We start from the raw sequence: 57,279 nt of genomic DNA, 5'->3' as shown, positions 1-57,279 counted from the left end.
CCGCAGCGCTGGGCGGCGCGGCCAAAGTGCAGTTCTTCCGCCAGGGCAATGAAGGCCGTCAGGGTTTTCAGGTTCATCGATGCCAAAAGATATATAGCTCAAGTAAAAATTGATATTTGTTTTGTAATTAATACCATGTTAGATATTGATTAAGTGGGCAGGCACAATTATTTCGTAGACGGGTTTCGACTCCGCTCAACCCTCAACTTCTGACCTGACAAGCAATATTGCTGGTTGAGCGGAGTCGAAATCAGCCACCAGACTACCGTTTAAATAGGCCCAACTACTTACAGTGGCAGTCTGTTAGTTTCACGGAATTTCGTCGTTTGAGAACTGTGCCAGTTGACGCACGCAGGGCAAATCTAGGCCCATTGAGTTTTACTCTTCTGAGACTCGGCAGAAGACAGTCGCATGGTGAAGGGCGCAAACTGGATATCCCTCATCGCACTGGAATTGTGACAATAAAGGTGGAATTTGGCGAAATCAGCGGTCATGCACGGAATTCTCAAGTACCCTCGTAGGCAACTGGGTGCGATCGCGCCTTGCTCTGGCTCAATCAGAGATGTGTCAAGACACTCAACCGGCTAAACTATGTAGTACGTAAGTCCTGGTTTGGTGCGCTAGCATGTGTGATGAGCTCATGATCCCGTCTCAATAATGCAGGGTGAGAGCTCTGTGTGGGCAACTGTGGACCTTATTCAACACCCAGCTTTCGACTCCTGATATTCGCCGCTAATTTTTTTGTGCGCTATGACTACTCGGATTTCGTCAACCCAGCGATCAACAGTGTCGTCTACTCGATCATCGGCAAAATCTGTCAAAGTGTTGCGCTACGTAGTCGCTACAGTGCTACTGATTGGTGGCATGGTGGTCGCCAAGGGGGCGATCGCCTGGGCTGCCGAAACCTTTGTCTATAATTTGCCCCTGCTGGGGGGACTGCTGAAGAGTCTCGAACTGATGGAAGTCACGAATGTGATCGTGTTTGCGATTTTAGGCGTGAGTCTCGGCGCGTTCACCGTGTGGTTGCCGCGTCGCTGTGGTTTGTGGATTAAGCTCATTCCGTTTGTGATTGCGGTGCCGCTGCTCTTTATGACCGGGTATGCCGTGCGGTACCACCTGTGGATCAATCAGGTGGCGGTGGAGTCCGAGCTCCTGCCGACGCAAGCTCAGCAGGTGACCGATACCCTGCTGCGGCAAGCGACTGGGACCGAAGGGGTGATGGGGTTCTTTCGCTACACGGTACAGGTGCCCATCTTGCCGACCGATTTGCGGGCGCTGCAAAACATTGACGAAGATGACAAATGGTTCCGCTCTGAGCTGACTCGTTTCAGTGGTTTAGAGCCGGGGCTATTTACGATGGTGTTTAGAATTACCGGCTGGAGTATTCGAGGCTTTTATGTGTTGCTGGCGGTCATCACCGCGAGCCTATATTTTGCCAAAGGTTTGCTGTGGGTCGATCGCAGCCGTCAGACCCAGCGTTAGCAGTCAGGTGAACGGGGCCAGGAAGTGGCCAGCTGGGAGTTGCCCAGCTCTGATGGGCAGCCCGGCAGGATACCTAAAGCCAGATTCACTGGATGGTAGAGGACTCTAGGGCATGAAACTGGCAGCTGTGATTTTAGCCGGAGGGCAGAGTCAGCGCATGGGGCAAGATAAGGCCCTGCTGGAGCTGGAGGGTATCTCGCTGCTGCGCCGCACCTGGGAGGTGGCTCACAGCCTGACGCCGGATGTGCAGATTGTGACGTCGCGCCGCGATCTCTATCAATCACACTTGCCAGCCACGGCGCAATGGTTAGACGAAGCCGCTCCGGCGGGGCCACTGGTGGCCTTTCACCAAGCATTACTGGCCGTCCCTGCCGCCTCTGGGGACTGGCTGTTGCTGCTGGCGTGTGACCTGCCTAACTTGCAGGCGGCACCATTGCAGCAGTGGTCGCAAGCGTTGGCGACCCTGCCCGCTGCGGCGATCTCCTACGTGCCCCAAACGCCGCTGGGTTGGGAACCGCTGTGTGGCTTTTATCGCCGCGCTTGTGTGTCGTCTTTGCAAGCGTACTTAGCCACCGGGCAGCGATCGTTCCAGGGCTGGCTCGACCAGTCAACTGTGGTGGCGATTCCGGATGTGCCAGTCGGCCTGCTGGCTAACTGCAACACCCCAGCCGATTGGCAACGCCTGACGCAGCCATAAGCCGCGATCGCGGGGCGGCCAGACTCGCCTCTCGGCCAAGAAAATGAGCCCTCAGATCACTTTTTGAGCGGATGACAATTTTCCTGTGAGGGAGAGAAATATTCACAAGCCCTGAAAATAAAGTGTGTGAGACGGTAGATCTCTGAGGGCTTGCGCGGCTATCTTAGCTGTTAAGACAGTGCTAATTAGGGGCGATCGCGTGCCCTGGTTTGGTTGTCTGTCCGCTGTTAAAACCTGGCATTTGCCCTGTGACACGTCGCCGTTCATTGCCTGAAACCACTGCCCATGTCCGCGTTACTTATCAATCTTGGCAGCAGGGTCGCCTAGAGGGTGAAGTCTGCGCCAACGAGTATGTTTGGCAGTTTCAATGGCAGTTTCCCAAAGGGGGGCTGAAAATTGAGCCTTCTCTGGGGCGAGCGTTAATTCGAGAGCCGCTGGGCCGCTTTTTAGAACAGTGTGACTATCAACTCGAAGCCGGGGGCGATTATTCCTTTACCATCCGGGCGCGGCTTTAGCACAGAGCGCTGCTGGCTCCGCGACATCCGGCTACGCCGAGTCGAGCAGACCCGCCCAGCCTTCTCGATAGTCGATTTGAGACCCTTTAAGTTCCTTCAGCAGAGAGAGTTCGATAGGCATCACTGCCTGCACGCTTTCAGGTTTTCTTACCCTTCGACCAGGCGATTCAAATAGCGTTCGATCAGCAACATGGCCACAATGTCGTCAATCGGCTCTTGGGGTTGTCGCATCCCTTGGGGCATCAGTCGCTGTAGTCCTTTCGGGGGATTGATTTGCCAGTAGCGATCGCGCGCCTCTAACGAAGAGTACCGTTCATCGACTAAGACCACGCGCAAGGGTTCGGCCAGTTGAGTCAGCTGCTGTTGCCAATCTTCGGCAGAGGTTTGGTCACCCATGACGATCAACGAAATGGGATATTTTTGCTGTAGCTGCTGGATGGTCGCGAGGACCTCGTCCGCCGCAATGACCGCACGATAAAACAGCGTGCGATCGAGGCCCATAACCGCTAGCCCGCATTTCTGACGTCCCGGATCAAATCCCAAGATCGTAGGCTGAGAGCAGGCTCGAACGTTAGCAATCACAGACTTTTCGCACTCTAAACATTGTTTGCTTGCATTATCTGCCAGAACTGAGCGCACCTCCAACTTGGCAATGCTGGTAGTGGCGATCGCGGGGATGTCAGCCATGGCGGCTCCAGGTTAGCGGCTGAGAGGTGCTCGCCGACGCGACCTTCGCCCCCAACTTAGGGATACAGCTCCAGTCCGGGGGGCAACCCGATCCCGGCCAGCGCTAGCGCAACCAGATTTTGGCAATCATGCATCTATTCTGCCCTGTGGCTCCCCTTCCCCCTCGCTGCCCTCACCTGAGGAGATTGCCCGAACTCTACGCTGTGTACGAGTGGCGGGCTCAGTTAGCCAGCAGCAGCATTTACTCCGCGTCTTGTTGACGGGCCAAAAACTCAGCCTCCCGCTGCTCTAGTTCGGCGCGAGCCACTTTCAGATTGCGTTCCAACTCTTGAATTTCATCGCGACGGGCAGCGGTTTCCAGAGCTCGTCGCTCCACTTCCTGACTTTCGAGGGTGAGCGATTGTCGCCACTGTTCTGCACGTTCGGCCTCATGGGTGAGAAAATCTGGCGTAATTCCCTGCGACAGAAATTTTTCTAAAAGATCTAACAACCAAGGCACCACATCGTCGATTGCCACAACTTGCAACTGGTCGTTCTGTTGGTCAACGGTGGCCAGCACGAGCGCACCCTGACCTACCCTGACGGCAATGTCAGTTTCAATCGCCCCATGGTTGGGAATCGTCTCCCAAAGATACTCATCAACCTGTCGTGCCAGGGGTTGCAAAACGGTCTTTCCCAAGAAAGAGGCTCGCTCAATCTTTGCCAGATAACGCATGGGCTTGGGGTAATCTCGATGGCTTGAGTATACCCTCATCACTTGACCAGAGAGACTTCACTTAAGTCAACTGACCTCGAAATGCTGTGCCACAAAAACGATAGGCACATCCCTTAAACCCAAGCGGTGGCTGATCGCTGTACAACACTAATCAACCCGCATGTCATGACTAAGTTCTTGCGATTAGAGCAATGTTTTGTCCTTGGGGGCAGCTCTATCCTTCCTCATCATTATTCACGGCTTTATCTGGATCTATGAGTTATTCATTTTCTACGCCATGGTCATCGGCTCGTTCGGCGTTGTCAGCGTTACGTCATGATGCCCCGACGCAGTTGTCAAACTATGAATTGATTCAGCGTTGCCAGCAGCAACATCGGCCTGACAAGGCGGCGTTCGCTGAGCTCGTCAAACGTTATCAAAGCTATGTGGAGAAGCTGCTCTACCATCTGGCCCCCGATTGGTCCGATCGAGCGGATTTGACCCAGGAGGTTTGGATTCGGGTCTATCGTAATTTGCACAAGCTGCAAACCGTTGAGCGCTTCAAGAGTTGGTTGGGGCGAATCACCACCAATCTGTTTTATGACGAGTTGCGTAAGCGCAAGCGCCATCAATCCCCGTTATCGTTGGATGCTCCCCGCCGGTTATCGGACGGAGAAATGGACTGGGAAGTGGCTTCGGATGCGCCGAACCCGGTCGATATTCTGATGACTCAAGAGTTTTATGCCGAATTGGAGCAGGCGATCGCGGGCTTGCCCGAAGTGTTTCGCACGACGATTGTGCTGCGTGAGATTCAAGGCTTGAGCTATGAAGAGATTGCCGAGATGACAGATACTTCGTTAGGGACGGTGAAATCTCGCATCGCTCGGGCCCGGCAGCGGCTCCAGCAGGATTTAGATCTGTATCTAAAAACCGAATCATTGACTTAATGCGGTTCACTTGGCGGCGATCGGTCATAAATTCTTATCGATGGGGGGGCTGTTTCTCAGAGACGTTAACACTATGATAAGAAGTCACCACTAAAGCAGTGGTTTTCGCGTTGACGTACACAGGTGAATGTGTAGCTTGCTCGGTACCCCTAAAAGTTACGGATTTACTTAACCGGTTTCGGCTTTTAGGCTAACCCCAGTTAAGTCGGAACTTATCGGTAGTATTGCCGCGTCTGTATCATTATCGGTTTTGATGCCACTGAGTTGAATCCAGTATGAGTGAACGCTATCAACCTTCCCACCAGCCCCAGGGAACGCAGCCACAGTCGGTCATTTGCTCGCAGCAGACGGCTACAGGGCTCGAGAGAGATTTAGATGCGACTAAGCGCGATCGCTTCGAGCTGCTTAGTGCATACCTAGACGGCGAGGTCTCCCCTGACGAGCGGCGACTCGTCGTATTTTGGTTAGATGAAGATCCAGAAGCCCAATGTCTTTATCAGCGTTTGTTGCAGTTGCGTCGAGGTTTTCAAGGATTAGGCACGGAACATTGGCAGACCACCAATCCATGTGACGCGGCAGAACGAGTGGTGTCTCAGCTAAACCATCGTGTGCGCGCGACTTGGATGGCAGGCATGACCGCCGCTGCTGTTTTGGTTGTGGGGGTCTTCTCGGGAGCCTTGAATCCAATTGAGCGTATGGGGCTGGGCTCCATGTCGGCTTCCAAGGCGGGAGACAATTTAGAAATTGCCTTAGATCAGCCGCCGATTCTCATTCCAAAACCTGCAGCGGTGCGAAACATGGACTCCGTCTTGCCCCAAGAGGGTGAGTCGTCTGTCATCGGCGAAACCGCGCTGTAATGCAATTAGTTTGAAAGGTAAGTCGCTACCAGAGTTGGCAGATCTTGTTCACTCTCGGATCTGGTTGCGATCTGGGCTTACGTCAGTTCGACAGATTCGTTTTGCCCTCTCTCCAAACCTCTCTCCCGAAGGGAGAAAGGCTTCAAATCCTAATGAATACGTGAGGAATTTTCTGGTGCAGAGTCGTTGACGGGCATCGGTATCGTTTCATCGAACTCACGTGGGCTTGTTTCGCTGTGGCGGTGATGGTCAGCAGTATCCGTCAGTGCAGAGGATGGATAGACTCAACCTTCATGTTCCTGCACTCCACCAGTTGAGCGAGGGTGCATGAGCGGCTTGGACAAGCGTTTATTTTGGGCGATCGCCGACCGATCATTGCCGAGATGAGACGGCAGGTGTAGTCGGCTAATGCTGTTTGTCAAGTATCCAATATGCGTATCGCCTTGTCGCTTCTTCATGCAATGAGAGCAGCGATAAGGCATCCCAATAGCCTGAAACTTATCAAAATAATTGAGAGTCCCGATCAGTCAGAGTCGTGATTTGGCCGGGGGATATTTGCCAGACCGTGAACTATGGTCGCTTTGAAAGAAGCAACCATAGTTCGCTATTGTGTAAATAGGAACTTGTTAGTCACGGCTGCGTCCAACAGCTTGAAGAATATGTGATAGCGCGAATCACAGGTTCGATGTGTTGGTCTGTTGTCGTGATTTAGCGAAATCAGGTAAGGCCGTTGATTGATGGAAAACGTCCCTGGTTTCAACTTTTTTAGATGAGTTGCTCAATAATCGCTGCGATCGCGGCCATTTTGAGCATTCTAATTTTTTGCCATCGCTCGCCCAGAGGAGAACCGCTCCCATGTCACTCTCAAACCCAACCGATCCGACTTCCCACCGGGCGTTGCCAAAACGCCGTCGTATGGTCACTTACAGCTTACTGACGCTAATGGGGACAGGGGCGTTAGTGCTCTTTAATCAGACCACGCCATCGGAGGCGAGATTGTCAGAGTGGGTGCAAGAGGAGTTGCCGCCGATCGCTCAAGAAGTCTCGCTGACGGTCGCTCAAGGGTCGCCGCCGACGTTTCAAAGTACCAGTTTTATTGCGGATGCCGTCGAGCGGGTGGGTCCCTCGGTGGTGCGCATTGATGCGGCTCGTACGGTGGTACAACGCACCCCTGATGTCTTTAACAGTCCCTTTTTCCGAGAGTTTTTTGGCGACTTTGGTGGCTTGCCGGAGCAACCCCGCACTCGGGTTCAGCGGGGCACGGGGTCGGGGTTCATCATTGATGCCCAGGGGTTGATTCTCACCAATGCCCATGTGATCGAAGGGGCCGATCGCGTATTGGTTACGCTGAAAGATGGCCGCGAATTTGCGGGCGAAGTATTGGGGCAAGATCCCCTAACGGACTTGGCGGTGATTCGCGTTGAGGCGTCGGGCCTGCCCACTGTGACCCTGGGTGATTCAGAGCAGTTGCGGCCCGGTGAGTGGGCGATCGCGATCGGCAATCCCCTCGGGTTGGACAATACCGTGACCGCTGGCATTATTAGCGCGACGGGGCGATCCAGCTCCCAGGTGCGGGTACCCGATAAGCGGGTGAGCTTCATTCAAACGGACGCGGCCATTAATCCGGGGAATTCGGGTGGGCCTCTGCTGAATGAGCAGGGCCAGGTCATTGGCGTGAATACGGCGATCATCGGCGGTGCCCAGGGTTTGGGGTTTGCCATTCCGATCAATGCGGCTCGCGATATTGCCCAAGAGTTGATTGCCAACGGTCGGGTTGAGCATCCCTACATTGGCATCCAAATGCGATCGCTCACCCCGGCCCTGCGTGAAGTGTTGAACGAGCAAAACTCTGGTGATCAGCAGATCACCGTCGACAGTGGCGTCATCGTGCTGGGCGTGCAGGGCAATTCACCCGCCGCCCAAGCTGGGCTCCGACCGGGCGATGTCGTGCAATCTCTAGGCGGGCAGCCCGTCCGAGAAGCAGAAACTGTGCAAATGATTGTCCAAAATACTGACATTGGGGAATCGTTAGTGGCCGAGGTTGATCGCCAAGGGCGGCAGCTGGAGATCACCCTACGGCCTGCACCTATTCCCATGCGCTAGTTCGGCAATTGCGATGCTGTGCCCATCACCCTGTTGCAATGCGGCACTCGCCTTGTGGATAGCTGGCAAGCGATCACAGGGCTGTACAGCCGTTCTCATTTTGGACGTGTGCCGTTCACCCTGAGCGGTATTTCCTATCCCAGCGAAGTCATACTGAGAATTGCTGAGGGCTGTAACCGACTGATTACGTTGAGTAAAAATCGGGCTACGCTGGCATTAGCAACTTCAGACATCGTAATTATGTGGCCTGCTCAGATGCGTCGAAAACAGCTCTCAGTGTTGACATTGGGTGATCCACGTTTACGCCACAGGGCTCAACCAGTGGTCAATATTGACGATCGCCTCCAACAGTTAATCAAAAATTTAATGTGGACGGCGGAGAAAACGAATGGTGTAGGCATTGCGGCCCCCCAAGTCGGGGAATCCCTGCAGCTCTTCATTGTGGCGTCTTATCCCAACCTGCGGTATCCCCACGCGCCCCGTATGGAGCCCACGCCGATGATCAACCCGCGTATCATTGCTCACTCAGACGAATGGGTCGCAGGCTGGGAGGGGTGCCTGAGCGTGCCCGACCAGCGGGGACAGGTCGATCGCTGGCAGGAAATTGAGGTGGAATATGGCGATCGGCGCGGCCAGCTCCAGCGGCAAGTATTCACCGATTTTGTCGCCCGCATCTTTCAACACGAACTCGATCACCTCAATGGCACCGTCTTTGTCGATCACGTTGCAGACGCGGCAAAACTGCTCACCGACGCTGAATATTTTGCCCAAATGGACAGCATGCCCGCGATTAACGTCCAGTAGACCGATCGGGTGGGAGCGCACCCAGCGTGGCCACTCTACCGATTGTTGAGGTGCCCGTGAGCAACCTTTACGAGACACGATACGGGCTGCCCTCGGTGTTGTGATGAGAACAGTTCCCAGAGTGATACGCGCCAACGCTTCTCTCGCCAAAAGTTTTCAACCGTCCCGAGTTAACCTTGTCAACGCCTTCCCAACCGTGGAAGCCCTCCTGTATTCTGAGTGAGGTTTTGGCAACTTGAGGCAGCATCTATGACATGGCAGCGTCCCGATGGTCGGCAAGCAAACGAACTGCGCCCCGTTTCCTTTGAGCTGGATTTCACGAAATTTGCTGCTGGTTCGGTGCTGACCCGCTGTGGCAATACTCAAGTGCTGTGTACGGTGTCGATCGCTGATGGAGTTCCACCGTTTCTGCGTGACTCGGGTCGGGGATGGCTGACGGCAGAATATCGCATGTTGCCAGGAGCCACCCCCGAACGGCAGCGCCGAGAACTCATGAAACTGTCGGGTCGCACCCAAGAGATTCAACGGCTGATTGGTCGCAGTCTGCGATCGACCTTGGATTTTGAAGCATTGGGTGAACGGACGATTACGGTGGATGCGGATGTCTTGCAGGCAGATGCGGGGACTCGCACCACCTCGATCACCGGCGGGTACGTCGCGCTCAAACATGCTTTGAATAAGCTTGTGGCATCAGGAGAATTGGCCCAGTTGCCTTTGGTGAAAGAAGTCGCGGCGATTTCCGTGGGGATTGTGGATGGTGCAGCTCTGCTCGATCTGAAATACGAGGAAGATGTGGCGGCGGCGGTGGACTGCAATGTGGTGCTGAACGGCAACCTCGACATCATTGAAGTACAGGGCACGGCGGAAGAAGGGAGCTACTCGCGATCGCAACTCAACCAACTACTTGATCTAGCTGAGTCCGGCATTCAAGATTTGCTAGTGCAGCAACGTCAAGCGTTGGCGAATTAAGGCAGTGTCAACAGTGACGCGATCGCGTCAACCGCAAAAAATCAGCTCATCCACATTGTTATCAAAGCGTGACTTACCACAGTCTTAGGTGATGGTTCTGGGCCGGATTGCGATCGCTTGCAGGAGACTGGCAAGAAAGCGGTGTTGCTGCCTATTCCGGACTGCTCAAATAGGTTGAGTCGATCTCAATAATTAGCCTGTAAAGAATTTCAAGGATCTGCCGCAGAGAAGGGCGGGATCCATATTGGTGCCAGATGAATCTCGTACTATAGTGAAAGTCTTACCTGCTATTTTGTGTTTCGCAACAGTTTCGTACAGCACAAATTGGCCTAAACTTCTGCCCACTTAAGCGCGTGTGTTCACAAATTCCATGACAACTTCTGTTAAAGCACTTGATAACGTTACAACTCAACGAGTAACTGGCGGCTTTGCTCTAATCGACAGTCTCCAGCGTCATGGTGTCGAGCATATTTTTGGCTACCCTGGTGGGGCCATTCTGCCAATTTACGATGAGCTTTACAAAGCCGAACAGCGCGGGGGACTTAGTCATATCTTGGTGCGCCACGAGCAAGGCGCGTCTCACGCGGCCGATGGCTATGCTCGCGCCACTGGCAAAGTCGGCGTTTGTTTTGGGACGTCTGGGCCAGGGGCGACGAACCTGGTCACGGGCATTGCCACCGCCGCCATGGATTCAATTCCCATGGTGGTCATTACGGGTCAGGTGCCGCGACCATCGATCGGCACCGATGCGTTTCAGGAAACGGATATTTTTGGCATCACGTTGCCCATCGTGAAGCATTCCTATGTGGTGCGATCGCCCCAAGACATGGCTCGCGTGGTGGCGGAAGCGTTCTATATTGCTCGGAGTGGTCGTCCGGGGCCAGTGCTCATTGATGTACCGAAGGATGTTGGGGTCGAAGAATTTGATTACATTCCGGTAGAACCGGGCGATGTCCATTTACCTGGTTTTAAGCCCACGGTTAAGGGCAATCCGCGGCAGATTGATCATGCCATTCGCTTGCTGCGTCGGGCTAAACAGCCCCTTCTATATGTTGGGGGGGGAGCCATCACCGCCGGAGCCCACGCCGAAATTCAGGAGCTTGCTGAGTACTTCTCCATTCCAGTCACCACGACTCTGATGGGCAAGGGCGCGTTTGATGAGCATCATCCGCTTTCGGTCGGCATGTTGGGAATGCATGGCACCGCCTATGCCAACTTTGCCGTGAGTGAGTGTGATTTGTTGATTGCCGTCGGGGCGCGTTTTGACGATCGCGTGACGGGCAAACTGGACGAATTTGCGTCCCGAGCCAAGGTCATTCATATCGATATTGACCCGGCAGAGGTGGGCAAAAATCGGATCCCAAACGTACCCATTGTGGGTGATGTGCGCCGCGTATTGCAGACGTTACTCATTCGTTTGCACGAAGCCAATAAGCCCGGAGACCCAAGCCAAACGCAAGCTTGGCGCGATCGCATTCAGCGCTGGCGGGAAGATTATCCCCTGGTGGTGCCCACCTACGACGACATGATTGCGCCCCAAGAGGTGATTGTTGAACTCTGTCGCCAAGCGCCCCAGGCCTACTACACCACCGATGTCGGCCAGCACCAAATGTGGGCGGCGCAGTTCCTGAAAAATGGTCCCCGCCGCTGGATTTCCAGTGCTGGGTTAGGCACGATGGGCTTTGGCATGCCCGCCGCAATGGGAGTGCAGGTAGCTCATCCTGATGAAGTCACCATTTGCATCAGCGGCGATGCCAGCTTCCAGATGAACCCTCAAGAGCTGGGCACATTGTCTCAGTACGGCATCAACGTCAAAACCGTCATTATCAACAATGGCTGGCAGGGCATGGTGCGCCAGTGGCAGCAAACCTTCTATGGCGAACGATATTCCTCATCCAACATGCAGTCCGGGATGCCGGATTTTGTCATGCTAGCCCAAGCTTATGGGGTGAAGGGCATGGTGGTGGAGCATCGAGCCGATTTAGACCAGGCGATCGCGGACATGCTGGCCCACGATGGCCCTGTCCTCATGGATGTTCACGTCCGCAAAGATGAAAATTGCTACCCCATGGTGGCCCCCGGCAAGAGCAACGCCCAAATGCTGGGCTTACCTCAAAAGTCGCCGGATGTACAAACCATTGAGCTGATGTATTGCAGCAGCTGTGGGGCGAAAAATCCTTCGAGCCATAGCTTTTGCCCCGAGTGCGGCACTAAGCTGTAACTTGCAGGAAACCTGTCTGACGACCTCAGGCCGGTCAGACATCATCAGTTGACTGGGAGAGTCAGTAGCACTGAACTCTCCCAGTTTGGTTTTAAAGACAAGCAATCAGGGGTGGACTCGGTTAATCAGCCCCAGTTCATCAGCATTTACTCCAGTGCTTGACTGGGGACAAGCGTGAATACGTCCTGGCACTTTTCAAAACAGATCCGAAGTTTCTAGGGAGAGGACTCGGCAGCTTCGCTGCCGCCATCGGCTGACAGCAACTGCAACCGCACCATATGAGACAAGGGACTTTCAGGATCACCCAGCTGCACTTCGATGGTCTGGCTAGTCAACGGTTCTAGGTGATTCAGTAGGCGGCGCAGATGGGGCGTGCTGGCACCGCTATCGACATAAACCCGCTCGGCCAATTTATTCATCTGGGTCCAAGCACCGTAGAGTTTGGCGGTGGCCTGTTCAAGCTGTGACGCCTGTTTGACTAAATCAGCGGTGGCGTTGAGGCAACCAATTCGCAAAGCTTCTTCGAGCGCTTGCTCTAAATCAAGTTCGTCACTGCTAAGGGCTTGCACCTGTACGGCTGCTTCCAAATATTTGGCTAAGTAGCGGGCTTCAGCGGTGACTTGTTTTAAAGTGTCGATGTCAGGATTGAGAGAGATCTCGGTCTTCAGGGTTTCCTGATGGGGCGGGGGCAGCTTTTGCATTTCCTTGACCAGGGGGGCCAGGTAGCGGGTGGGAATCGTGTTATTGGCAGCCTTTTCTTTGAGCTCTGTGGGTAACAAGTCAGAACTCATTGCTGTCCACTCGTCAGAGATTTGGCGCACCTCACGTCGAGTGATGTGGTCTCCCCGTTGCGCGGCATCGCTGACGAGTTGTTGGACTTCAGGGGCAGATTGAGCCGTCTCCACAAACGCTCGTTTGCTGAAATTGTTGACGGATTGGGGCTCTAGCATTCCCTCTTGCAGCAAGGTATCGGCACTATCGGCGAGTTCGATGAGTGAGTACGCTTGGCTTTTTGTGATTTCGCGATCTTTCAACCAGTTTAAAAAGCCTGAGCCGCGGCCATCGCCCCCCCGCTTTTCACGATCGCGTACCGTTCGTAAAATTCGTCCGCGCCAAATATCCGTTTGCAAATCAAAGCGATCGCAGACTTGCCATGCAGTTTCAATCTGTTGCTGAAACTCATACTCCGAGAGATTTTCATCCTCTGGGCTGGGTAGTTCAAACGTGAGGTCAGTGCTGGGGTCAAGGGCCGCAGTAATTTGGTCAGCAGCAGGGCGAGAGGCAGCGTTCATAGACTCAGAGATAATGGCACAGGGCCAACATTCTCCCATGAGCATGAGTCCATCGCGCATTGGACCCGGTGGATCTGGTGGGATGAGTCGGGCGATCGCGCCCAGCTATCCTGCCAAAGAGTGATGGTTTGGCGGCCAAAGACAACCCCCTCACTACCTAAGCAGCAAGGGGGAAACCACGACGTAACTAACCGGGACAAACTACTTGCGGAGGGTTTCGTAAGCGAAGAACGTTCCTGACTGAGGCGCTGCATCACGACTTTTATGCTGATGCTGAAACGATTTGGTCACGATTTTGCGAACCATATTGGGGAGGGTCAGTGGCCAAATCGCTGCCGCGAACGCAATAAATAACCACGCTTTCAGGTCATCTTTACGGGCACTCTGGTCTTGTAGAAAGACATGCGTGATAAAGCTGAAGGTTAGACAGGCGGTGACTGAATAAATCAACATGGCTAGTGTTGGCTTCTCAAAAATGAACGGTGAGCTGAACGTGAGCAGACGAGATCTCAATGCAGAGAACCCAAGATCCAGAACTAACTAGAAGAGCGGCTAAAGTCTCACTCCGACATAAACGGTTTTTCTTTTCCGCATATCAGTAAACTTAATCGATGATGCGGGCCAATCTCGTCCGTTGAAATGCGGAAAGATGCTGTGACTGGCTGACTGAAAAAAACTGACACTACGGGGGATCACTGACTATGCCCAGGCGGCGTCTACAGGTAGATAGTGTAGTCTTGGCTTAAGTACAATGCCCGCTCCGCCTTGCGTCGCCGTTCTAGTCCCGGCAAAAACTGCCCGCCGGCATAGACCCAACGCAAAAATTCATTGGCAGCTCCGGCAAAATCACCGGCGTTGTGCTTGCGCAGCAGGGTAGAGTCGCGAAAAGCGCCTAAACCCACGTTGAATGAAAAAGATACCATCGCCGAAAACTGGTCAGAGTTCGTCGCGATCGCAATGCCTCGGGTCACACCCGCCTCAAACAAATCTAAATCGCGTCGTAGGATTTGATCCGCTTCCGCTTCGCTAATCACCATGCCGGGATACACGTCGGGCGGCCCCGCCATCGAGGTATGGCCATAGCCAATCGTCCAAATGCCGACAGAGTCTTGATAGGCTTGCAGCCTCAGCCCTTCAAAGCTTTTGACGATGATAATGCCATCTTCATTGATTTGACCGGGTGGGGGCGCAGGCTTATCGGGAATCGGCTCGGGCTCGGGGTAGCCTGTGCCCATGGAAAAGGTGATTGCGGTGGGCGCATCGGGGCGCATGAGCCACTGTTCTAGCGCGGCAGTATTGACGACTTGTTCTAACGGGTTAGTGGTTGATGGATATTTCGTCAAGCGCGAAATCCAATAGCCGCCCTGCATCAGATAAAACGCTTTGTCGGTTTCTTTAATCCAAGTGCCCATGGTTTTGCTTTCCCTAATATCCGTAGTCCCAGCGAGCGCGATAGCCGCGCATGTCGATATGTGTAAACACGGAGGAACTGGCTAAACCGCCGCGATTGCCCCACCACGGATCCAAATCGGCAAACACATCGAAGGGATGAATGCTAGGCACGACAAAGTCGATCGCATCCCCGGTCAGATGTCGTGATTGGGAGGCCCCGCCGACGGCAGCATTGGTAACGGGATCGCGATACCAGGAGTTGATGCGGATGGGTCGGTTGCCATAGCGGCGACGGATGTCTTCCATCACTCGGGCCATATCGAGGATGCTGTAAACCACGTTGGCATTGGCGGGGCGGCGATAGAAGCCGATGGCCGGATCAGCGTGTAACGCCTCGCCCCAGGTAAAGTTACCAGGTTCACCAAATTGGTTGGTCGGATAAATCGGGTCGTTGGAATAGTAGGTGCCAGTAAAGCCAGGAAACTGCATCGGAATGCCGCGATCGCCCGGTGCTTGTCCCCCGCTGCTGGGATTGCTATCATCCGGTCGATTACCAATTTCTGTCCCCGAAATCGTCACATCAGGCAAAAAGCAGTACCAAGTGTTGCGGTTTTCCGGTCCTAAAAATGCCCCTTGCAGTGCCACTCGTACATGCATCTCGGCCGGTTGCATGTAGGAATTGAGCAAAAAGACTGTTTTGTTTTTGACAAACACCTTTTCGTTGGGGGGTAACTGCGAAGATTGTGCCGTCTTCGTTTTGAAGATAGTGTCATTGACCGTTGCTAGGGTTTGGCGCTGGCCCAGAATCTTGATGTCTGGGGTGTAGGCATACCATGTGGTGCGCTGATTGGGGCCTAAGGAGGCGTCAGCCAGTTCAATTTTGGTGTGGTTACTCGCGGCGGGCTCAAAGCTGATTAACCGTAATTGGGTGCCATTTTTGACAAACACTTTAGCCTCTGGCGGCAAGTCGATCGACAGCTTTGGCTCAGTCTTAAAGAGGGTATCGCTCGTCACCGTCAGCAAGATGCGGGTCAACAGTTCGACATGAGGTACATAGACATACCAGCGAGTGGTTTGGCGATCGCCAATCGTCGGCTCCAACAAGGCAATTTCCCAATGGCTGGTGCCCACATCGGTGTAGTACTGAATGTCAAATGTTTGGCCCTTGTCAACAAATACCTTTTCTTTATCTGTCAACTGACTCGAATCTTTGAGAGCCAGCTTGAAAAAAGTGTCTGCCGTCGTGCGCATTTGCATCCCACGCAACTCGGGGATCGTCGGTGGCTTTGAGGGCTCATCAGGTTTCGGTGTCGGCTCCGGAGCGCCAATGTCCACCGCGATCGTCATGGCCCCTGGCTTATCAGGACGCTGAAACCAGCCCTTCATGGTGGCAATATTCGCCACCTCTTCTAAGGGATTCGTCGATGAAGGTTGTTTATAAATCGCATCAATGTAGTAGTTGCCATCCATTAAATAGATGGCTTTGTCGGTCTCCTTTAGCCAGGTGCCCATACCGATCGTCTCCTTCATCAGACGGCGTCACGCGATCGCCCCGTAAAGACCGATCAAGTTGCCCCGTAGCATTCTATTTAGTGAAACTGTCTCATTATGTCTCTACATGGCAAAAGCAGACCTTGATCGCCACTGAAAAAATCAATAAATCACACATTCGTTCCATTCACGCCGTGTTTACTGGATGTGAGCCGATAGGATCTGGGTTTGCTGCGATGTAAATGGGTGAGCGACTTCACGTCAGAAGCCTCGAACCCTCTATCGTCTGTATCAGGGCAGCCAACCACATCTCTAAACTGAATCATGTCCCAACTCCCTCAAGTGGGCTGAGCGTATTGAAGTCATTGCTACAAAAGCATGCCACAAGCCAAGCTGTACTTTTCCCGCAGAGCGAATCATGTGGAATATACCCAACGGCTCTTTTTGACTTGGTGTGGAACAGGGCTAGATGTAAGTCCGCGCCTCCTGATTCGTTCCAGTAAGGCTCAATCTCACACCAACGCAGGGCGTGCCTATCCAACGTGTGTAAACTTGCTCGGCATCACTGTGCTCATGCAAGCAAACATCGAAAAATACTATATCTCTCTGGCATGATAGATGACGCAAAGGAGCGGGCATTTTAGAAAAGAACATCCTAAATGTTTCAGGCTTTGATGTTTAAAATCAAAGTTTTGATGAAGTACATCCTAGACTTGCTAGCAGCTCTAACAGCACTGTCTTTCTTACATTTAACGAACGATAGAGAGCCATTAGCTTCGAAATTCGACTATAGTTTTTGATGTTTAAAAATGTGCAAAACGCGAAAATGAAAGAAGGCTGGCTTGTTATCGGGGTACGCTTTTTTATATAACTTGCTTAAATCAAGAAAGGTGCGTGCTGTGGCGACACTTAAACATATTTCTCTGCGACTTCAGAAATTAGTCTGTCGCCAAAATGTACTGGTAATTGGTGATTCTCATACCGGCGTATTTCGAGGAGCTGCTATCCGTGCGTATTTTCCCTTGACTGCCTTCAAGGTTGTCAGTGTTGTTGGTGCCACCGCATCAGGATTGCAAAATCCGAATTCCAAAACGCAAGCATTGCCGACTTTTATAGATTGTATTGAGAAAACTCCAGAAGCCCGAAAGGTTATTATCCTGTTGGGGGAAGTGGATGCCGGATTTGTGATTTGGTATAGAGCCCAAAAATACGGTATCTCAGTTGAAGAAATGCTCGAAAAAGCACTGGTTTCTTACCAAGAATTTTTATTGAAATTTTCAGATCAGCGTCAATTAATTTGTCTAAGTGCTCCTTTGCCCACGATTAAGGATGGGCAGGAATGGGGCAAGGTTGCAAATCTAAGAAAAGCAGTTAAAGCAACTCAGGAAGAAAGAACGCAGTTAACACTGAAGTTTAACCAGGGTATGAAAGCGTTTTGTCAAGAGCATAAAATTGAATATCTCGATTTTGATCAAGCCTCCCTAGGAGCTGATGGCATCGTTGAGCATCGATTACTCAACAAACATCCGACTGATCATCATTACGATTACGACGCTTACCGAAAGATGATTCTGCCAGCTCTGAAAAAATGCTTAAGGTAAGAGCCTTGCCAGCACCGTCTTGTTGAGGAGTGAGGCAGTAAATTTTGCTGGATGAGAGAATTCCGGACGACTTTTCGAGATTCTTGAAATATGAGGCCTATTGCTCTAGTGGGTGTCGGCTGCCTCTCTCAACCCCACTAGGGACGCAATCACTTGTGAATCAAGCGCTGCACATTCAAAAACCGCTGTAATTCGGTGACTTGCTTGGCACATTACGATTGAAGGCTTTGAGGTGATGGGTATGAATCGCTGCGATGGACTTATGGCTGTCCAAGAATGCTCGACTTTGAGCCCCTCCACCTTGGCTGCTATCCAGGCCCGATGCCTCCCTCGTTCAATGAAGCCGATAGTTCAGCCTGCTGAGGCTTCGAAGGGGAAAATTCTCACTCAAACCGAGAGTAGAGTTCATCACTCTCTCACCTAGCGCACAAAAACTTGTGTCCCCACTGGGCAAGGTTGCCTGCGTTGGGCAAAGGAGTGCATACGTGATTGCACATCTATTCTCGCCACATTGACGATCGCTTGTCACAATATTTAATGTTGTGTGACAAAGGGGGAAATTACGATGGCAGATGCCAAAAACGTATTAGGTGGCCCGTTAGAGAGCTGTTCAACTGAGCCGATGACGGGGTTTTATCGTGACGGTTGCTGCAACACTGGGGCTGGTGATTTTGGCTCACACACGGTATGTGCCCAAATGACCGAGGCGTTTTTGAGCTACACCAAGGCGCAAGGTAATGACTTGAGCACTCCCATGCCGATGTATAGCTTTCCTGGGCTGAAGCCAGGCGATCGCTGGTGTGTTTGCGCCGCCCGCTGGCAGCAAGCTTATGACGACGGGGTCGCTCCGCCAGTGGCGTTAGCTGCCACCCACGAAACGGCGTTACAAGTTATTCCGCTCAAAATTTTGCAGGCATGTGCCTTGGATCAGGAAGCCGCGAGTTAGGGGAGCGCTAGGGCGCGTCATCAATTAATTCCAGAGTCCTGGTGGGATCAGCGTCAGTTCGACAGACGCCTTTTGCCCTCTCTCCAAACCTCTCTCCCGAAGGGAGAAAGGCTTCAAACCCTGATGACCTGGTGAGAATCTTGCAAATGCAGAGGACTCTGCGAAAATTTTCAACGTTTCGTCGAACTCACGTGGATCAGCATTACCGCGCCCGCACTCCTGAAATAAACGAGGGCCTGTCGTCCTTTTGCCGTAAGGCTTTGATGACTAAATGATGACAGGCCCTAGAGCGTCTCACGACTGCCGAATACGCATACTTAGATCGAGCCAGGGCGATCGCGTGATGGGGGCACTGGTAGAGATGTAGTCCACTCCCGTTGCCGCCACAGTGCGCAACGTTTGCAGTGTCACATTGCCCGACGCCTCAATCTTGATGTGTGGCTGCGTCTGCCGAATCAGGGTCACGGCCTGGGCCATCTCCGACGGCAGCATGTTGTCCAGCATAATAATGTCCACCTGCGCCGCGAGTGCCGCCTCCACCATGGCTAACGTTTCCGTTTCTACTTCAATGGTGAGCGGGTAGGGTATCTGTTGACGAATTTGCGCGACTGCCGCCGCAATGCTGCCCGCTGCCGCAATGTGATTGTCTTTGATCATGACGCCATCATCCAAACCCAGGCGATGATTACGGGCCCCCCCGACGCGGGTCGCATATTTTTCTAACAGGCGCAGACCGGGCGTCGTTTTGCGGGTATCAACGAGTTGTGCCGGGATGTCAGCAATTTTGTCGACGTACTGTCGCGTCAGAGTGGCAATGCCGCTGAGCCGCATGGCCAAATTCAAGGCTACTCGCTCCCCTGTCAGCAATGCCCCCAACGTTCCAGTGATTTCGGCGATCGCGGTACCCGGTTCACAGTGACTGCCTTCTGCCACTAGCGGTGTCAACTCTGTCGTCGCATCTAGTAGTGCAAAGACCCGTTGCGCGATCGGTAACCCAGCAACCACCCCGGGTGCTTTGGCGATCCATACTGCCCCGTGGGGCTGATCGGCAATGGTGCCAAGGCCCGCAGTGGTGCGATCGCCCCGGCCAATGTCTTCCTGTAACCAACCTTGCAACATCGGATCTAAAACCACGTTTGGAGGGATCACAAATACACCTGCTTGATCAAAAACAGTGAATACTAAGGAACGAGAATTGAGTACGTTGGGATATCCGTCTTGGCTGTCCTAAGGCAGGCAAGCCGCCTGCCCAAATAATTTGAAGTTATTTGGTCCTCCTTCCTAAAAACTGGCTGAGCACTCTCTCAGCGGCAAAGCGTTTACGCAGCTCTTCATTATGACACCGTGCCCAAGTCCCCAGCACATCCACATCCCACAAAACTGTGGAGTTTGAGAGCAAGGAAGATGCCAGTCGTTTGCCACTTCGTTAACCTCCTACAGAGCCCAGTCCTGCTTGTGCGAGGCAACTATCGCCATAGCCCGACAGATTTTTTTCGGGAGACTCCAAATTTCAGGAAAATGTGTGTTAGCTTAACCCCAGTGCAGTTCACAGCTGCACCGTACACCTAGAAAAAAACCGTCTAGGACTAAAGGAGGTGATGCCCATGAGTGATAGTAGTAAATGCATGGGTCTTCAGGTTGAGGTAAGCCGGCTGCGTGCCGGGGCTGTTCACTAGGAACCAGCGTCAATCTCATTTCAGATTGCCTGACCGATTGAAACTGGATCCTGGAGTTCCTTCCGGCAGTCTGGTTTCAGCCTGAGACCCGCTACACCGCCCCTACTTTTTGAAGGCTTTGCCTTCCACGAGTAGGGGCGGATAGTTTTAAAGGGGGTTCTCAGCTAGCTAATGATGTCATCTCTCTAATTCATTCCAGAGTCTGGATCTTCGTCCAACAGTCTGGTCATAGGGCAACCGCTACAAATAGTTCCTAACTATTGACCCAGATACACAGGACGGCATCAGCGCTAAGGTCAAGGAAGTGACTATTCGCTGGAGACTTTTATGACTGCTTTATTATCCGCCGTCGAAATTCAGACTAAGTTGCAAGCGCTCAACGGTTGGCAACAAGAAGGCAAAACGATTCAAACCATCAAGATCTTTGATGGCTTCCCCAGCGCGATCGCATTTGTTAATAAATTAGTTGAACCTGCCGAAACTGCCGGACATCATCCCGACCTGGCCATTTCTTACAATCAGATCACCATCTCCCTCAGCACCCACGATGCTGGTGGTCTGACCCATAAAGATTTTGACCTCGCTGAGATTATTGATACCCTGGCAAGCTAATGACGAGCTGGTGCAGGCTATGGGCTGGAAATTAAGCCGTGCTCGTTCTCTCCTAGCGCCAGCCGGGATTTCCATATTTTAGGATAGCGGTTTTAGATATTCGGTTCACCGGGCAAGACGAGTAGCATCCTCTTGCCTGGTTCAGCCCTGAGTGCTGGGCAAAATTGTTGATACACAATCGGATTTGTGTTGTCAGCCATGACTGCAAGAGTATCGGCCAGAACCACGGGAGCACTCATATGACTGGGATGAGCGCACTTGTAATGGTTTGTTGTAGAGAATTAATGGTGATGTGCCAGATTTTTTTAAGGCTCATGGGCTAGTGTCCAGCAAATAGATCTGCTAGTATTTTGCTGTGTGGCTGCAAATGTAAGTCTTAGACTATTGCGTAGCTGTCACAAAGATGCTAGAACTCAGTTCTGGCAACGTTTTGACCTTAACCTCAAGGTGTGAGGAGAGTAAAGGGTAAATGTCTAACAAATTGTGGAAAGTATTGTTGGCGAGTCCCGTCCTACTGGGCATGGGATTTGCTGGTTCGGCTAACGCTCAAGTTAGCACCATCGACGAGCTCGTCGATGTATCTCCGACTCCGGACAACTGGGCTTTCGGCGCTCTGCAGTCCTTGGTAGAAGACTACGGTTGTATCGAGGGTGACCTGGGTACTCGGACTTACCGTGGTAACCAGTTCATGACTCGTTATGAGTTTGCCGCTGGTTTGAATGCTTGTTTGGATTCCATCCGGTTCTTGATTGCTGACGGTGGTCTGGATCCTGATACTCTGGCGACCATCCAGCGCTTGCAAGAAGAGTTTGCTGCTGAATTGGCTACTCTGCGTGGTCGCGTTGATGCGCTAGAAGCTGAAACCGCTGAATTGCGTGCTCAGCAGTTCTCGACTACCACCAAATTGCGTGGTCAAGTTGACGGCAACCTAGTTGCTCCCTTTGGCGAAACTACTATCCAAATTGGCGGCGGTAACACCGGAATCACTTCTGATACCGACGAAAATCTGGCGTTCACTGCTCGGGCTCGCTTGAACTTTGACTCCAGCTTCACGGGTGATGATCGTTTGCGCGTTCGTCTGCAAGCCGGTGATGACGATTTTGGCCTCTTAGGCTTTGCTGGTGGCTTGGCTAATTCTTCCGGTACCGATAACTTAGATGTCGTCATTGATGACTTCTACTACAGCTTTGGTGTCGGTGATAACCTCGACTTCATCGTGGCTGCTAACAGCATCGCCACAGATGACTTCGTTGTCAGCACCATCGTGCCTTTCGACGGTCCTAGTGTCGCTGATCCTGGCGGTCCTGTGCTTTACGACTTCGATATGGGTGGCGGCGGTTTCGCTTTTGGTGGTAGTGCGGCCCTTGGCGACAGCTTTGTCATCGATGCTGGCTACTCCGCTGACAACGGCGAAAATGGCTCCAACGATCCCCGTGATGGTATCGCTGGCGCAGCTAGCCAATCCTACATCGTTCAAGGTAGCTACATCAGCGATGGTTTAATCGATGCTGCTGTTGCCTACATGCGTGGTAATGGTGACGGTGACAGAAACTTCACCAACACCTACGCCGGTCTGTTAAACCTTGACTTTGGTCAGTTCTTCGTGGCTGGTACTGCTGCTTGGCATGACAACGGCGACGATGATGACTTCTCTTGGATGGCTGGTGCCGGTATTAATGACATCTTCTTTGAAGGGTCTACACTTGGTGCTTACTACGCTGATTTGCCCGACTACAACGATAGACTCGATCCTTCCATGTTCGAAGTCTACTTGGGTGTTCCGGTCAACGAATTCTTGACCATTACTCCTGCTGTTATCTACGGCGATTTGGATACAGGTACTCTGGCTGATCCTGGTGATGGTAGTCAGTGGTACGGTGCACTCCGTGCAACCTTCTCTTTCTAAGCAGACCTTGATACATCTGTTTAGCTAGAACTGAAAAGGGGGAAGTAACTGCCCCCTTTTTTGATGAGAAATTTTCCTGGCCCATTTTGCTGGGCCTGTTTTTCCTCAGATGGTGGCCTGACAATACCTTGATCGCACCATCACTAGATTATTAACCTTTGCAGCCATGACTGCTTCAGTCAGCCCTAATGATGTGAAAAACCTGACCACCGTCGCGAGTGGTCAGGTTAAATAATTCCACCTTGCAAGGCGACTGACCCACGCAAAGCGCCGCGATTGCGGCTGGGTCTGGCTGCCACACATCGACATACCAGGCCGTTACGCCATAGATAGACACTTGAGCGGGGCGCACAAGCGTAGGTGTGGGCTGCAAGGCCACTTGCACGTTTTGCAGGGGGTAGCTCAATCCCAGTCCCACTGCTTTCAGATGTGCCTCTTTCACGGTCCACATGGAGAGAAATTGAGCAAGTTGGGTTGTTGGCTCCTGCGCAATCGCGGCCTGCTCTTTTGGGGTTAAACACCTTTGGATCAGCGATCGCAATCGCTGCCGGGGCTGTAATACTTCCACGTCTACCCCAATCCACCGGCAGCGACTGAAGGCCCAGATTACCCAGTCGCCACTGTGTGCCACATTGAAATGTAGGGGCACGGATGCTGAGGCGAGGGCTGGGCGACCCTGGGCTCCATACCGTAACTGGAGGCTGGCTGGCGGCTGTTGTAAATAACTTGCTAAGAGATAGCGCAACCCGCCACGACTGCAAAGGAAGCGATCGCGGTCAGCGGCGCGACGATATTGATTCAGGCGTGCTTGTTCATCAGGCGATAGCCAAGCTTGCCACTGGGGGCACACCGCCTGCGCCGCAGAGCAACGCAATTGCCACACATGCACAGTTCCTGGCTCTGGCCATGCGATCGCCTGTGGTGCCGTTAAATCCAACGATGACTGTGCTGCTTGCTGCGATCGCCCGTCCAATTGGCTGCTCAGGTGATTTCTAGCCCTTACTGTACCGATATAGCAGCCATTTGTGATCGTTTGAGTGTGCAAGCAGGCAGTAGGTGTTCCGCCAACTATCCTGAAACAACAGATGGAAGCGGTCTCTTCCAGTTGTCTGACTGGTGGCATATGGGTCAGCAACGACTCTATATTGCCGTTTACCCCGCTTGCCCCAGTAACAGACTCGCCCAATGAGAGGCGTGCAATCGACGATAGGCTTGACTGCCTGAGGGATGCCTGTAAGCGGGAACACTGCGCCGATAAACAATTTCGCAATCAAAAAGGGGGCATCCATGGATGCCCCCTTTTTGATTGTGCTTTGCTCAGCAAAGGCTAACTAACACGATTGGCCATTTGCGGCTTTAGCTTATACCCCAGCAGGAACGTTGCTGGCATTATCTGATGCCACGGGACGACCCTGTAAGGCTTCACCTTCCACGAAGGAGCGTAGCATCCAGGCAGCTTCTTCGTAACCTTCCATCAGACCAGTTAAGAAGTCTGCCGTACCTTCATCGCCGTAGCGATCGGAGCACTGGGCAATGTGATCGCGCAGATTGCGGACGATTTGCTCGTAATCCGTGTAGAGCCGGTTTACCATCTCATTGGCATTCGGCAAATCGTTGGGATGCTCTTTAATTGAGCCATACCGCAAGAATCCTTCAATCGTTCCGAGGGGATAGCCACCCAACGCACGAATGCGCTCTGCAATGTCATCGGCTTGGAGCGATAGAGCTTCATACTGCTCTTGCCACAACTCGTGCAAAGTCCGGAACTGTGGACCAACGACGTCCCAGTGATACTTACGAGTTTTGACCAGCAGCAGGTAGACATCTGCCAGATTGCGGTTCAATAACTCAATGACGCTGCATCGCTGGTCTTCTGTTAGTCCTATGTTAATCGGTCGCATGGACCTCCTTTCGTTTCAACACTTCTATCAAACCAATTTTGCCGCGAACTTACATCCCCTCATGGTGAGAACCGGCCTCGTTCGAACGATAGACGTGTGATGTCAGGGGCTTTTCTACCGAACAAGACCAGTTCGTAGGGCTCGCACTGCCGCCTGGGTGCGATCGCTGGCACTCAACTTGTTGAGAATGTTGCACACGTGGGTCTTGACCGTACCGACGGTGATGTAAAGCTCCTCGGCAATCTTGGCGTTGCTGTAGCCGGCTACAATCAGTTCCAGCACCTCTAGTTCACGCTCAGTCAGCGGTGCACTTTCCAGCACTTGGGTGTAGTCGTCACCCCGCTGCTCTGCATCGCCGCCGGTAGCCGCGATGGGGGCCATGCGCTTGGCCTGGCTCAGCACAATGCGGGCGATCGCTGGATCGATCCACACCTGCCCCTCGTGGGTGAGCTGAATCGCTTCCACCAACTGTTTGATGTCAACGTCCTTAACGCTGTAAGAATCGGCACCCGCTGCGAATGCCGCCATCACGGATTCCTCTGTATCATGCATCGTCAGCATCAGCACTTTCGTGGCTGGCAACTGCCCCGCATCCTCGGTTTCCTTAAATTGCCGGGTCACTTCAATGCCATCCAAATCGGGCAGTCCGATGTCCACAATGGCGACATCGGGCTGTAACTGGTTCAGCAGCCGCAAGCCCTCTCGTCCCGTTGCGGCTTCCCCGACCACTGTGATGCCAGGGTGTTGCCTGAGGGCCGCCTTCAGCCCCATGCGGGTGAGGTCGTGGTCTTCGATAATAATGATGCGAATATCGTTCATCAGGAGTGATTAATGAATTAACTAAGTAAACCGGGAGCTAGGGATACAGCGTTTGCTAACAATGCCAAAAGGTCGAATTGATCGTGATTAAACTGACATCGATGGGTCAAAAAACGATCGGTCAAAAAACGGTTGCCATCCCATCTTACGACTCGCGCTTGGGTATTGCTGAAACCACAACTGTGAGGTCACGGAGACAACGTACATAGGGCAAAAAGCATGGAATAGGGATCAAATAACATCCAAATTTCTTGTTTTTTAGGGTAGGCATCTTACCTGCTTTGGGATAGCCAGATGGTTCTCCCAACTTATTCAATTCCCATTTTTTTCTTTTGTGATTGCCATAATTGTCGCTTGGGGTGACTCTATTACAGTCTCAGACTCCTGACCGATACTACTTCTCTCTGAGGTGGGAAATTGCTTCCATCTTTGGATAGAGATTTGATCGACGCTTCAGGTAACTGTTGAACCTGGGCCGGACTCAATCCGTCAGATCTGCCGGGATTGGGACTGGGCACGTCGAGTCGATTTCTACTGTGTTGCCTGAGCGACGGACGATCGCGGCCACACAGTCCTCGTCTTCTACCTCATCGGTGGCGATCGCGTCAGCATCGGCTTCACTGGTTAGCGCGTCGTCGTCCTCATAGTCAGGCGTGAGATTTGACAACCTTTCAAAACTTCTGGCTTCAACATCAATACCTCGCACTCCCGCTTCAGTGCCCGGTGTCCCAGGAATATTCCCGGCAGGCCCACCACTTTCAGGCGCTTCTGGTAGTGGCACAAACGGCTGATTTTGAAATGACGTGACCAGGGTGGCGTCGCCCTGCCCCCGCAGAATTGCGCCAATGGTGCCGCTGGCCTCAGCGGGAAAAGTCCCCGGTGGAAACAGCGTCGTGAAGCCCGTGAAGCTAGCATCTGGTATCCCCGGATCGATATCAATGGTGTGGTCGTCGTTCGGCCCTGATACAAACTGGATGTTGGGAAATGCGCCAGAGCCGGTAATGGTAATATTGCCGTCGCTAAAATTTCTCGCGGCAGACCCCCCATGACGAATGACGATGTTGCCCGGCTGTCCACCCCCCGGATTGACGCCAATACTGGTGGGAAACGTGATGAACACTTGATCGGCTGTATCCACTAGCCCCGCATCAATGAGCGGTTGGGGATTGCCCCGCATCAGAAAGTCAATCAAGGCGGCATCATCGGTGGAATTGAGGGTGATGCGCACAAAAGAGTCAAAGGTGTCGCGAGCTTGAAAGCGCCGTGCGGCATCAATTTCTAAGCCGCCGCCGCCCGCTGTGATGGTGTCAACAATAATGTCGCCACTGGTCGCCGTGAGTGCCACCCGGCTGTCGTTGAGAAAGCCACCGCCCGCCCGAATGCGCCCCGTTTGGATTTGGCTACCAGTGATGGTGACATCACCGCTGCCGCCGCCGCCTAGAGCATCGCCCAGAGTGTTGATGCCGCTAATGGCGATCGCCCCACTCGCATTTAGCGTCACGTTGCCGCCAAAACTGCCCACTTCTGAGGTATCGAGGGTGCCGACGGTAATGGTAGCGGCGTTGATCGTCAGGTTGCGTCGGGGAGCCACTATCGCATCATTGGGATCCACAAACCGAAATTCGTTCCCCGCTTCGAAGGTAATTGAGCCGGGCGTGACGGGATCAGAATTGAACGTCAGGGCATTATCCGCCAAATCGCCCAGGGTAATGTTGTTGGTGGCGCGCAGGATAACGTTGACATTGCCCGCTGTGTTTTCTAGCTCCGATTCATAAATGGTGGTGGGGGTAGCGGCTGCCGCCAACACATCTAGCGGACTGAGATTAAGGGGATTGACATCGGGCGTGTCGTCGCCGTCATTGGTGCCGTTGAGAATGTTGATGTCAGTCGGATCGAGGAGTAGGGTGCCCGCTGCGCCGTTGGGGGCGATCGCCCTCACCGTGCCGCGATAGATTAGCGTCTCCGCGCCGGAGACTTCGACAAAGCCGCCATCGCCGCTGTTAACACCGCCGTTCGCCCTGATGTCGCCGTAAAATGCCGTCGTGCCATTGGCCCAGAAAATGACTTGGCCGCCGTCGCCACTGCCGCCAGCATCAGCGGTGATTTGGCTCTCGGCATCGACATAGGTGAGGGTGGCACCGGGCAGGGTCGGTTGTCCTTGGTAGTCGCCGCCGACGCGCACCGTACCCCCGCCCGTCGCGCTGTCAGCGGTTACGGTAGCGTTGAGCAAAGCCACGCGATCGCCCACCACCGCAATACTCCCGCCTTGAGAGCCCGAGACATTGACGGTACCACTCGCGATCGCACTTCCCGCCGTCGGGGGCAACACGGTCATGCTGCCAGTCAACGCTACCGTGCCGTCCGGTTGCACCGTCAGCCCAGTCGCCATATCAGCGGGAGCGCCCGTGAGTAAAGCGGGTAAGGTCAGCGGCGTCATCGTCCTCCCATCGGCGATCGCCCCTGTTGGCAGCGTTGCAATCTCCAAATTCAGCACCATGTCAGGATGGCTGAGGCGCACCAGACCCGCCTCGGGTATGGCGGCGATCGTGATTTCGCCCCCCGGAGCCGTGAGGGAACCCGTGGTAATCACTTGTCCGCCAATCAGGGCGATCGCTTCCCCCGTGGCCACGGCTAAATCAGCGACGTTCACGATTGCCCCAGCCTCGTCCACCGCAAAGACAAACCCCGTAGGCATCCCGGATATCTGGCTAAAGTCATCATCGTCCAGCACATTAAATAACTCGCCATCAAACAGCACGCCAGTGGCAGTCGTCGCCGCTAGGGCACCGGGCAGATCGAGCTGGGCATTTGGGCCAAACAAAATTCCCGCTGGGTTGATGAGGTATAAATCCGCCGCCCCGCCCGTCACACGCAATAGCCCGTCAATGTAAGAGGCGTCGCCGCCTACCACACTGCTCAAAATTGAATGCACTTCGGGCTGGGCGAGAAAGGTCGCAATTTGCCCCTGGGATAAGCCCAACTGCTCAAACGCATGGAAGAGGGCTTGCCCATCCGCCGAGTGAACCCCGCCAGTGATGGTGAATTCAGACCCGGTTTGCTGCACCTGGGTGGGCGTCCCTGCCTGGGGCACAATCGGGTTAGCCTGGGCCGCCTGGAACGTTAACAGCCCCCCATTGGTGCCGAGGGCAAGCACCGCCAGCCATCGCCAAAGTTTCATGATGGTTCTCCAGAGAAAGTGGATACCGATATCGATTCACTACACCCTGAGTTCACTCAGTTCGGGAACCCGCACTCATTACGCAGTTGTAGAGGGTACCCGCAAAGCTCTAAATTGGCACTCGGAGCGTGAGAGTGCTAATCCACAAAGACCCGATTCAGTCAGTCTTTGTTCTAGGCAAGCACAAATTCACCTCAGTGTTAGCGATTCTGGAGAATTTGTAATGGCAGCTATTACTTTGAGTGCGTCCAGCGTGACTCCCCTGGGCGATCGCGTTTTGGTTAAGGTCAGCGCTTCTGAAGAGACCACAGCAGGCGGCATCCTCTTGCCCGACACTGCTAAAGAAAAGCCTCAAGTGGGTGAAATTGCCGCTGTTGGCCCTGGCAAGCGCAATGAAGACGGTAGTCGTCAGGCCCCTGAAGTGGAGGCTGGTGCCAAGGTGCTGTACTCCAAGTATGCGGGTACTGATCTCAAGCTGGGCGGTGACGAATATGTCCTGCTCTCTGAGAAAGATATCTTGGCGACTTTGGGCTAAGCAACAAGAGCATTAGGCAGCAGGTAAATGCCTGGAATCCTGCCAAAGCTTCAATTTTCATAGATTCACATCTGTTCGCAGGAAAGGATTTCAATAATGGCAAAACGCATCATTTATAACGAAGACGCTCGCCGTGCTCTTGAGAAAGGCATGGATATGCTGGCTGAGGCCGTTGGCGTCACTTTAGGCCCCAAGGGCCGCAACGTCGTCCTTGAGAAAAAGTTTGGGGCACCGCAAATCGTCAATGACGGTGTCACCATCGCCAAAGAAATTGAATTGGAAGACAACGTCGAAAACACGGGCGTTGCGTTGATTCGCCAAGCGGCTTCCAAAACCAACGACGCGGCTGGTGACGGTACCACCACTGCCACCGTCTTGGCTCACGCCATGGTGAAAGAAGGGCTGCGCAACGTGGCGGCGGGTGCGAATGCGATCGCGCTCAAGCGTGGCGTTGAGAAAGCGACTGCTTACCTGATCGATGAAATCGCCAAGCTCGCTAAACCCGTCAAAGACTCCAGCGCCATCAGCCAAGTGGGGACCATCTCCGCTGGTAACGATGAAGAAGTCGGCAACATGATTGCTGAAGCCATGGACAAAGTGGGGCGCGAAGGCGTCATCTCCTTGGAAGAAGGCAAGTCCATGACGACCGAACTGGAAGTCACTGAAGGGATGCGCTTCGACAAAGGTTACATTTCTCCCTACTTCGCCACTGACACTGAGCGCATGGAAGCCGTCCTCGACGAGCCTTACATTCTGCTCACTGACAAGAAGATCACCCTGATCCAAGACTTGGTTCCCGTCCTTGAGCAAGTCGCTCGCGCGGGCAAGCCTTTGATGATCATCGCCGAAGACATCGAGAAAGAAGCCCTCGCTACGCTCGTGGTGAACCGTCTGCGCGGTGTGCTGAACGTCGCTGCTGTGAAGGCACCGGGGTTTGGCGATCGCCGTAAGGCCATGCTCGAAGATATGGCTGTCCTCACGGGCGGTCAGGTGATCAGCGAAGACACTGGCCTTAAGCTGGAGAGCACCAAGCTCGACATGCTGGGCACCTCTCGCCGCATCACCATTACCAAGGACAACACCACCCTCGTGGCCGAAGGTAACGAAGCAGCCGTGAAGGCCCGTTGTGAGCAAATTCGTCGTCAAATCGAAGAGTCCGATTCTTCCTACGACAAAGAGAAGCTGCAAGAGCGCTTGGCGAAGCTCTCCGGCGGTGTGGCCGTCATCAAGGTCGGTGCTGCCACCGAAACTGAGATGAAGGACCGCAAGCTGCGCTTGGAAGATGCCATCAACGCGACCAAGGCCGCTGTAGAAGAAGGGATCGTTCCTGGTGGCGGTACGACTCTGGCTCACCTCGCGCCCCAGTTAGAAGCTTGGTCAGCTAGCAACCTGACGGGTGAAGAGCTGATTGGTGCCCAAATCGTGACCCGCGCCCTCACGGCTCCGCTGAAGCGGATTGCTGAGAATGCTGGCCAGAATGGTGCCGTCATTGCTGAGCGTGTCAAAGAGAAAGAGTTCAACGTGGGCTACAACGCTTCCAACGGTGAGTTTGTAGACATGATTGCCGCCGGTATCGTTGACCCGGCGAAGGTGACTCGTTCGGCGCTGCAAAATGCGGCTTCCATTGCCGGTATGGTGCTCACCACCGAGTGCATCGTCGTTGATCAGCCCGAGAAAAACGGTGCTGGTGCTGGCGCTGGCGCTGGCATGGGCGGCGACTTCGACTACTAAGTCATTAAATTAACTTGCCTCAAGCAGGTTAATAAACTCTGGCTAAACCGCTGCTCTCATTCAAGGGAGCGGCGGTTTTTTGCTGCAGTACCCGTCTGTCCATAACGCGGCTGCGTCAACCCTAAACGCCGAAAAGTTGTGCGGTTTTAGGGGACGGTTCCCTGCCGGTTTAACCAATACCAGTAGAAATCTTTTCAAGGGAACCGTCCCCTAATTGGCTGATGTTTAGGGCTCATCTTGCTGGCGTTGTCGGAGGCGTATATCTTGCCAGGTGTTGCCGATGCCTTTGGCGATGCCGCGCCCGATCAGGCCGATGCCGCGCCCGATGACTTCGGTGAGCACGAAGACGACGGTGCTGCCCGCCAGGGAAATGGCGGCTCGCACGCGGGGGGCGATCGCATCTCGGGCTTCTAGCGCAAAGGTCAGGGCATATTGTAGGCCCGATAGTGATTCCAGTTCCGTTTGGCGGGGGGCGTAAATCGTGTGGGTTTGCAGGCCATTGGGAGTCATGGCAAAGAGCCGATATTCGCTTTCAAACATGGCTTTGGGCTCGTTGACCAGTTCATCCCAGCGGTAGCGCCACGACAGCTCATTACGAAAGCGGGTAATGTCGCGGGTTGATATCACCCGCCGCTGATACAGGCTGCGCTTCAATGTTTCCACATCGGGATAGTGGTTGAGCACGGGCTGCATAACGGCACAGGCCACTTGAATTAACAGATTTTCCAGCAGAAATTGGCTGCGGCGCAGGGCTTCGGGGGTGGTGGCCATGTAGGATGCACCGGCGATTTCAATCGGTGCTTGGAATAAGAGATGGGCCAGCAGCGGGGTGACAGCGGGAATCTTGGTGAGAATGGCGGTGTGCACGATCGCCTCATCCTGTTGCAGCACGACGACCATCGGCTGCTCAATGCCGTCGGCGGCGGGGGTGTAGTAGCGCCCAAAAAAATCTACGGTGACGTTATTCCACAGGTCGCGGAGCAGGGTGGTGTATTGATCTTCGAGTTGTCCGGGCAGGATATTGGCCTGCAGCAAATCATCCAGTAAGGTCTCGAACGATCGCAGCACGGTGTACAGCAGTTCCCGCGTCTTATCAGGTCGCAAGATGTCGATTTCTAGCGGTACATCGCTGCGGTTATCGAGGGGAAACTGAAGTTTGAGAAAAACCGCTTCGCAAACCCGCGATCGCACGTCGCCCAGGGGGACCGGCACGAGGGGGCGCTGTCGGGCGATCGCCCGACAGGCCGCATCCGCCAGGGCCGCCGGGGAGATGAAAGAGTCGCGCGCGCCATTGGGCACCGCTCCCCCCGGGGGAAATGGCACGGGTTGGGACGAGCTGGGGATCGGGCTCGAGACCGGTAAAATCCGCTGCACCAGCCAGCGCGCCGCTCGCAGTTCGCGGTATTTGCCCGCGAGCACCAGCCGATACCAATAGGACAATTGGTCTTGGGCGAGCTGCTCAATATCGGTCATGGCGGCGTCAATCTGTGCCACTGAGGTGCGATTGAGATACGCGATCGGGCCTTCTAAGGCTTGGGGCAAGACAATGTCGCTGGCGGTTTCCGGAGCGGCTTCTGGGGCCGGTCGCGCCGTTTGTTCGATCAGTCGCGCTAGTTCTCGCACGGGCAGGCCCCGCGCGCCAAAGCCATCGGCCCCCATTTGCTGGGCGGCTGCTTGCAAAACGGGCTCCGTTTGCCCACTCAAAATCAAGACCCCCAAAGCCGGCAACTGTTGTTTGATCTCACTGCACAGTTGCAGTCCCAGCAGTTGATCAGGCTGACCTTGGCCTAAGCCCAAATCAATGACCACTAAATCGACAGCGGGGGACTGGTCACTGATGCCAGCGTCCGTTTCACTGAGCGTGGCGGCGGCTTGTAATTCCCTCAGGGTGGTGAGAGCGCTGTCATTATCTGATGCTTCCCCCACGACGATAAAGTCTGCCCGCTGCTCTAGCCAAATCTTCAACCCCAGCCGAAAGACGGGATCTTCGTCTACAAGAAATAGATGGAGGGGAGACGCGGTCATACCGTTTGATGATGGCTAGTTGCCAATTGGGGGTGGGGGTGGCTGGGTGATGGGTTCACCGTTGGGAGCATTCCCGGGGGTATTAAAGGTCTCGGGCGGGTCGGCTTCGGCTGCCGCTTCGGCTGCCGCTTCTTCCGCTTCTAGCTGCCAAATATAAGCCCTCTCAGCTTCCCATAATTCAATCGCGTTTTGGGCATCGCCATAGAGCGCCCGACCTGGGGCAATTTGGGCGGCGCGGTCAATGGCGGCGGTGAGGGAACCGCTGTAAGCCAACGATTTGGCTTTTTCGAGGATGGGGCTATCTTCTTCGATCTGAATGGTGCGCGTCCAATCTTTGATCATGGCCTGAGCCTGCCCGTGCAGTGCCCGATCGCCTTGAATTTGTTCGGCCACAGCGATCGCCTCGCGCAGCTTGTCTTCGCCGGCGAGTTGATTCGCTTGGGTCAAAATCGGCTGATCTTGAATGATTTCAATCTGGTCGAGCCAGTCGGCAATCAGGGTTTGGGCATCAATGCGTAGGGCACGACCCAGGGCGACATTACGGGCTTCGGCGATCGCCGACTCCAAAGCCGGAATCGTGGCCTTTTGCGCCAAGGCCCGTGCCCGCATCAAGAAGGGTCGGTCTTGAATGCGTTCAATTTCATCTTGCCAGTGGGCAATCAAGGTTTGTGCCTGCAAGCGTCGGGGGCGCTCTAATTCCACCTGCCAGGCGAGGTCAGTGGCATAGTCATAGGCCCATCCCTGGCGCAGACTCGCGACATTATTGGCAAATTGCAGCTTCTGCAAGTCTTCGAGTTCGGCTTGCCAAGCGGCCATCGACGCCTGAGCCGTCTCGTAAAAGCTACTCTTTTCAGGAATTCGTTCGGCGGCGCGAATTGCCTCCATTAACTGGAAAAGTTGCAAATAGCCGGGACTGTCTTGTTGGGCCTGCTGAGCCAAGCGAGTCGCATGGCTAAACTGGATCAAGTCTTGGGCTTCGGGGGCGAGGGTCGGGTCGGGGGGCACTTTCTGTACGGCGGCGATCGCCCCTTCCACATCGCCCAGTTCCCAGCGCTGAAAGCTATACAACAAGAGGTTTTGGCTCCAACGATCCACCTCTTCCTGAGCTTCATGCCAGGCCTGACTGGTGAGATTGATACGCTGGGCGATGACGAGCGCTTGCCCCAAATTGTCGGGATTGCCGGTATTCGCCAATCCCCGTGCTTGCTCCAGTTGCGACCAGGCGGTGGCTTCCAGTTGTTTGGCCTGCTGCAATTCGCTGTGGCGCGTACCCACCCAATAGTCACTGGACAAGAGCTTGAGCCGCCGCAGAGCGTTGTCAGCTGCCCCCCAATCGCGCGCGGCAATGGCCTGATCAATGGAATTTTCCAGCTCCTGACCCTGCTTCCATTCTTGCTGCCAGTCCCAAATCTTGCTTTGGGCGGTGTCGCGTAAGGGGGTGTCCAGGGGAATCTGCTCGGCCCACTCGGTGGCCGTTGCCAGGTCGCCTTCGTGCATTTTTTGCGTCGCTTTATCCAGTAGCCGCTCGGATGACTCCACGAGTACAGGCTGGGTTTCGGTATAAAACGGATGAGTGGGCGTGTAATGAGCCGCTAGCTGTACGGCTTGAATCAAACTTTTGGCACTGCCTACCCGCAGGGCCGATTGGGCGCAAATGAGGCGATCGCCATCCGCACTGGCGGCGGTGACCTCATCGCAATCGGGCAGGGGTGGAATGCGGGTCAGCCAGGCCAGTGCCCACAGGCCCAAAATGCCCGACCCCACCATGAGACCACTCCAAAACAGGGGCCAAAACCACCCCAGCGGCAGGCGAACTTTAGTCTGAGGACGACCGAGGGTCGATTGAGGCTGAACAGACGATCGCGCCATAACAAATGTGAGAGTCCGCAACAGACGTGTACAAAGGCTCGGCGACACCAGCGCCAGAGACCAGATTGCGCCCCCTATCGACCGCAGAGAGACACCATTCCTATCCTAGAGACGAGCAACAGTCACCCTGATCAGCAATGACTCGTCAACTTGACCCCGCGAATGTGCTGATATTGTAGAAGTAAATCCACAAGTTGAACGCTGGGTTGTGTAAACTCTTTAACTTCATTACTGAGATAGGTCAGAAACAGCATGAGCAGAGTGGGCAAACGGGCGATCGCGGCAATGAGCTTGGCCCCGCTCGCGATTTGGGGCAGTGCCGTGGCTGGCGTTGCCAATACGCTTAACCCGGTACAGCAATTGCTCATCACGCAGCAGTGTAATGGCTGTGATCTGTCTGGGGCAACGCTGTCGGGTATGCAACTCGCCGGGGTCAGCCTAGAACGAGCCAATCTGCAAAATGCGGATCTCCAGTCAGCGGTCTTACGCAGCGCTCAGTTCCAAGGAGCCGACCTGACAGGCGCTAATTTGCAGAGCGCGGTGTTGACCCAGGCCAACTTAACGGCGGCAACGTTGGTGGAAAGTAATTTATCGGCGGCGCGTCTGACTTTCGCGGATCTGACGCAAGCTGATTTGCGGGGCGCGGATCTGACTGGCGCGATCGCCCCTGAGGCCAATTTCACCGCAGCTCAATTTGGGGCTGCCGATCTCTCAGCCGCCAATCTGATCAAAGCGAGTTTTACTACTGCCAATCTCGCTGCCGCCAACTTGCAAGGGGCAGACCTCACCGAAGCCTATATTTTGCGGGCTGATTTGAGTAATGCCAATTTACAGGGGGTGGATTTATCGCGATCGCGTTTGGTTAGAAGTAGTTTTAACGGAGCAGACCTGACCGATGCTAACCTGCGCCGCGCCACCATCAGCCGCGCCACCTTTGAGGACGCGACGTTTTGCCGTACCATCATGCCCGATGGGAGTCAAAATGATACCGACTGTTCCCCTGAGTAATCTCCCCATCTCCATTCGACTGGCAGAGGTGTCCAGCCTTGCCGTTTGTGGGCTTGCAGGGGGAGGCGCGATCGTCAAAAAGTGAGTCCTTAAAGTGAGGTCATCAATGTTCTTATCACTATCGCGATCCAAACAACTGAAAGGACTAGATATACCCCGTAGGTAAATTAGATAATGTCTCATCTTTTTCGGCCTAGTCAATCTAGAAAACTGGCTGCCAAAATCAAATCCCTAGCTCGCTTAAGCACCCATCCCATGAGTTTAAAGCGCAAGATTAAGGCATTATCTCAGCGTGTACTTCGGCGACCCCGTTATGCAACGACGACCCTGCAACAGCGAAGCTTATCCGACACATTTTCAGCCGCTTATCAAAATCTGACCGTTGATGGATTTTGGCAAATCTTAGATCCGGTGCTGACGACTCATCGCGCTCTCGTTCAGTCCGAAAATCCTCCAGTCATGAGTATTTTGACACCCACTTACAACTCTTCCCTCGATTGGTTTATTGAAACTGCATTGAGTGTGCTTCAGCAAACCTCTCATGATTGGGAGTGGTGTTTGGTGGACGATGGTTCTTCTGCCAACGACATTCGTACTGTCCTTGAACAACTTGCAGAGAAGCACCCCAGAATTCGAGTTATGTTTCAGTCTTCTGGTGGGATTAGTGCCGCCACAAATTGTGCTGTAGAAATGGCTCGTGGGCAATACGTATGCTTTCTTGACCATGACGATACGTTAGTGCCTCACGCCATCGAACGCTCTCTCCAAGAGTTAGAGAAGGGGTTTGATGCCGTCTATTCAGATGAAGACAAAATTGATGTTTCTGGCCAGTACTATGTTGAACCTTTCCTGAAACCAGACTGGTCTCCGGAATATTTGCGGGGGGTTATGTATGTAGGCCACCTGCTATGTGTCCAGAAACAACATGTCTTAGACATAGGTGGGTTGGATAGCCAATATGACGGCGTTCAGGATTACGAATTGGCGCTGCGTTTATCAGAACATTCCTTGCACATAGGGCATATTTCGGAGGTGCTCTATCATTGGCGCAAAATTCCAGGTAGCATAGCTGCTGATGTGCATGCCAAACCGAAAATTGAGCAGTTACAACAAGCTGCCGTTAATGCTCACTTAGCTCGCTTGGCATTACCGGCTACAGCTCAACAACTTGGTAATCACCGCATCCAACTCTTGCCCGAAGTCAAAGCTAATTATCCTCTAATTAGCATCATCATTCCAACGAAAGATGCACCCCATCATCTCGAACGCTGTCTCAGCAGTCTTTTTAGCATATCTACCTATCCCAACTTTGAAGTTGTGATTGTTGACAACGAAACGAGTGATCCGAGGGCGTTGCAGCTCATGCAAGAATACCCTGTCAAACGCCTATTATTTCCACATCCTTTTCACTATTCCAGAGCTAATAATTTGGGCAGCCAGTATGCTCAAGGCGATTACTTGATCTTCCTCAATAATGATACTGAAATAGTGTCTAAAGATTGGATGCAAAATCTGCTTTATTATGCCGAACAGCCTGATGTTGGTGCAGCTGGTGCGCTGCTGTTATACCCCAACCATACTGTCCAACATGCGGGAGTGGTCATGGGTATTAGAGGCACCGCTGATCACATTATGCGAGGATTTCCAATGGGCGCAGACGGCTATGCCGGCTCCCTTGTGTGTGCCCGTGAGGTCTCTGCTGTGACTGCTGCTTGCATGATGGTTACTAGTCAAGATTTTCAGGCAGTAGGAGGTTTTAGTGAGCATTATTTTCATCACTATCAAGATGCTGATCTCTGTCTCAAGCTCGTTTGTTTAGGAAAACGAAATATCGTTGTGCCGGGGGCGACTTTAATTCATCATGAATCGGCAACTCGCAAAGAGTATTATGATTTGGCTGATCGCTATTTATTATTGGATCAGTGGCAAGATTATATCGAGTCTGGCGATCCTTTTTATAATTCTGGTTTTGCGCTTGATCGTTTCGATTACACCATTAAGGCTGCGTAATGCAAAACATCTTATTTGTTCTGTATCACAACTTTAAGGCGAACAGCGCCATCCATGTTCATAATTTTGCTAATCAATTAACTGATTGTGGCCTTGACTGTGTCGTTGCTGTTCCTAGCCACAAGGAAACGGCTAATTCGTTAAGTAATAAAAATTATAAAACTATTGACTTTAGCGAAGTGAATTTGCTGAAAACAGTTTTTAGAAATGGCCAAGGTCCAGATATCGTCCACGCTTGGACACCGCGTGAAGTAGTTCGCATCTTTTGCGAAAAACTCAGAAAATTACATTCCTTTAAACTATTTATTCATTTAGAAGATAATGAAGAATTCATTCTTCAAAAAAATACCCAGCAGTCACTGAAAGAACTGTCAGAAATCGATGAGCGTCACTTTCCACATCACCTATCGCATCCCGTACGGTATCGAAAATTTCTAGACCGTGCCGACGGCATCACTATTATTGTTGACCGTTTACAGGCTTTTGTTCCTGCCCATGTACCCTACTTAGTTCTTTGGCCTGGTGTAGACAAAACGATTTTCTTTCCCCGCGATCGCGATCAAACTTTAGCTACAAAGCTCGGGATTCCGCTGAACTGTACCGTCCTGTGCTACACCGGCAATGTGCATGCAGCCAATGCGCGTGAGGTGAGAAGTCTCTATCTAGCGGTGGCTATGCTGAATCGTGAAGGCCACCCCACGATATTGATTCGAACTGGGCAAGACTTTCATGATTTTTTAGGGGCAGACGATAAGTGGGCGAAGAAATATACCATCGAGTTGGGATACGTAGAAAGTCATGCTGCGATCGCCGATATTCTTGCATTAGCCGATATTTTGATTCAACCTGGCAAAAAAGATGCTTTTAACGACTATCGACTCCCTTCTAAACTTCCTGAATTTTTGGCGATGGGTAAGCCAGTTGTGCTGCCTGAAACTAACATTGGACGCTTTACAAAATCTATGGAACAGGCGGTTTCGCTAACTAATGTAGACGCTCTCAATATAGTTGAAACTGTTAAACTTTTAATGGCCGATCCGGCTTTGCGGGAACGGTTAGGAGCGGGAGCTGTGGCTTTTGCCGATACGTATCTAGATTGGCCTACTAATGGGAGCAAGTTGCTGCACTTTTATCAGACGTATATTTGAAATACTCATCCTAGTGCAGGGTGATCGATCGCTTTTTGCATTAACTGTGTCAATGTTGAGACTTGCTCGAATTGCCCTAAACTCAATGGGCTTTGTCTGAACTTACCGCCGAATCAGGACAGTAAAGGCGCTTTGTGGATGTGATAGGATCTAAATCAACTATTAACTGGCAGCGGTGTTGATGACGCCCGGTTACAATCATTGATGGGGTCTAATGAACTTAAAAAAGTTGCTTCCAACTGCTAGAAAAATGAAGCAGGCAATTGGGTCATCAATGCCTGTGAAATTGCTGGATGAATCCTCCAAGCGCTTCTTGATCGAGCGATATAGTCATACAGAGTTTGCGGAACTGGACTATGCGTTGGTGCGCGACTTTTGCGATAGTGCTGCTCATCTGCCCCAAATTTGTTATTCAAACGGCGATCTCAAAAATGTTCAGCGGGCTTGGACAGTTAAGGCTATTTTAGGGACTCTTCCTCCGGGTAGTAAGCTCCTAGAAATTGGTGGTGGGGTGCCTTTAGCCGCCGGCATGTTAGCTGAACTTGGGTACGATGTGACAATCGTTGACCCCTATGAAGGTGCGGGTAATGGTCCCACAGAGTATGAAGCTTACCTGAAACAATTTCCCCACGTTAAGTTTGCCAGAAGCTATTTTAACGATGAGTTGCCAGGATATGCTGACGCTAGTTTTGACGGCATCTACTCCATTTCAGTGCTAGAACATATTCCGTTAGCAGATCTCGACAGTATTTATCGAGGTATTCAGAAGTTTTTGCGAAAGGACGGACATTCTGTTCACTGCCTAGATATTGTTGTGGACGGCGATAGAGCAGACGCCCATAAAGACATCTTGAAAAAGGTTTTCAATCTTCAGAAACAACTCATTTCAGGTCAATATTTACAGGCTGACTCTGATCGTATTTGTGATGAGATGCTTGGAAAACTGACTGGGGATTTGGAGACCTTTTATCTTTCTGCGGAGGGTCACAATTTGTGGCGAGGTAGTGTGCCCTATGAGAACTTTCCCTTTAGAAAAGTAATTTCAGCCCAAACATGTGTTTCCTATCTCAAAGGTTGAGAAAGCAACAGTATCTTTAGTGCGTGACTGCTGAAACCAGCCTGAGAAAGTTGTTGGCCTGATGTGTGACGACTGGAGACACGGTCACTGAAACTCAGGAAGCTGATGCTGATGTAGTTGAGTCATTATTCAAATCTCCTGTGCTTGAAAAGGATGCTGCCTCAAATATCTTCTTCATAGGTGTATCCCCCATTTGAAAATTTCCTGATGACTCAAAACGATCATTTTGTTCGTAAGTAAAATCTAGAACAAAAGATCGGAATGCTTACCGTAACGGGTTTGAAGGCTGGCTTTGTGCCCAGTTTAGTTTGTCAGGAAGGCTCGTCACTACAAGCCCACATAAAGCCAAATCGGGACAGCGTGAAAGCTACCCCGATTTCTCTACTACCTTTGGGGGAGAGCTAACATTACTCTCGTGCCGATCGCTGTTCTAGCCGATGCGTAGTAGTTCAACATCAAAGAGCAAGGTCGCATTGGGGGGAATTACGCCACCTGCCCCGCGAGCGCCATAGCCTAACTCGGGAGGAATTACGAGCTTGCGTTGACCGCCAACCCGCATAGTCATTACGCCTTCGTCCCACCCTTTGATCACTTGGCCCACCCCAATGCTGAAAGAGAAGGGGCGGTTGCGATCGCGGGAACTGTCAAATTTTGTGCCGTTTTCCAACGTGCCCGTGTAGTGAACGGTTACCCGTTGACCCTTCTGGGGCATCGCGCCGGTGCCTTCCACAATGTCTTCGTACTGCAATCCCGAATCAGTCGTCACCAAAGTTTCCTCAGCTTCCTCAGCGGTTTCGTCAGGGGTCGTTTCTGCTTCTTCGACCGTTAAATCTTCTGCGGCTTGGGCAATTTGCGTTTCGGCTACCATAGCGGCTTCTGTGTCGCCCACATTAGCGGCGATCGCCTCACCCTTGGGGCCAGTAAATTGCGCCACCAACAGCACCATACAAAAAGTCGCTAGTACTGCCAAACTGATTAAAATCTCTCGCACAAACCCTCTCCCGCAATCACAAATAGCAACACTGATTAGTCTACCGAGATTCGCCCTCCGTAGCTGAGGCATTTCATCTAAGTAGGGAGGCACCATTATTTCATCGACGGGTTGCGACTCTGCTCAACCCTCAATTTCTGGTCTCCAAGCAATATCGCCGATTGAGCGGAGTCGAAATCAGCCACCAGCTTATCGTTTAATTCGGCCCAGCTACTTAGCTGTTACAGATCTCGGCAACGTTGAGGATATCTTGCGGCAATTCCAGCAATTGATGCCCGCGTGGTTAACCATTACACTTGCATCAATTTACTCAAGAGCGGCCTATCGCCACATCTTATTTTCTAAGTCGCGCACTTGCCGTTCTAGGCGGTCGAGTCGTCCCCGTAACTCATCCATTTCGCGTTGTTGAGGCACGCCCAGATCTTGCAGTACGTTGCGCAACTGCCGCTGAATTTGTTCATCAAAATTGGCGGACTCTCCCGAAAACTGGGTCATGATGTCATCTACAAAGCGGCTGGCCTGCTCAGGGTTAATGCGACCTTCGCGCACCCACTCGTCGCTGACTTCACGCAATCGCTCGGCTACTAGAGAAGTGGTGCCGATGCCAATCATCATGATTTGACGGAGCAGGTTGTTGGTATCCATGTCGCCTCCAGAAGTCAGTAGGGTGTACTCAAAGTACCGTTTTATTGTGACAAAGAACCGCGATCGCCCCGATCTCAAGAACCGAACCGATTAGGACATCTAGCTGCGGTGGGAAGTTGTGGTCATCATGCCGCCTGTAAATTTAGACAGGTGCGGTGCGATCGCGTAATGTTTCTCTCGCAAACTGTTGAGTGTGAATCAAACCATGGTCATTGAATGGCTGGAAATCCGAGTGTCGGCTGAAAACCGTGAGCGATACATTCAGGTAGACGACGACATCTGGACGCCTGCACTCCAGCAATACGACGGCTTTATCGCTAAAGAGACCTGGATCTCCCCGGCTGATCCAGAACTGTTGATCTTGATGATTCGCTGGGAAACGCGCGACCAGTGGAAGGCCATTCCGGAAGAGGAACTCACCGAAATTACCCAGCAATTTGATGATGCGCTGGGCTGTGAATATACGATGGCAGCGTCTAAGGAATATCAGGTGCGGCGGTTTCCCGTGAGTCGGGAATCCACACGCTAGGATACGAGTGGACTTTGGGAATAGACCGCGATGCCACTCTGCCCACGCTGTGACAATCAGGTGAAAGCGACGGATCTGGTCTGTGCTCGTTGTCGTCTTCAGCTTAAGGCCCACGGACACCCCAGCATCGAACTGCATCAGGCCACGACGGATGAGGTGCTCTGCCAGACCTGCGCCTACGATGCCGACGATACCTGCACGTTTCCCCAGCGGCCCCACGCCCGGACTTGTACCCTCTATCAATCCATTACCGCTGAGGCTGAACGCGCTCAAGGAACAGTGCGATCGCCCCAGCCTGCGCCTTCGTTGGCCGTCATCTGGTATCGCTATCGAGTGTGGATTATTTTGCTGGCAATATTTGGAATTAGCTTGCTAATCACCGTGTTTTAGCGTTGCGGTTTGGCCTGGCGCGTCAAAATTTGGCTAAATGCTTGAGCGATCGCTTCACGCTTTCCCTCACAACAGATGCAGAATTAACCAGTTGGGATAAGTAAATACTCGATCCTCGTGGGTTGAGCAAACGAAGGTGGCAACAACTGGATAAAAGGACAACACCAGCAAATAACCGCCGAGTGCCAGCCCTAATAACAGGCCAATGGGCGGCAACAATGCAAGGATCAGCGCCAATGCGATGGCTCCGAAGATGAGCGGAATGAACAAAATCAAGCAGGTGATGGTGTAGTTCAATGCTTCACGGGCATTGTCTTTGACGACTTTGTCTTGGGTGGTGAGAAAAATGATCAGCGGCACAGCAAAGCGCAAGAGGCCCAAACCGTTGGCAATGAAGGAGTCGCTGAACAAGAGATACAGCAGAATACTAGCCAGCATGGAAATGGAACCATGGGCGATCGCGGACATCACTTGCTGAGTGAGATCTTTCTGCTGGGGTTTTTTAGGCGTGCGGGGCTGACTGCGCACCGGGGTCGCTGGCGAAGATGACGTCCTGGGGCGTTGAGGAATACTCGCGCCATCGTAGACAAAGCGCGAGTCACCCGCTGAGCCCGCCCGATCCACGGGGCCAGCCACATCCTGGGGGGGTGATGGGGTGTCGGTGATGCTGTCAAAGGGATTTTGATCAGCCGGTAAAGGTGATGGGGGCGGCTCCGGCTCCGCTGGGGGGGCATAAGAATGGCTGGCCGCCGCCGCTATTACCGGCGGCGGCCCCGAGGTGGCGCGGGTAGTGGGCGGGGAACTAGGCGTGGCATCAGCGGTTGTCATCAACTTTTGGAGGGCGTTGCTGGCCCATTGCCGCACCTGGGGAATCTCACTTTTGGCTAATTGCTCACACAGGGCGATCGCGTGCAAATCGCGATGGTCGCGGTAATAAGCCTGAATCAGCCACATTTGCGCTTGAAAAAACTGCTTAGACTGACGATTTGTGGTTTCTTTGCAGAACTGTTCCAGACTGGCGATCGCGTCGGGATAACGTGCTTGTTTGAATGCGAGGGAGCCATTTTGGTAAAGCGAGAGAGCAGAGTTGTTCATGACGCTGATGCCACTACCATATGCTGTCCCTAACATGCCCGGCGTTGGGCCGAGCCGATCAACCCTCCGGGGCCAGCACGGCGAAGATTTACAGATCTTTAAGTACACCCACTGATGCTTTGTAGGGCACGGCATCAAGGAATGTTAGAAAACCTGCGGAGGTCAGCATGGCTGTGCTCGCCTTCAGACGCTGGGCCAGGGCCTGTCGCCTCCGTCCTGCTCGGGTTTGACGGTGGCATCATGGATAGCCTCAGAGGGCGAGGAATTTTGAGAACTGTGTGGTTCAAACAGTCTTGATGTTTCACGGTGTAATAGAATCTTGGCGATTTTCCTTCTTATAGAAAAAGTCGCAATCAGAATGAATGTGTTCTCATGACAAATCCTTCTCCAGAACCCGCGTCTACCCCCGGCGCGATCGCCCAGTTTTTTGATTTTGAAGGGTTAAAAACCAACCTACGCACCGAAATCATTGCGGGCATCACCACCTTCATCACCATGGGCTACATCCTGGTGGTGAATCCCGGTATTCTCTCGGCTGCCATCTTTTTACAAGAAAGCGGTGATCTGTTTGGTGAGCTGGTCGTGGCGACTGGTATCTCCGCCATGATCGCCACCCTGATCATGGGCATCGTGGCTAAGTATCCCATTGCCCTCGCCCCCGGCATGGGCTTAAACGCCTTTTTTGCCTACTCTGTCGTGTTGGAATTGGGGATCGACTGGCGCGTGGCCCTCGCTGCCGTCTTTATCGAAGGGCTCATTTTCATTGGCCTCACCCTGACCAATTTTCGGGCGGCGATTATTACCGCCATTCCCGAATGTTTGAAGCGGTCTGTGGCGGCTGGTATTGGCCTGTTTATCGCCTATATTGCCCTCTCGGGTAATCCAGAATTTGGGGGCGCGGGCATCATTGTGTCCTCTGAGGCCACCATCACCACTCTAGGTAACCTGGGCCAACCGGAAACGTTGATGGCGATCGCCGGTATTGTCATTACGTCGGCATTTGTCGCCCGCCGGGTCAAAGGCGGCTTACTCTGGGGCATTTTGGCCACCGCAATTTTAGGCTGGATCTTGCAAATTTCGCCGGCACCCCAGGGCATTGTGGGTCTTCCCATTTGGCCCAAAGATCTGTTAGGACAAGCTTTTGTGGGCTTAGGTCAAATTGGTTCGGCTGGGATTGCGAACTTTTTAGCGGTGCTGTTTGTCTTTTTGTTTGTGGACTTGTTTGACACCATTGGCACCCTCTCCGGCATTGGTATACAAGCGGGCTATATCGACGAAGAGGGCAAATTGCCCCGCGCCAATCAGGCGTTGCTCGCTGATGCAATCGGGACGACTGCCGGAGCGCTACTGGGTACCTCCACCGTCACCAGCTATATTGAATCGGCCTCTGGCATCTCGGAAGGTGGGCGATCGGGCTTTGCTGCCGTGGTATCAGCGGGTTGCTTTTTCTTGTCAATCTTCTTTATTCCGTTGATTTCCGCGATTCCTGGCTATGCTACGGCTCCGGCATTGGTGATTGTCGGTGTCCTAATGATGGGTAGCGTCACGGGAATTCGCTGGTCTGATCCGGCTGAGTCGATTCCTTGCTTTTTGACGATTTTGCTCATGCCGCTCACCTACTCCATTGCCGAAGGTCTCGCGGTTGGCTTCATCATGTACCCGTTGATGAAAGCGTTCCAAGGTAAGGCCCATGAGGTGAACTGGGTGATTTGGCTATTGGCTGCGATTTTTGTGGCGCGGTTTGTCTTGCTAGGGTTGGGCATCGCTTAGGGGCCACTGCTCACCTCGCTCCGCCGAAAAAGACCGTTGTAGGAGCTATTCCCCTACAGCGGTCTTTGGTTTGCCAGTCTCTGGGCCGACAGTTCATCCAGGGACAAAAGGAGGGGGTGAATTGGCGTTTCTAGAGGCTTGTGGTGATTGTTAGGGCAGGCCATGAGCGGGACAGACATCCAGTCTGGCCGCTGTGGTTGCAGAGCTGATCCCGATCAGCCGATCTAATGCATCCTGTCCGATTCGGCTAATCCACTACCCGCAAACGTCCTTGATGGAGGGCTTCGTATACGCGATCCAACAAATCTTTGTCTGAAGGCGACAAGCTATTTTGAGAAAATAAACACATCAGTAGTTGCTGATCATGACGGGTGATGCGGCGAGTCGTAAAAATTTTCTCGATGGTAGTCTCAAGGTTGATCATCTTCAGGGCACTCCTGATTCCTAATTTAATGGGAATACGCGATTGATGGGAGAGGATTTCCAGACGCTAGTCGAACGTCCGCAAATCCTCGCTAGAACAAGGTAAAGCAAGACAGTCTATTTAGGCGTTCACCCTAACCCTTAGCGGCTTCAGAATGCCGATCCCATCCTATGTTTTACTTTAGTCTGTGTGTATTTATTGATGCATCGGTATTCATTGCGGATTTGCAGACACAAGTCCTGTAAATGCTGCTCGATCGCTTGGAAAACTGCGGATCGCAAAAACACGTAGTGAGCCTGAAATTTCTCCAATAGAGTCAGATCTGACGTGATTTATCCGTAAATCTGCTGACATTAAAAAACAGGAGGCGCGATCGCACCTCCTGTTCAAACGGTCATAATTTTCAAACTTATTGCAGTCTTTACAAATAGCTGACTTGGAATCGTCTGGCTGATTTGCGGGACTCTAAACCGCAGCGAGTTCTGGCGTTGGGCGCTTGCTGTTACGGATGCCCGCGATCGCGTCAGCGTAGTCAGCCGCTTTGAAGACTCCAGAGCCCGAGACAATCGCATTCGCGCCCGCTTCAATCACTTGCCAAGCGTTGTCGGGCTTTAGACCCCCGTCCACTTCAATCCAGGGATCAAGGCCGCGATCGTCACACATTTGACGCAGGTTTTGCACCTTCGTGATCATTTCCGGAATGAACTTTTGACCGCCGAAACCGGGGTTGACGCTCATGATCAGCACCAAGTCGCACAGTTCCAACACATGCTCAATCAAGGTGAGGGGCGTCGAAGGATTGAGCACGACTCCGGCTTGTTTCCCCAACTCGCGGATTTGGCCCAAGGTGCGATGCAAGTGAGGAGAGGCATTGTGCTCGGCGTGTACAGAAATAATGTCAGCCCCAGCCTTGGCAAAGTCTTCAACGTATTTCTCAGGCTCCACAATCATCAGGTGCACATCCAAGGTTTTCTGAGTGACCGGACGTAATGCCTGCACGATCAGGGGACCAATGGTGATGTTCGGTACAAACCGACCATCCATGACATCCACATGAACCCAATCAGCACCGGCTTCATCGATGGCACGAACCTCATCACCCAACCGGCTAAAGTCAGCTGACAAAATGGATGGAGCAACAACAACAGATTTTTGAGACTGAGCCATAGCTGACGGGTTCTCCTAAATGCTTTAGTAGTTATCGTAACAAAACCTTTAGCTTTTCAACAGCGCTCCGACGGTTGATTCAGGCGCTGCCGTCATAGGGGTGGGGGCTTGCCGCGATCGCGTTTCCCTATTGACGCAGTGCAGTTCAGGGACAATTCCTGGCGATTTCTGGTGGTTAGCTGGGGCGGTCTCTGTTACGAAGTGATGACAGTGGGAGTTGCTAATATCAAAGGAATCATGGCCTTGGGCGTTTGGCTGAGGGTAGACGCCCGTAAGCTGTGAGTCTGGGGCTGACATGCCGGTGAGCAGTGGTGGGTCAAAATTGCTGGCGACGTTATCCCTATTACCGTTGGGCGGGCGATTTTTATATACTCTCGGCTAATGACTTTGAGACGTTGACAACGGGCTGAATTTGAAAGAGTTAACTGCTGCTTGGGAGTTTAGAAGCGGAATGAATTCATCAAAACTGGCGAGGCTGGTGCGCGACTGGCGGAGTCGTTGTTTATTGACCCTTGGAGCAGTGGGTGTCGGGATGCCAGTCTGGGCGTTATCGACTTCGGTCGGATCGGGCGGGATTGATGCCCTCCGGCTGCATGGCGCACCCTATTTTTTGACCGGCGACAAAATTGCCATTGGCCAGGTCGAAATTGGTCGTCCCAGTCAATTTGGCTTAGATAAGGTGGCGAATCCTGATCTGCCGGTGAAAGTCAGTCGAGTCTTTTTTTTAGATCAGCAGCCCAATCCCAATCAGTATGTGGATGGTCATGCGGCCAACGTGGCCAGCGTTATGATCAGTCAGGATAAGACGTTGACGGGGGTGGCCCCGAACGCGATGTTGTACGCGGCGGCGATCGGCCCCATTCGTGGCCGCAGTGGACAGCCAGAGGAATGTTTTGCGTCGCAGCAGGTGGCGCTCGGCAATGGTGGTGATGTGCGAGCAATCAACTTCAGCTTTGGGGAGTCGCTGAGCCGTGACCCGCGACCCGAGGCGGTGCTGGATGGCAATGCCTTGTTGACCCGCTGCATTGATTGGTCACAGCGCCTACATGATGTGTTGTACGTTGTGGCGGGCAATCAAGGGGGCGGGGGGATTCCGATCCCGACGGATAACTTCAATGGCATTAATGTGGCCTACTCCCGTGAGGTCGATGGTGTGTTTAGCAAAATCGATTTTGCTAACCTGAGCAGTGAGCCCGACTTTCAGCCTCGGCGATCGCCTGTCCCTGAGAGTAATGTGGGCGATCGCCGATCGATTAATCTGGTGGCTCCGGGCAGTCTCATCACGGTCATCAATCCCGACGGTAACTCGCGCACGGTGAGCGGAACGAGCTTTGCCGCCCCCCATGTCACGGCTACCGTGGCGCTGTTACAAGAATGGGCCGATCGCCAGATTCGATCGCCGGAAGCGAACTGGACGCTGGATGCCCGTGAGCCGATGGTGATGAAAGCGGTGCTGCTGAATTCGGCGGACAAGCTGGCGGACAGCGGTGACGGGCGCTTGCTAGGCATGACGCGCACTTTGCTAGATGAGAGCAATCAAAACTGGCTGGCCTCAGACGCTTATCGGGACCCAACGCGCCCCCTTCATGCCGAACTGGGCACGGGACATCTCAATGCCGCGCGGGCGTTACAACAGCTCCAGGGGGGGGAATGGTCAGCAGCCCAAGCGGTACCGGCCATTGGGTGGAGTTTTGGCACAGCAGAGTCGCCTTTACCGCCAGATTTGCCCCGCACTGAGCAAACCAATTTACAGCGCGACTATGTGTTTGCGGAGCCGTTGGCGGGGGGCAGCTATCTCTCGGCGACGCTGGCTTGGGAGCGCCTGGTGGTGCTCAATGATGCCAATAACAACGGTCTTTATGATCTGGGGGAAACGTTTACCGATCGCGGCATCAACAATCTCGATCTCTATCTCATGCGGGCTGAGGATGACGACTTGTCCGACAGCATTTGGTCATCGGTGAGTCGGGTCGATAGTGTGGAGCATTTGTTCACCCAAATTCCGGAGACGGGGACGTATAAACTGCGGGTGGTGTATCGTCAGCAGGTGCCCGATGCGCTGGCGCAAAACTATGCGTTGGCTTGGTGGGCGGTACCGGCCTCTGAAGTCAATTAGGCACCGCATTTTGAAGCCGCATCAAGCTGCACCAGTTTGTTAGGGTGTATGGCAAGTCGTTAAGGACAGTGCAGTCATGACCGTGTCGCCCGCTACCGATATCGTGGTCGAGTCGCCGCCGAGTCGCGATCGCCTCGCGGAATTGGGAGTCTTGGACTGGCCGATTTGGACGAAGGAAGCCTCGACTTTTCCCTGGACTTACGACGAATCGGAAACTTGTTACTTCCTGGCGGGGGATGTGGTGGTCACGCCCGATGGCGGTCGTCCTGTCACGATGGGACCAGGTGATTTGGTGCGCTTCCCGGCGGGGATGTCCTGTACTTGGGAAATTCGGACTGCGGTCAAAAAGCATTACATGTTTGGGGATGAGTAATGCGGGCCACGTGATGGCAGTCGCCGCTATATTCTGGCAATTTTGAAAATTACTATGCGCTATTTATTCCAGGGCTATCGTCGTTTGCTCACCCATCCCCAGTACGGGATTTGGGTCTTTTTCGGTTCTTTGCTCTATCTCATCAGCCCCATCGATATTTCACCGGATTTGATTCCCCTGGTGGGCCAAATCGATGATGTGGCGCTCATTGTGCTGATGGTATCGGCGGCGAGTCAGTGGCTCAGCCAGCAATTTCTGAGTGGGCAGACGTCAGAGTCTCAACCATCAGACGACGAGGCCGCTGAGACGGTGGACGTTAAAGCGGTGGAGGTAGACTAAGGGATCTGCAACTAAATAAAGTACCTGTTCAATCCGGTTTCGACTCCGCTCAACCTACCAGTATCGAGAGTTGAGCGGAGTCGAAACTCGGTTCATGGGGATCTTTTTTGTGCGCAAGTCCCGAAGTCCGCGATCGCCCTGCTGACGTTACCCACGCTACCGATGCGGTTGGTCAGATGACTGTAGATCCGCTTTTGCCAGTTGTGCCAAGAACGAGTGATGCTTGCAGCTTATTCAACCGCTCGCACACCATGAATCGTCGTCGCGGGCAGCTTGGCCGGGACTGGCGTGATTTCAATAGACTTAATATTTTGTCTTTGCAGGATCAGCAGCTTATCGCCCATTTCTAACAGCACATTCTCGTCGTGCAGCATCTTTTGCAAATGACTGACTAGGTTGGCCGTTTCTGTCCCTTCGCGTTGTGAATCCCACTCGAACTGCTGTTCAGTGCCATCCATATATTGGATATACATTTTGACCGTTTGGCTCATTGCCCAGTCTCCTGAATTATGCGATCGCATCTCAGGAATCATACTGTCAGCTATTTGACTAGGGCGGCGAGTCGGCGCGAGCCTTAACAGCCTGTAACATTGCCGGGTTTTGGGTCGTCTCGTCAGTGTGCCCTCGGAGAGTAAATCGCGGCAACGAACATTCCGCGTTAGGGGACAGTCGTCGAAGAGCCATTGTTCAACTGAGTGGATGTGATATCGCAACTGGTCAAGGGATGCTCTTGCTGCATGAGGCCATATTCCAACCCTTCGACTACGGCTTGATAAGAAGCCTCGATGATGTTGCCGGATACCCCCACCGTCGTCCAGCGCTGCTGGCCGTTGCTGGATTCGATCAGGACGCGGGTTTTGGCATCGGTGCCTGCCCGCCCGTCCAGAATACGGACTTTGTAGTCGCTGAGGTGAAAGTTGGCGATCGCGGGATAGAAGTTGGCCAGGGCTTTTCTGAGGGCGCGATCCAATGCCGAGACCGGGCCATTGCCTTCCGCCGCTTCCAGGATTTCTTGGTCGTTGATGATGACTTTGACGGTGGCGAGCGATCGCGTTTTCCAGTGGGCTTCTGAGGGTAAATTATCGCAGTGGACTTGGAAGCCTCGCAGGGCAAAAAAGCTGGGCCGCTGACCAAGCACTTCGCGCATGAGCAATTCAAAACTGGCTTCCGCCGCCTCAAACTGGTAACCCTCGTGCTCCAGTTCCTTCAGTCGAGTGAGCAATTGCCGCGAGGCCGTGTCTTGCTTGTTAAGCTCAATGCCAAAACTGCGGGCCTTCGCCAAGATGTTGCTGAGGCCAGACTGATCGGAAACCACGATGCGCCGACGATTGCCGATCGCGGCGGGGGCAATGTGCTCGTAGGTTTTGGGATTTTTCTCCACGGCGCTAACGTGGATGCCCCCCTTATGGGCAAAGGCCGAGAGGCCGACGAAGGGCGCGTGGTCATCGGGGGCTAGGTTGGCTAACTCACTCACGAAGCGACTGGTTTCCGTCAACGACTGCAACCGTTCGGGGGGCAAGCAGGGCTGACCTAATTTCAGTTGCAGATTGGGAATTACGGAGCACAGATTCGCATTGCCGCAGCGCTCGCCATAGCCGTTGATGGTGCCTTGTACCATTGTCGCCCCTTGCTGCACGGCGGCGATCGCGTTTGCCACCGCCATATCGGCGTCATTGTGGGTGTGAATGCCGAGTCGGGGCGCAACCGCCGCTTCAGCGGCCTTCGTCTGAGCGGTGAGCCAGGTTTGCACATCGGCCACAATTTGGCTCACTTCGTGGGGCAAGGTGCCGCCATTGGTATCGCACAGCACCAGCCACTCGGCCCCTGCCGCAAGGGCACTGCCGAGGGTTTGCAGGGCATAGTCAGGGTTCGCCTTGTAGCCGTCAAACCAGTGTTCGGCGTCGTAAATGACGTGCCGCCCCTGCGATCGCAAAAAGGCGATCGTGTCGCCAATCATGGCCAAATTTTCTGCCAGGGTCGTTTGCAACCCTTCCACCACATGCAAATCCCAGGACTTGCCAAACAGGGTGACCCAGTGGGTGCCTGCCGCCAAAATCGCCTGCAACATCGGGTCGGTGTCGGCGGCTTTGCCGGGTCGCCGGGTCGAGCAAAACGCGACGACTTCCGCTTGCTGCAACGGCTCCTCTTTCAACTGCCAAAAGAACTGCACGTCTTTGGGGTTTGCCCCCGGCCAACCGCCTTCAATAAAGGGAATGCCCAGCGCATCGAGCTTGTGGGCAATCCGCAGCTTGTCTTCGATCGACAGGGAGAGCCCTTCTCGCTGCGCCCCATCGCGCAGGGTGGTGTCGTAAATCCAGACGGCGGGCTGATCAGCAGACGCAACGGGTGAAGACATAGCGATCGCAAAAAATGGCAGCAAACGACAGTGTATGCCCCAAAAGCAGGCATAAAACCCATTCTATCGACTGGCCCACCGACCCAGGGTAACGTTGCTAAACAGTAAGATTTTTCTTTTGACAGACAGAAGTTGGCCGGGGTAAGGCTGACTCAATGGCCGCAGGAGGACAGGGTTTGGCAAACTTAAATGAGTTAATTAAGGCTGGGCGGTGGCCCAGGCTGTGAGGAGTCCAGATGCCCAAGGTGATGGCGCAGGGAAAGACGTTCGATTGCGAAGTGGGCGCAATTTTGAGGACAGTATTGCTGAAAAACGGCGTTGATTTGCATAACGGCCAGTCCAAATTGATCAACTGTCGCGGACTGGGCAGTTGTGGCACTTGCGCTGTGCAGATTGACGGTGAGGTGTCTGAGGTGAGTTGGCGCGATCGCACTCGCCGCTCGTTGCCACCCCACAATCCTGACTGCGATTTACGGCTGGCCTGTCAAACCCGAGTGCTGGGCGATGTTCGCGTCACCAAGTACACCGAGTTTTGGGGGCAGGGGATGGAGCCGCAGTGGACACCCGAAAGTTCGTGACTCATCAGGGACTGATGGGGGGACGTGAGGAGAGCGATCGCTTTCAGACATCTGGTGCACGAACTCGCCAGGGTATACTCACCTTCTAAGATTGCGAAGACCTCCAAAAGGTTGCTAAGAGCTTCCAATAGTGCCTTGCATGAAATTTACTCCTTACTTTTTGAACGTCGTCCCGCGCAAACATCCTGAAGTCCAGCTGGAGTGGATTGAGAGAATTGTTAGCAACCCAGTCAAACAGATAAAACAAGCGGATGGTCGTCTCGTGTATTGGGGAAATATCCCGGAAATGGGAGGTCGAGTATTACGAGTGATCACCCTAGAAGATGGAGAAACCATTCACAACGCTTTTTTTGATCGCAACTTTTATCGGCGGCAGCAACGAGGAGAAGAACCATCATGAAGCTGAGCTATTTTTCTGACACTGATACGCTCTACATCGATATCAGCGATCGCCCCAGCGTTGAATCTGAAGTTATCAATGAAAACCTGATTATTGATTTAGACAGCGACGGTCAACCTGTTGGCATCACCTTGGAGCATTACAGCCAAACCGCGAGTTCGTCAGCGATTGAAGTGGATCTGCCGATCGCCCTGCTGACAACACAACAGTAGGCTTAAGGCATTGGGGACTGCGATCGCTGCCTGCATCTCCTACACTGACAGGGACAGTGCGCGATTCGGCTACGCCAGTGTGGAGGGCAATGTCTTCATTCGGCAAAGACATCCCGCAAATTTCGATAGCCGCTAATCACCCGCAAAATCTCAATTCGGCCTTCCAAAACCCGGTAAAAGATGATGTGGTTCATGAATGAAATCCCTCGCAGACCGGGTTTAAGCTGAGCGTAGGATTTGCCAATGTGAGGATAGCGAGCGAGTTGCTGGCACTTTTTGCCAAACCCTTCCACAAAGCGGTCACCCGCATCCACACTTGCTTGAAGAAAATACCCCGAAATTTCCTCTAGATCTTGGCTAGCTGGAATCGTAATCAGCAGCGTTCCCATTCAGCGGCTGCTCTGGCAGTTTCAACTTTCTGACGTAGCTGAGCCAATACAGTGTCAGCATCAAGCACGTCTCCGCGATCAGCGGCCTCTATTCCAGCTTCAATTTTGAGGCGCGTTTGCTTGACCCAGGCCAAATACTCTGGGGTATTCTCCTCTGACCTTTCAATAACCACCTCTGCGAGCAACACTAGAGCTTGATCTACTGCATCTGCCATTGAAGCATAGCCACCTTGTTGTGCAAGCGCTTCGAGCACTTGGCTCTGCTCTGTACTCAACGTAATTTGCATAGCATTTAAGGCCGAGAGGGTGCTGGCTCTAGTTTAGCCAGATTCGCAGAGAGTTTAGCATCTCGATGCTGAGGCGCAGAAGTTGGCTTACAGGTTTGGTAGGGCGATCGCGGCTACTTTGATGAGGGCTGCGATCGCTGTCGGCATCTCCTACACTTAGAGGCATAGCAACGTTTGTGAAGCGCTAGGGAGGCGAGATCGCGATGATTGCCCTATCGGATAAGACCCCTATGTCGTTCGATGACTTTGCAGATTGGTATCCCGAAGATGCCGAGCATCGCTATGAACTGAGACGGGGAGTGGTGATTGAGATGCCCAAGCCCAGAGGTCAGCACTCCAGAATTGCCGGTGATCTTGCCTATGAGCTGGGCTCAACGATTCGGCAAACACAACGTCCCTGGTTTATTCCGAAAGAGTGCATTATCAAGATCACCAACGATACGGGGTATGAGCCAGATGTCACGGTCTTAGATGATTCTGAGCTACTCCATGAGCCTAGATGGGAACGCGAATCAATTCTTACCCGAGGTCAGAGTGTCAAACTCGCCATAGAAGTCATGTCTACGAATTGGCGTGACGATTATTTGGCTAAATTAGGCGACTACGAAGCCTTAGGCATTCAGGAATATTGGATTGTGGATTATTTGGGCATGGGTGGACGACGCTATATCGGCTCCCCAAAACAGCCCACGCTGACAGTGTGTACCCTCGTTGATGGCGAATATGAGCTAAGCCAGTTTCGGGGCAGCGATCGCATCCTTTCCATCACCTTTCCCACCCTACAACTCACCGCTGCTCAAGTGTTTAACATGCCGGGATAAATTAACCGAGTCAGAGACATATCAGTCTGTTTGAGAGTTTGGGAAGGGCGATCGCGGCGACTTGGATGAGGACTGCGATCGCTATTTACTTCTCCACACTGAAAGGCATCGTAACGGTTGTGAATCGCTAGGGAGGCGACCAGTGTAGGCTGAGCGCACAGTCTACTTTTGTGAACCAAGCCAGTGCAGGCAGCCGACGGGTGGCGACAATAAATGAGCCATTCCATGCGATACCCCCTTCATGCTCACGTCTACCCAAGCAATTTTAGAAAAAGCGCAGCGCTATGGTTACGCGGTGGGGGCGTTCAATCTCTACAATCTCGAAGGCGCGAAAGCAGTGGTCAACGCGGCAGAGGCCGATCGCAGTCCCGCCATCATTCAGATTTTGCCCCAGATTCTGCACTATGGGGGAGCGCCCTTAATCGCCCTCTTTTTAGCAGCGGCGGACTCGGCCCGCGTGCCGATGTCGGTGCATCTGGATCATTGCGAAGAAGCTGATGTCATTGCCCTGTGCCTAGAGGCGGGCATTCAGTCGGTACTGGCCGATGGTTCCAAATTTTCCTACGAAGAGAACCTGGCCTTTACCCATGCCATGACCCAGCTGGCGCATCAAAAGGGAGCTACGGTGGAGGCGGAAATTGGTCGCATCAGCGGCACCGAAGACGGCATGACGGTGGCGGAAAAAGAAGCCAAAATGACTGACCCCGATCAGGCCAAAGCGTTTGTCGCGGCGTCGGGAGTCGATTTTCTTGCGGTGACCATTGGCAATGTGCATGGCCAGTATCACAGCGAGCCTCGGTTAGATTTCGATCGCCTCGCCCAAGTGCGGCAGCGTTTGAAGATTCCCCTGGTGCTGCATGGGGCGTCAGGGCTGCCCGCGTTGATGATTCAGCGATCGATTGAGCTGGGCGTCTGCAAGTTCAACGTCAACACGGAGGTGCGGCAACGGTATTTGGAGTTTTGGCGTGAGTACGGCAAAACGGATTCGCAGACCGATTTGTTGGATTGCCAAAAGGCGGCCACTGCGGCCATGCAGGAGATTGTGGCGCAAAAAATTCGATTATTTGGCAGTGCGGGGAAAGCATAGCTAGAGCAGGGGGCGGACTAGAGTGGGACATCCACATGATTGAGTTGTGTGGCCGCTGTTTTCGTCCCCCACCATCGAGTGCGATCGCTAGAAAAGATGACACTCAGAGAAATATCAGTTTGATCTCAGCTCCATGTGAGATTACGTGGTTATCATGCGTTATCGACAGCACGCTCCGGACTGACCAGAACGGTTAAAAAATTTTAAAAACCATGGAAAATTCTAATTGGCTATTAACGGATGATGGGCAACTGCGTCAGTTTGGTATTGCCGATATGGAACCGCCGCAAAAAGTTTATCGGATATATCATTTTTTAACTGATTTAGATAACGTTCTAGAAAAATTTCAAGATGATATCAGTCGCATCGAAGCGATTGTGCCCCTAGTCCGAAAGCTTTTGATCAGTTCTTATTGGTTGCAGTTGGAATACGATCCCCCATCGCCGAAAACGGGGTGGGCGGTGAAATTCTTGTATCGCGAATATCAATATCCCCTCACGGTACAGATGGTGACTTGGCAGCCGGGGACGCCCTCGACGATTCACAATCACGGCACCTGGGGCATTGTGGCCTTGCTCGGCGGGCAAGAGCGCAATCGGTTTTGGCATCGTGCGGCTGACCCTGACTCTCCCCATCGCATCGAGTCGAGCGGGGAGTTGTTACTCAATCCGGGGGATGTGATTGGCTTCACCAGCGATGCGATTCATGCCATTGAATCAATGGGCGATGAAACGACGGTTTCTTTTAATTTATACGGTGTGACCGATCGCGATCGCCGCTACAAGTTTCATCCTGAGCACCAAACGGCGGAAAAGTTTTGACCTGCTGATGACAGTGACGGTGCAGCGATCGGGCTGCAACCTGTCGTTCTTTAAGGCTTGCCGTTGAGAGTGAAAAAGGACTTCAGTATTGACTGAAATCCTTTAAATAACGTTCTTGATGAAGGCGTGCTGTGTGAGGTCACGACTCTAGTGAGTATGGCTATGAACCAGCACAGGGATCGGCGGCGCAAGGGTCAGCAGCACAGGGGTCAGCCGCGCAAGGGTCAGCCGCGCAAGGATCAGCGGCACAAGGGTCAGCCGCGCAAGGATCAGCGGCACAAGGGTCAGCCGCGCA

53 protein-coding genes are annotated in these 57,279 nt (G+C 53.1%); 31 read left to right on the top strand and 22 right to left on the bottom strand.

The annotated features are described in order from the left end of the window. Positions 1–786 precede the first annotated feature (786 nt). The 3 genes from JUK32_RS17495 to JUK32_RS17485 all read left to right on the top strand — a co-directional run bounded on the left by JUK32_RS17495 (position 787) and on the right by JUK32_RS17485 (position 2,694). Positions 787–1,482 (top strand): hypothetical protein, encoded by a 696-nt coding sequence (locus tag JUK32_RS17495; RefSeq protein ID WP_204140150.1) that lies wholly within the window; start codon positions 787–789, stop codon positions 1,480–1,482. Positions 1,483–1,594: 112 nt separating this feature from the next. After that, entirely contained in the window at positions 1,595–2,179 is a 585-nt protein-coding gene (locus tag JUK32_RS17490; RefSeq protein ID WP_204140149.1) for a molybdenum cofactor guanylyltransferase, read from the top strand. Between the two features lie 248 nt (positions 2,180–2,427). Further along, positions 2,428–2,694, top strand: coding sequence for a DUF3146 family protein (locus JUK32_RS17485; RefSeq protein WP_204140148.1), 267 nt, complete (start codon positions 2,428–2,430; stop codon positions 2,692–2,694). A 147-nt stretch (positions 2,695–2,841) separates the two neighbouring features. Here JUK32_RS17485 and JUK32_RS17480 read toward each other — a convergent pair whose 3' ends face one another. Further along, the gene (locus JUK32_RS17480) at positions 2,842–3,381 is read right to left on the bottom strand and encodes a pre-16S rRNA-processing nuclease YqgF (RefSeq protein WP_204140147.1); all 540 of its coding nucleotides are present in this window, start codon (positions 3,379–3,381) and stop codon (positions 2,842–2,844) included. A gap of 241 nt (positions 3,382–3,622) precedes the next feature. After that, positions 3,623–4,096, bottom strand: coding sequence for a hypothetical protein (locus JUK32_RS17475; RefSeq protein ID WP_204140146.1), 474 nt, complete (start codon positions 4,094–4,096; stop codon positions 3,623–3,625). A gap of 254 nt (positions 4,097–4,350) precedes the next feature. Between JUK32_RS17475 and JUK32_RS17470 the strand changes: the two genes are divergently transcribed. From JUK32_RS17470 to ilvB, 6 genes are all read left to right on the top strand, one after another. Continuing rightward, positions 4,351–5,022: a sigma-70 family RNA polymerase sigma factor gene (locus JUK32_RS17470; protein WP_204140145.1), complete on the top strand. Its 672-nt coding sequence runs from the start codon at positions 4,351–4,353 to the stop codon at positions 5,020–5,022. 275 nt (positions 5,023–5,297) lie between these two features. Continuing rightward, on the top strand, positions 5,298–5,879 hold the full coding sequence (locus JUK32_RS17465; RefSeq protein WP_204140144.1) for an anti-sigma factor: 582 nt from the start codon (positions 5,298–5,300) through the stop codon (positions 5,877–5,879). Between the two features lie 855 nt (positions 5,880–6,734). Further along, positions 6,735–7,982, top strand: a complete 1,248-nt coding sequence (locus tag JUK32_RS17460) for an HhoA/HhoB/HtrA family serine endopeptidase (protein WP_239112782.1) — start codon at positions 6,735–6,737, stop codon at positions 7,980–7,982. Between the two features lie 18 nt (positions 7,983–8,000). Further along, complete coding sequence (def, locus tag JUK32_RS17455) at positions 8,001–8,786, top strand: peptide deformylase (protein ID WP_309224569.1); 786 nt, start codon at positions 8,001–8,003, stop codon at positions 8,784–8,786. Between the two features lie 249 nt (positions 8,787–9,035). Then, on the top strand, positions 9,036–9,755 hold the full coding sequence (rph, locus tag JUK32_RS17450) for a ribonuclease PH (protein WP_204140143.1): 720 nt from the start codon (positions 9,036–9,038) through the stop codon (positions 9,753–9,755). A 370-nt stretch (positions 9,756–10,125) separates the two neighbouring features. Next, the gene (gene ilvB / locus JUK32_RS17445; RefSeq protein WP_204140142.1) at positions 10,126–11,976 is read left to right on the top strand and encodes a biosynthetic-type acetolactate synthase large subunit; all 1,851 of its coding nucleotides are present in this window, start codon (positions 10,126–10,128) and stop codon (positions 11,974–11,976) included. Between the two features lie 215 nt (positions 11,977–12,191). Here the strand turns inward: ilvB and JUK32_RS17440 are convergent, their stop codons facing one another. From JUK32_RS17440 to JUK32_RS17425, 4 genes are all read right to left on the bottom strand, one after another. Then, positions 12,192–13,268, bottom strand: a complete 1,077-nt coding sequence (locus JUK32_RS17440; RefSeq protein ID WP_204140141.1) for a hypothetical protein — start codon at positions 13,266–13,268, stop codon at positions 12,192–12,194. Positions 13,269–13,469: 201 nt separating this feature from the next. After that, positions 13,470–13,721: a hypothetical protein gene (locus tag JUK32_RS17435; RefSeq protein WP_204140140.1), complete on the bottom strand. Its 252-nt coding sequence runs from the start codon at positions 13,719–13,721 to the stop codon at positions 13,470–13,472. A 263-nt stretch (positions 13,722–13,984) separates the two neighbouring features. Further along, the gene (locus tag JUK32_RS17430) at positions 13,985–14,680 is read right to left on the bottom strand and encodes a lysozyme (RefSeq protein WP_204140139.1); all 696 of its coding nucleotides are present in this window, start codon (positions 14,678–14,680) and stop codon (positions 13,985–13,987) included. A 13-nt stretch (positions 14,681–14,693) separates the two neighbouring features. After that, positions 14,694–16,172, bottom strand: coding sequence for a D-Ala-D-Ala carboxypeptidase family metallohydrolase (locus tag JUK32_RS17425; protein WP_204140138.1), 1,479 nt, complete (start codon positions 16,170–16,172; stop codon positions 14,694–14,696). Between the two features lie 878 nt (positions 16,173–17,050). On the opposite strand from JUK32_RS17425, the gene JUK32_RS17420 reads away from it, so the two are divergent. Together JUK32_RS17420 and JUK32_RS17415 are read left to right on the top strand one after the other, a co-directional pair. Then, positions 17,051–17,752 carry an SGNH/GDSL hydrolase family protein gene (locus JUK32_RS17420; protein WP_204140137.1) on the top strand — a complete coding sequence of 234 codons (702 nt, stop codon included), beginning with the start codon at positions 17,051–17,053 and terminating at the stop codon, positions 17,750–17,752. Between the two features lie 565 nt (positions 17,753–18,317). Then, positions 18,318–18,698, top strand: a complete 381-nt coding sequence (locus JUK32_RS17415) for a DUF2237 family protein (RefSeq protein ID WP_204140136.1) — start codon at positions 18,318–18,320, stop codon at positions 18,696–18,698. Positions 18,699–18,992: 294 nt separating this feature from the next. Here JUK32_RS17415 and nadC read toward each other — a convergent pair whose 3' ends face one another. Beyond that, positions 18,993–19,817: a carboxylating nicotinate-nucleotide diphosphorylase gene (gene nadC / locus JUK32_RS17410; RefSeq protein ID WP_239112781.1), complete on the bottom strand. Its 825-nt coding sequence runs from the start codon at positions 19,815–19,817 to the stop codon at positions 18,993–18,995. An 884-nt stretch (positions 19,818–20,701) separates the two neighbouring features. Here nadC and JUK32_RS17405 point away from each other — a divergent pair. After that, the gene (locus JUK32_RS17405) at positions 20,702–20,986 is read left to right on the top strand and encodes a 4a-hydroxytetrahydrobiopterin dehydratase (RefSeq protein WP_204140134.1); all 285 of its coding nucleotides are present in this window, start codon (positions 20,702–20,704) and stop codon (positions 20,984–20,986) included. A gap of 469 nt (positions 20,987–21,455) precedes the next feature. Beyond that, positions 21,456–22,892: an iron uptake porin gene (locus JUK32_RS17400; protein WP_204140133.1), complete on the top strand. Its 1,437-nt coding sequence runs from the start codon at positions 21,456–21,458 to the stop codon at positions 22,890–22,892. A gap of 175 nt (positions 22,893–23,067) precedes the next feature. Here JUK32_RS17400 and JUK32_RS17395 read toward each other — a convergent pair whose 3' ends face one another. The 4 genes from JUK32_RS17395 to JUK32_RS17380 all read right to left on the bottom strand — a co-directional run bounded on the left by JUK32_RS17395 (position 23,068) and on the right by JUK32_RS17380 (position 28,790). Beyond that, positions 23,068–23,937 carry a 4'-phosphopantetheinyl transferase superfamily protein gene (locus JUK32_RS17395; protein ID WP_204140132.1) on the bottom strand — a complete coding sequence of 290 codons (870 nt, stop codon included), beginning with the start codon at positions 23,935–23,937 and terminating at the stop codon, positions 23,068–23,070. A gap of 316 nt (positions 23,938–24,253) precedes the next feature. Continuing rightward, positions 24,254–24,793, bottom strand: a complete 540-nt coding sequence (locus tag JUK32_RS17390) for a Dps family protein (RefSeq protein ID WP_204140131.1) — start codon at positions 24,791–24,793, stop codon at positions 24,254–24,256. 114 nt (positions 24,794–24,907) lie between these two features. Then, positions 24,908–25,612: a response regulator transcription factor gene (locus tag JUK32_RS17385; RefSeq protein WP_204140130.1), complete on the bottom strand. Its 705-nt coding sequence runs from the start codon at positions 25,610–25,612 to the stop codon at positions 24,908–24,910. A 481-nt stretch (positions 25,613–26,093) separates the two neighbouring features. Then, positions 26,094–28,790 carry a filamentous hemagglutinin N-terminal domain-containing protein gene (locus JUK32_RS17380; protein ID WP_204140129.1) on the bottom strand — a complete coding sequence of 899 codons (2,697 nt, stop codon included), beginning with the start codon at positions 28,788–28,790 and terminating at the stop codon, positions 26,094–26,096. A 223-nt stretch (positions 28,791–29,013) separates the two neighbouring features. Between JUK32_RS17380 and groES the strand changes: the two genes are divergently transcribed. Beyond that, positions 29,014–29,325: a co-chaperone GroES gene (gene groES / locus JUK32_RS17375; RefSeq protein ID WP_204140128.1), complete on the top strand. Its 312-nt coding sequence runs from the start codon at positions 29,014–29,016 to the stop codon at positions 29,323–29,325. A gap of 96 nt (positions 29,326–29,421) precedes the next feature. Next, complete coding sequence (groL, locus tag JUK32_RS17370) at positions 29,422–31,056, top strand: chaperonin GroEL (RefSeq protein ID WP_204140127.1); 1,635 nt, start codon at positions 29,422–29,424, stop codon at positions 31,054–31,056. A 225-nt stretch (positions 31,057–31,281) separates the two neighbouring features. Here groL and JUK32_RS17365 read toward each other — a convergent pair whose 3' ends face one another. Next, entirely contained in the window at positions 31,282–33,081 is a 1,800-nt protein-coding gene (locus tag JUK32_RS17365) for a DUF3685 domain-containing protein (protein ID WP_204140126.1), read from the bottom strand. Between the two features lie 15 nt (positions 33,082–33,096). Then, positions 33,097–34,950: a hypothetical protein gene (locus JUK32_RS17360; protein ID WP_204140125.1), complete on the bottom strand. Its 1,854-nt coding sequence runs from the start codon at positions 34,948–34,950 to the stop codon at positions 33,097–33,099. A gap of 252 nt (positions 34,951–35,202) precedes the next feature. Here JUK32_RS17360 and JUK32_RS17355 point away from each other — a divergent pair, with 252 nt between their 5' ends. The 4 genes from JUK32_RS17355 to JUK32_RS17340 all read left to right on the top strand — a co-directional run bounded on the left by JUK32_RS17355 (position 35,203) and on the right by JUK32_RS17340 (position 40,194). Further along, complete coding sequence (locus JUK32_RS17355; protein WP_204140124.1) at positions 35,203–35,958, top strand: pentapeptide repeat-containing protein; 756 nt, start codon at positions 35,203–35,205, stop codon at positions 35,956–35,958. Between the two features lie 255 nt (positions 35,959–36,213). Continuing rightward, positions 36,214–37,968: a glycosyltransferase family 2 protein gene (locus tag JUK32_RS17350; protein WP_204140123.1), complete on the top strand. Its 1,755-nt coding sequence runs from the start codon at positions 36,214–36,216 to the stop codon at positions 37,966–37,968. Further along, positions 37,968–39,116: a hypothetical protein gene (locus JUK32_RS17345; protein ID WP_204140122.1), complete on the top strand. Its 1,149-nt coding sequence runs from the start codon at positions 37,968–37,970 to the stop codon at positions 39,114–39,116. The genes JUK32_RS17350 and JUK32_RS17345 overlap by 1 nt, the downstream gene beginning before the upstream one ends. A gap of 214 nt (positions 39,117–39,330) precedes the next feature. Beyond that, on the top strand, positions 39,331–40,194 hold the full coding sequence (locus tag JUK32_RS17340; protein ID WP_204140121.1) for a bifunctional 2-polyprenyl-6-hydroxyphenol methylase/3-demethylubiquinol 3-O-methyltransferase UbiG: 864 nt from the start codon (positions 39,331–39,333) through the stop codon (positions 40,192–40,194). Between the two features lie 430 nt (positions 40,195–40,624). Here the strand turns inward: JUK32_RS17340 and JUK32_RS17335 are convergent, their stop codons facing one another. Together JUK32_RS17335 and JUK32_RS17330 are read right to left on the bottom strand one after the other, a co-directional pair. After that, complete coding sequence (locus tag JUK32_RS17335; protein WP_204140120.1) at positions 40,625–41,185, bottom strand: FKBP-type peptidyl-prolyl cis-trans isomerase; 561 nt, start codon at positions 41,183–41,185, stop codon at positions 40,625–40,627. Between the two features lie 321 nt (positions 41,186–41,506). Next, positions 41,507–41,830 (bottom strand): phasin family protein, encoded by a 324-nt coding sequence (locus JUK32_RS17330; protein ID WP_039726164.1) that lies wholly within the window; start codon positions 41,828–41,830, stop codon positions 41,507–41,509. 205 nt (positions 41,831–42,035) lie between these two features. On the opposite strand from JUK32_RS17330, the gene JUK32_RS17325 reads away from it, so the two are divergent. After that, on the top strand, positions 42,036–42,359 hold the full coding sequence (locus tag JUK32_RS17325; protein ID WP_204140119.1) for a TIGR03792 family protein: 324 nt from the start codon (positions 42,036–42,038) through the stop codon (positions 42,357–42,359). Between the two features lie 30 nt (positions 42,360–42,389). After that, positions 42,390–42,749 carry a hypothetical protein gene (locus JUK32_RS17320; RefSeq protein ID WP_204140118.1) on the top strand — a complete coding sequence of 120 codons (360 nt, stop codon included), beginning with the start codon at positions 42,390–42,392 and terminating at the stop codon, positions 42,747–42,749. Between the two features lie 66 nt (positions 42,750–42,815). Here the strand turns inward: JUK32_RS17320 and JUK32_RS17315 are convergent, their stop codons facing one another. Further along, a complete protein-coding gene (locus tag JUK32_RS17315; RefSeq protein ID WP_204140117.1) occupies positions 42,816–43,844 on the bottom strand; it encodes a DUF4870 domain-containing protein in 1,029 nt (342 codons plus the stop codon). 372 nt (positions 43,845–44,216) lie between these two features. Here JUK32_RS17315 and JUK32_RS17310 point away from each other — a divergent pair, with 372 nt between their 5' ends. Then, positions 44,217–45,614 (top strand): NCS2 family permease, encoded by a 1,398-nt coding sequence (locus JUK32_RS17310; protein ID WP_204140116.1) that lies wholly within the window; start codon positions 44,217–44,219, stop codon positions 45,612–45,614. A gap of 247 nt (positions 45,615–45,861) precedes the next feature. Here JUK32_RS17310 and JUK32_RS17305 read toward each other — a convergent pair whose 3' ends face one another. Then, complete coding sequence (locus tag JUK32_RS17305) at positions 45,862–46,038, bottom strand: hypothetical protein (protein ID WP_204140115.1); 177 nt, start codon at positions 46,036–46,038, stop codon at positions 45,862–45,864. Between the two features lie 465 nt (positions 46,039–46,503). Then, positions 46,504–47,205, bottom strand: a complete 702-nt coding sequence (gene rpe, locus JUK32_RS17300; RefSeq protein WP_204140114.1) for a ribulose-phosphate 3-epimerase — start codon at positions 47,203–47,205, stop codon at positions 46,504–46,506. A gap of 451 nt (positions 47,206–47,656) precedes the next feature. Between rpe and JUK32_RS17295 the strand changes: the two genes are divergently transcribed. The 3 genes from JUK32_RS17295 to JUK32_RS17285 all read left to right on the top strand — a co-directional run bounded on the left by JUK32_RS17295 (position 47,657) and on the right by JUK32_RS17285 (position 50,033). After that, positions 47,657–49,321: a S8 family serine peptidase gene (locus tag JUK32_RS17295; protein ID WP_204140113.1), complete on the top strand. Its 1,665-nt coding sequence runs from the start codon at positions 47,657–47,659 to the stop codon at positions 49,319–49,321. Between the two features lie 76 nt (positions 49,322–49,397). Beyond that, positions 49,398–49,694 carry a cupin domain-containing protein gene (locus JUK32_RS17290; RefSeq protein ID WP_204140112.1) on the top strand — a complete coding sequence of 99 codons (297 nt, stop codon included), beginning with the start codon at positions 49,398–49,400 and terminating at the stop codon, positions 49,692–49,694. 42 nt (positions 49,695–49,736) lie between these two features. After that, positions 49,737–50,033, top strand: coding sequence for a YkvA family protein (locus tag JUK32_RS17285; RefSeq protein ID WP_204140111.1), 297 nt, complete (start codon positions 49,737–49,739; stop codon positions 50,031–50,033). Between the two features lie 230 nt (positions 50,034–50,263). Here the strand turns inward: JUK32_RS17285 and JUK32_RS17280 are convergent, their stop codons facing one another. Together JUK32_RS17280 and cimA are read right to left on the bottom strand one after the other, a co-directional pair. Continuing rightward, positions 50,264–50,524 (bottom strand): hypothetical protein, encoded by a 261-nt coding sequence (locus JUK32_RS17280; RefSeq protein ID WP_204140110.1) that lies wholly within the window; start codon positions 50,522–50,524, stop codon positions 50,264–50,266. A gap of 167 nt (positions 50,525–50,691) precedes the next feature. Continuing rightward, positions 50,692–52,389, bottom strand: coding sequence for a citramalate synthase (cimA, locus tag JUK32_RS17275; protein ID WP_204140109.1), 1,698 nt, complete (start codon positions 52,387–52,389; stop codon positions 50,692–50,694). Positions 52,390–52,625: 236 nt separating this feature from the next. Between cimA and JUK32_RS17270 the strand changes: the two genes are divergently transcribed. The 3 genes from JUK32_RS17270 to JUK32_RS17260 all read left to right on the top strand — a co-directional run bounded on the left by JUK32_RS17270 (position 52,626) and on the right by JUK32_RS17260 (position 53,579). Then, positions 52,626–52,967: a 2Fe-2S iron-sulfur cluster-binding protein gene (locus tag JUK32_RS17270; RefSeq protein ID WP_204140108.1), complete on the top strand. Its 342-nt coding sequence runs from the start codon at positions 52,626–52,628 to the stop codon at positions 52,965–52,967. A gap of 139 nt (positions 52,968–53,106) precedes the next feature. After that, entirely contained in the window at positions 53,107–53,367 is a 261-nt protein-coding gene (locus JUK32_RS17265) for a hypothetical protein (protein WP_204140107.1), read from the top strand. Further along, complete coding sequence (locus tag JUK32_RS17260; protein WP_204140106.1) at positions 53,364–53,579, top strand: DUF2283 domain-containing protein; 216 nt, start codon at positions 53,364–53,366, stop codon at positions 53,577–53,579. The genes JUK32_RS17265 and JUK32_RS17260 overlap by 4 nt, the downstream gene beginning before the upstream one ends. 95 nt (positions 53,580–53,674) lie before the next feature. Here the strand turns inward: JUK32_RS17260 and JUK32_RS17255 are convergent, their stop codons facing one another. Further along, positions 53,675–53,968, bottom strand: a complete 294-nt coding sequence (locus tag JUK32_RS17255; protein ID WP_204140105.1) for a type II toxin-antitoxin system RelE/ParE family toxin — start codon at positions 53,966–53,968, stop codon at positions 53,675–53,677. Beyond that, positions 53,953–54,255 carry a hypothetical protein gene (locus JUK32_RS17250; protein WP_204140104.1) on the bottom strand — a complete coding sequence of 101 codons (303 nt, stop codon included), beginning with the start codon at positions 54,253–54,255 and terminating at the stop codon, positions 53,953–53,955. Before JUK32_RS17250 ends, JUK32_RS17255 begins: the two co-directional genes overlap by 16 nt. 203 nt (positions 54,256–54,458) lie before the next feature. Between JUK32_RS17250 and JUK32_RS17245 the strand changes: the two genes are divergently transcribed. From JUK32_RS17245 to JUK32_RS17235, 3 genes are all read left to right on the top strand, one after another. Then, a complete protein-coding gene (locus tag JUK32_RS17245; protein ID WP_204140103.1) occupies positions 54,459–55,076 on the top strand; it encodes a Uma2 family endonuclease in 618 nt (205 codons plus the stop codon). Positions 55,077–55,317: 241 nt separating this feature from the next. Continuing rightward, positions 55,318–56,163 (top strand): class II fructose-bisphosphate aldolase, encoded by an 846-nt coding sequence (locus JUK32_RS17240; protein ID WP_204140102.1) that lies wholly within the window; start codon positions 55,318–55,320, stop codon positions 56,161–56,163. Positions 56,164–56,375: 212 nt separating this feature from the next. Continuing rightward, positions 56,376–56,984, top strand: coding sequence for a cupin (locus tag JUK32_RS17235; protein WP_204140101.1), 609 nt, complete (start codon positions 56,376–56,378; stop codon positions 56,982–56,984). Positions 56,985–57,279 lie beyond the last annotated feature (295 nt).

It is taken from the genome of Halomicronema sp. CCY15110 (assembly GCF_016888165.1).
Lineage (GTDB): Bacteria > Cyanobacteriota > Cyanobacteriia > Phormidesmidales > Phormidesmidaceae > Halomicronema.
This window is presented reverse-complemented; position numbering and strand designations above follow the sequence as displayed.

What these genes read in the sequence shown, in the direction of transcription:
- JUK32_RS17490 (WP_204140149.1), top strand. Translation starts at nt 1,595, where the DNA reads ATGAAACTGGCAGCTGTGATTTTAGCCGGAGGGCAGAGTCAGCGCATG.
- JUK32_RS17480 (WP_204140147.1), bottom strand. Translation starts at nt 3,381, where the DNA reads ATGGCTGACATCCCCGCGATCGCCACTACCAGCATTGCCAAGTTGGAG.
- JUK32_RS17475 (WP_204140146.1), bottom strand. Translation starts at nt 4,096, where the DNA reads ATGCGTTATCTGGCAAAGATTGAGCGAGCCTCTTTCTTGGGAAAGACC.
- JUK32_RS17470 (WP_204140145.1), top strand. Translation starts at nt 4,351, where the DNA reads ATGAGTTATTCATTTTCTACGCCATGGTCATCGGCTCGTTCGGCGTTG.
- JUK32_RS17465 (WP_204140144.1), top strand. Translation starts at nt 5,298, where the DNA reads ATGAGTGAACGCTATCAACCTTCCCACCAGCCCCAGGGAACGCAGCCA.
- JUK32_RS17460 (WP_239112782.1), top strand. Translation starts at nt 6,735, where the DNA reads ATGTCACTCTCAAACCCAACCGATCCGACTTCCCACCGGGCGTTGCCA.
- rph (WP_204140143.1), top strand. Translation starts at nt 9,036, where the DNA reads ATGACATGGCAGCGTCCCGATGGTCGGCAAGCAAACGAACTGCGCCCC.
- ilvB (WP_204140142.1), top strand. Translation starts at nt 10,126, where the DNA reads ATGACAACTTCTGTTAAAGCACTTGATAACGTTACAACTCAACGAGTA.
- JUK32_RS17440 (WP_204140141.1), bottom strand. Translation starts at nt 13,268, where the DNA reads ATGAACGCTGCCTCTCGCCCTGCTGCTGACCAAATTACTGCGGCCCTT.
- JUK32_RS17435 (WP_204140140.1), bottom strand. Translation starts at nt 13,721, where the DNA reads ATGTTGATTTATTCAGTCACCGCCTGTCTAACCTTCAGCTTTATCACG.
- JUK32_RS17430 (WP_204140139.1), bottom strand. Translation starts at nt 14,680, where the DNA reads ATGGGCACTTGGATTAAAGAAACCGACAAAGCGTTTTATCTGATGCAG.
- JUK32_RS17425 (WP_204140138.1), bottom strand. Translation starts at nt 16,172, where the DNA reads ATGGGCACCTGGCTAAAGGAGACCGACAAAGCCATCTATTTAATGGAT.
- JUK32_RS17415 (WP_204140136.1), top strand. Translation starts at nt 18,318, where the DNA reads ATGGCAGATGCCAAAAACGTATTAGGTGGCCCGTTAGAGAGCTGTTCA.
- nadC (WP_239112781.1), bottom strand. Translation starts at nt 19,817, where the DNA reads ATGTTGCAAGGTTGGTTACAGGAAGACATTGGCCGGGGCGATCGCACC.
- JUK32_RS17405 (WP_204140134.1), top strand. Translation starts at nt 20,702, where the DNA reads ATGACTGCTTTATTATCCGCCGTCGAAATTCAGACTAAGTTGCAAGCG.
- JUK32_RS17400 (WP_204140133.1), top strand. Translation starts at nt 21,456, where the DNA reads ATGTCTAACAAATTGTGGAAAGTATTGTTGGCGAGTCCCGTCCTACTG.
- JUK32_RS17390 (WP_204140131.1), bottom strand. Translation starts at nt 24,793, where the DNA reads ATGCGACCGATTAACATAGGACTAACAGAAGACCAGCGATGCAGCGTC.
- JUK32_RS17385 (WP_204140130.1), bottom strand. Translation starts at nt 25,612, where the DNA reads ATGAACGATATTCGCATCATTATTATCGAAGACCACGACCTCACCCGC.
- JUK32_RS17380 (WP_204140129.1), bottom strand. Translation starts at nt 28,790, where the DNA reads ATGAAACTTTGGCGATGGCTGGCGGTGCTTGCCCTCGGCACCAATGGG.
- groES (WP_204140128.1), top strand. Translation starts at nt 29,014, where the DNA reads ATGGCAGCTATTACTTTGAGTGCGTCCAGCGTGACTCCCCTGGGCGAT.
- groL (WP_204140127.1), top strand. Translation starts at nt 29,422, where the DNA reads ATGGCAAAACGCATCATTTATAACGAAGACGCTCGCCGTGCTCTTGAG.
- JUK32_RS17365 (WP_204140126.1), bottom strand. Translation starts at nt 33,081, where the DNA reads ATGACCGCGTCTCCCCTCCATCTATTTCTTGTAGACGAAGATCCCGTC.
- JUK32_RS17360 (WP_204140125.1), bottom strand. Translation starts at nt 34,950, where the DNA reads ATGGCGCGATCGTCTGTTCAGCCTCAATCGACCCTCGGTCGTCCTCAG.
- JUK32_RS17355 (WP_204140124.1), top strand. Translation starts at nt 35,203, where the DNA reads ATGAGCAGAGTGGGCAAACGGGCGATCGCGGCAATGAGCTTGGCCCCG.
- JUK32_RS17350 (WP_204140123.1), top strand. Translation starts at nt 36,214, where the DNA reads ATGAGTTTAAAGCGCAAGATTAAGGCATTATCTCAGCGTGTACTTCGG.
- JUK32_RS17345 (WP_204140122.1), top strand. Translation starts at nt 37,968, where the DNA reads ATGCAAAACATCTTATTTGTTCTGTATCACAACTTTAAGGCGAACAGC.
- JUK32_RS17340 (WP_204140121.1), top strand. Translation starts at nt 39,331, where the DNA reads ATGAACTTAAAAAAGTTGCTTCCAACTGCTAGAAAAATGAAGCAGGCA.
- JUK32_RS17330 (WP_039726164.1), bottom strand. Translation starts at nt 41,830, where the DNA reads ATGGATACCAACAACCTGCTCCGTCAAATCATGATGATTGGCATCGGC.
- JUK32_RS17325 (WP_204140119.1), top strand. Translation starts at nt 42,036, where the DNA reads ATGGTCATTGAATGGCTGGAAATCCGAGTGTCGGCTGAAAACCGTGAG.
- JUK32_RS17320 (WP_204140118.1), top strand. Translation starts at nt 42,390, where the DNA reads ATGCCACTCTGCCCACGCTGTGACAATCAGGTGAAAGCGACGGATCTG.
- JUK32_RS17315 (WP_204140117.1), bottom strand. Translation starts at nt 43,844, where the DNA reads ATGAACAACTCTGCTCTCTCGCTTTACCAAAATGGCTCCCTCGCATTC.
- JUK32_RS17310 (WP_204140116.1), top strand. Translation starts at nt 44,217, where the DNA reads ATGACAAATCCTTCTCCAGAACCCGCGTCTACCCCCGGCGCGATCGCC.
- JUK32_RS17305 (WP_204140115.1), bottom strand. Translation starts at nt 46,038, where the DNA reads ATGATCAACCTTGAGACTACCATCGAGAAAATTTTTACGACTCGCCGC.
- rpe (WP_204140114.1), bottom strand. Translation starts at nt 47,205, where the DNA reads ATGGCTCAGTCTCAAAAATCTGTTGTTGTTGCTCCATCCATTTTGTCA.
- JUK32_RS17295 (WP_204140113.1), top strand. Translation starts at nt 47,657, where the DNA reads ATGAATTCATCAAAACTGGCGAGGCTGGTGCGCGACTGGCGGAGTCGT.
- JUK32_RS17290 (WP_204140112.1), top strand. Translation starts at nt 49,398, where the DNA reads ATGACCGTGTCGCCCGCTACCGATATCGTGGTCGAGTCGCCGCCGAGT.
- JUK32_RS17280 (WP_204140110.1), bottom strand. Translation starts at nt 50,524, where the DNA reads ATGAGCCAAACGGTCAAAATGTATATCCAATATATGGATGGCACTGAA.
- cimA (WP_204140109.1), bottom strand. Translation starts at nt 52,389, where the DNA reads ATGTCTTCACCCGTTGCGTCTGCTGATCAGCCCGCCGTCTGGATTTAC.
- JUK32_RS17270 (WP_204140108.1), top strand. Translation starts at nt 52,626, where the DNA reads ATGCCCAAGGTGATGGCGCAGGGAAAGACGTTCGATTGCGAAGTGGGC.
- JUK32_RS17265 (WP_204140107.1), top strand. Translation starts at nt 53,107, where the DNA reads ATGAAATTTACTCCTTACTTTTTGAACGTCGTCCCGCGCAAACATCCT.
- JUK32_RS17260 (WP_204140106.1), top strand. Translation starts at nt 53,364, where the DNA reads ATGAAGCTGAGCTATTTTTCTGACACTGATACGCTCTACATCGATATC.
- JUK32_RS17255 (WP_204140105.1), bottom strand. Translation starts at nt 53,968, where the DNA reads ATGGGAACGCTGCTGATTACGATTCCAGCTAGCCAAGATCTAGAGGAA.
- JUK32_RS17250 (WP_204140104.1), bottom strand. Translation starts at nt 54,255, where the DNA reads ATGCAAATTACGTTGAGTACAGAGCAGAGCCAAGTGCTCGAAGCGCTT.
- JUK32_RS17245 (WP_204140103.1), top strand. Translation starts at nt 54,459, where the DNA reads ATGATTGCCCTATCGGATAAGACCCCTATGTCGTTCGATGACTTTGCA.
- JUK32_RS17240 (WP_204140102.1), top strand. Translation starts at nt 55,318, where the DNA reads ATGCTCACGTCTACCCAAGCAATTTTAGAAAAAGCGCAGCGCTATGGT.
- JUK32_RS17235 (WP_204140101.1), top strand. Translation starts at nt 56,376, where the DNA reads ATGGAAAATTCTAATTGGCTATTAACGGATGATGGGCAACTGCGTCAG.